Here is a 57671-nt window from a genome sequence, read left to right as displayed (position 1 = left end):
TCCTGTTCTTCGAACCGCGCGTCGAGGTGCTGCAGATCGAGGCCCATATCTCCAGCGAGGACTGGGGCTGCTTGCAAGTGCTGCTGGACTACCGCATCCGCAGCACCAACACCCGCCACAACCTGGTCTACCCGCTCTATCTCGATCAAGCCAGCAACCCGGTCAGCGCAGGCTGAGCAGCAAGGCCCCAACATGCACCCCGGAACCCAACAGAACGAACGCCTGGCGCCGCCGCTCGACCCGGCGCTGTCGCCGCCGTTCCTGCGCCCCGACGAGCTGGACCTGGCGACCCGGCTGCGCCTGACCCTGGAGCTGGCGCGCCAGCTGCGCTTTGTCGACGACATGGCCCTGCACCAAGGTCATTGGGGCGAGGTGCTGGATCAGGATCTCAGCCTGCTCCTGGCCGAACTGGCCAGCTCGCCCGGGATTGCTGAAGAAGCCCGGGTGATGGGCGTCTGGCCGCGTCTGTCGGAGCGGCAGCAATGGCACTACTGCCGCCGCCTGGCCGAGCAGCTGGAGCGTTGGTGCGCGCGCATGGAGCTGCACGCCAAGGCCCAGGCCACCGAGCCCGGCGCCAGCCCGGCCGCAGACCGCTTGTTGCAGCTCTTGCAATCCCAGCTCGACGGCGATCTGGGCCGCCTGCAGGTCCAGCTGCAACCCCATTTCGGCGTCGGCGGCGAGGCCCCGCTGCCGCTCTTGGGCGCGCGGATGGGCCCCAGCACCAAGGCCTCCAGCACCTCGGCCTCCGGCCCCACCTTGAGCACCAGCGCCCTGGCCCGCGCCCTGCGCCAGTTCTGGTTGGGCCTGTGCCGGACGCGCCGCCAGCTGGCCCTGCTGGCCGCCGAGCTGCTGCCGGCCAGCTTGCAGCAAGGTGACCATGACCCTGCCATGGGAGCACTGCTGGCCTTCATCCAGCTGCTGCAGCTCAGCCGCTCGCCGCTGGACCGCTTCACCGACCGCCTGACCCAGTTCTACTACCGCGACAGCCTGGGCTTCCAGCCGGCCGTGGCCCGCGCCGATCGCGTCCATGTGCTGCTCGAGCGGGACCCGCGCCACGCCCGGCCCGTGCTGCTGCCGCAAGGCTGCCTGCTGATTGGCGGCAAGAACGAGCGAGGCCAGGCCCTGCACTACCGCGCCGAACAGGAGCTGCTGCTGAGCACGCTGAAGGTCGAGCAGCTGCTGTCGCTGCGCCTGCACAGCGACGCCCGCATCTCACCCGAGCACCAATTCGCCTTCGCCACCGAGGCCCATGCATTGCAGCTGTCCGCCCCCACGCCCGAGCAGGCCGCACTGCCGCGCGCACGCGCCTGGCCCCTGCTGGGCGGCGGTCCTTGCATCGGTTTCGGCGAGGCACGCCAGGGCTTGGCCCTGGCCTCGCCGCTGCTGCAACTGCGCGAAGGTGAGCGCGAGATCACGCTGGAGCTGCAGCTGAGCCATCCCCTGGGGCAGGACAGCCTCTTGCAGCAGGCCGTCGGCGAAGAGATCGCCGCGAACGCGACACTGGAGATTCATCAGGCGCACTGGCAGCGCATCTTTGAACGCCTGGCCCTGTTCGAAGGCCTGCCCCTGCCCAGCGCCCCCAGCCAGGCCGAGCAAACCGACTTGCACGCACAGCGCCTGCGCGAGCTCGGCCGCCGAACCGCACGCCATGGCCGGCGCCAGGCCGCCTTGAACGCAAGCCGCGAGAAGCCCAAGACCGTCACCGGCGCCTGGCTCAGCTTCCTGCTGGCCCTGTGCCTGGAAAGCCACAAGCCCGATACCTTGCGGCCCCGCATTGGCCGCCTGTTCGTCGTCTGGCTCAGTGTGGGCCAGGAGGATCTGAGTGCGCTGGACCTGCGGGCCCTGCGCCGCCATGCCCAGCGCGTGCTGGGCGACAACGCCGGCCCCACGGTGCAGGTCGACAACCCCTTGTCCCTGATCTACGGCAGCCAGCCCATGGAGCGTTCGCTGATCTTCGACCGCGTGTTTCGCGGTCTGTGGTTGGCGCAACTGAGCAGCCAACAAGGCTGGCTGGCTGTCTCCGAGGTCTATGCCCAACGCGTCGACCTGCGCAGCGAGCGGCCCAAGGACGCAGGCGGCCGGCTGCAGCTGCGCATCTCGCTCGGCGCGGGCGCGCCGCCGGTGCAGGCCTGCACGCCGGCCCTGCACGGCGCCGGCTGGCCGGCCCTGCCGGTGCTGCAGCTGCGCATGTCGGGCCAGACGCGGGTGTTCGGCTGCAGCCTGCTGCAACAGCTGGCCCTGGAGTCCGCCCGGCTGCAGGTGCGTGTCAGCGGCGTGCGCGAAATGACGCTCTACAACCAGCTCGGTCGGCTGGACGCCAGCAAGCCTTTTCTGCCCTTCGGCCCCCTGCCCGACCGCTCTTCCTACCTGATGTTCTCCAACGCCGAACTGAGTGCCAAGCCCATCAGCGAGCTGAGCCTGCAGCTGCAATGGGCCGGCCTGCCCAGCCAGGGCATGGCCGCACATTACGCGGCCTATGCGGACGCCGCCGGCAGCGGCAGCGCCATGGCGCGCGGCGAGCGCGCGCAGCGCCGCTGGGATGAGGCCAGCTATGTGGTGCGGCCGGCCTTGTTGTCCGGCGGCCACTGGCAGGAGGGCGGCGAACTGCTGCGCTTGTTCGCCGAGCGCGGCCCTGAGCAAACCCTGAACCTGGACGGCAAGGAGCTGCAGAGGCTGCACCAGCCGCTCAGCGTGCCCGGGGCCGCGGCCGACTACACCCTGAGCAGCCGCCAGGGCTTCTTCCGCCTGCAGCTGCAAGGCGCCGAAAGCGCCTTCGGCCACACCCTCTATCCGCGCCTGCTCAGCGAACGCCTGACCCAGAACAGCCGCATCAAGCGGGCCGAGGACCAGCTCCCCCTGCCCCAGGAACCCTACACACCGCGCCTGGAAAAAATCAGCCTCAGCTATGCCGCCGAGGAGCACATCGCCGCACGCCAGGACCGCGGCACCTTGCCGGGTCAGAGCCATGCCAGCCAGCTGCTGCAGCTCTGCCCCTTCGGCCTGCAAGCGCTGCAGCGCGGTGGCGCCGATCAGCGCTACCACCTGCTCGCGCATTGGCCCTGCGGCGCCCAGCTCTATATCGGCCTGAGTGGCACGGCGAGCGCGGGCAGCCTGAGCCTGCTGTTCCAGCTGCAGGCGGAAAGCGCCGCCGAATCACTGGGGCGCCCGCGGCCTCAGCTGAGCTGGGCAGCCTGGTGCGGCCAGCAATGGCGCGAACTGGAACCCTACCGCCTGCTGCTGGACGAGACTCAAGGCCTGCTGCGAACCGGCATCATGGTGCTGGACCTGCCCGAGGGCATGAGCGCCGACTGCCCGGAGCTGTCGGCGGCACCGGGCGGCCCTCTGCTGTGGCTGCGCCTCACAGCCAGCGGCGAGCTGGGCCGGCTCGCCCCCATGCAAGGCCTGTGGGCCCAGGCCATCAGCGCCCGCCGGGTGACCAGCCATGCGGCCGGCATGGCCGTGGAGCTGCCCGCCCAAAGCATCCACGCGACCCAGCCGGCCATTGCCGGCCTGGCCAGCGTGCGCCAGCCCCTGCCCTCCTTCGACCTGCGCGAGGCCGAGGACGAAGCCCAGCTGCGCACCCGCGTGGCCGAGCGCCTGCGCCACCGCGACCGCGCGCTGACGCCCTGGGACATCGAGCGCCTGGTGCTGCAGGAGTTTCCCCAGGTGCAGAAACTGAAATGCCTGCCCTTGGGCGCCCAGGGGCAAGGTCGGCAGCAAGTGCTGGTGGTGGTCGTGCCGGCGCTGCCGCCAGGGCGCGAGATCGACGGCACCGAAGCGCCGCGCCTGGATGCCGCCATCCTGGATGAAATCACCGCCTTCCTGCGCCAGCGCGCCGTGCCGGACCTGCCCCTGCTGGTGCGCAATGCCGTCTACGACCGCATCCAGGTGCGCTGCCGCCTCAAGCTCAAGGCCGGCGTGGCGGCCGGCGAGCGCCTGCGCCAGCTGCATCAGGCCTTGCGCGACTACCTCTCGCCCTGGCGCCCCGGTGGCATCACCACGCGCTTTGACTGGCAGGTGCGCGCCGACGAGATCGAAGCCCATCTGCGCGCCCAGGCCGGGGTCGACAGCGTCGGCGAGGTCTCGCTGCTGCACATCATTCGCAACGACCGCGGCCGCTACCGCCTGGCGGACAGCGCGCGCGGCTCGAACCCGAATCTGATCCGGCCCTCCAAGCCCTGGAGCTTGGCCCTGCCGACACGCAAGCACCTGCTTGAACTCAGCGATAGCGTGCCACGCACGGCGCCACGAACCACCGGCTTGGCGCGGTTGGCGCTCGGCAGCAGCTTCATCATTGGCGGGGCACAGGCATGAAGCAGCTGGAAAACCGCAAGACCCTGAAGAAGCTGTTCAGTGACGGCGCCCTGCCGACCGAGCATGACTTCGCAGCGCTGATCGATTCCATGCTCAATATGAGCGACGAGGGCTTCCGCAAGACGCCGGCCAATGGCGAGGAGATTTATGCACCGGTCGGCCACCATGCCCTGCTGAGCTTCTATCGCGATCAGTTCCCGGAGACTGCGCTCTGGCGCGTCGCCCTGAGCCCCGCCACCGACCGCCTGCAATTCAGCAGCGGCGACCAAGCAAAGCCCTTGCTCGGGCTGACGGCGCCCGAGTCGCCCAAGCCCGGCCTGCGCCAGCCCAAGGACGGCGAGGTGGATCTGGACAACCGCCGGGGTCGGGTCGGCATTGCCTGTGGGGACCCGCGCGACACGCTCGAGGTGGCCGGTGTCATCGCCAGCACCGGGCGGCGCGGTCGCCACGCCACCGCCACACGCATCGCCGCCGATGGCCAATGGCATGAGGTGATCGGCGGCCTGCAAGGCTGCCAGGGCTTTGAAGTCGTCGCCGGAGCGGGCGGCTCGCAGGGCAAGGGCCACTTCGGCCTGCTGCACGCGATCGCGCTGAGCGCCTTCAACCCCAGCTTCGGCCTGCTGGCCTGGTGGCGCCGCCGCCGCGGCATCCGCCAGACGCAAGCCTGGTGGGGCCGGCGCTGCGACCGTCTAGAGCTGCGTTGGCATGGCGGCAGCGGCCGCGGTGGCAGCTACAGCCTGCAGATCCGCACCGGCTGCGACTTCGGCCCGGACCAGGTCATCCAGGTGCAGCTGACCCAACTCTGGTTCGATCAAGAGATGGCCCAGTGCAAGCAGCCCAAAGACAGCAGCGACGCTGAGGCGGACACAGCACAGGACAAGCCATGAGCATGCCGCCGCCACTGCTGCAAGCCCTGGCCCCGCCGGCCCAGGGCGTGTTGCCGCAAGAGCGGGCCCTGGAGGCACCGCAGCGCCTGCCGCGCCTGCCCAGCAGCCGTGAGCAGCGCGACCCTTTGGGCTTTGATGCCCTGCGCGAGGCGGTGATTCAACTGGCCCAGGGCGCCAGCCGCTCGCAGTGGACCGACTTCAATCTGCATGACCCCGGCGTGACCCTGCTCGAGGCCTTCTGCTTCGGACTCAGCGAAGACATCTACGCCAGCCGGCAAAGCGTGCCCGAACTGCTCGGTCTGCTGCCGGACCTGGACCCGGGCATCGACAAGGAGCCGGGCCGCCCCGCCGACCTGTCGGCCATCAGCCCGAACGCGTTGGCCCGCCACGCGCTCTACGGCCCGCGCGAGGCCCTGCCATGCCGGCCGACCAGCGCCAGCGACTACCAGCGCTGGCTCTACGACCTCTGGCCCGAAGCCCGCCATCTGCGCATGACGCCGCTGCGCGACCGGCACGGACGCCGCAGCGGGCTCTGGCATCTCTCGCGCCAGGCCCAAGTGGCCGACCAGGACGATCGCGAGCAAGCCCTGGCGCAGACCCGCAGCTACTGGGCCCAGCGCAATCTGGGCGAGGACCTGCTGGACGCACAGCAATTGCTCAAACCACGTTGGGTCCGGCTGCGCTGCCGCGTGCGCAGCGACGGCCGGCGCGATCTGGCCGAGCTGCTGGCCGAGCTGCTGGCCCGCTGCGACGACTACATCGCCGCCCGGCCGCTGCGCCACGCGCTCGATGAGCTGCCCGACGCCGAGCACAGCGGCCCACTGATGAGCCAGGGCTGGGTCAACAGCGTGGAACTCGAACGCTGTCAGGCCGAGGAGCTGAAGTTCAATGACCTGACCCTCTACCTGCGCGAGATTCCCGGCCTGGCCGACATCGATGAGTTGCGCCTGGAAGAAAGCGCCGAGCTGCGCGAGCACAGCGAGCTCAACAGGCAGGACTTCGGCCTGGAGGACGGAGCCCCGCCGCCGGCGCTGCTGCAGGACCCCGACAGCCTGCCCATGCGCGGCCCAGGCTGGGCGCTGCGCCTGGCCTGGCCGGCCTCGGCCCAGGATTTGGAAGGCTGGAACGTCAGCGGTCAGGGCAGCAACGATCAGCTGCCTTTGCAGCAGCTGTGGCAACAGCTGGAGGACGTGCGCCGCACGCCGCGCCGCCAAGCCCTGCCAGGCCTCCCGGCCGCGCCGACGCGGGCCGCGCGTGAGCCCAGTGAAGCCGAAGCCGCCGCCTATGTGCCCGCCAGCAGCCACCTGCCCGAGGTCTACCGCCAGCCGGGTCGACAGGGCGCCAGCCTGGAGCTGCAGGCCGGCGGCCGCGGCCAGCAGCAGCAATGGCAGGCCTATCTGAGCCTGATGGAGCAGTGGCTGGCCCACAGCCGGGCCCAGCGCCAGCATCTCGGCGAGCTGTTCGACATCGGTCACGCCAAGGGGCCCAGCTACTGGTGGGACTTGCCCGGCAATGCCCAGCTGTCCGCGCTCGAAGCCGTGGCCCTCGACCCGCACGCCACCGCCGCGCGGCCGCAATCGCCGGCAGCTCAGGAGGGCCTGTACCTGCAGCCACGCGAGCAGATCGAACGCGATGTGTTCGCTGCGGCCGACGAGGCCGTCGAACGGCGCTCCCGCGTGCTCGATCAATTGCTCGCCCTGCACGGGGAGCAGCTGGACTTCCAGGCTCTGCAAAGCCTGCCCTGCTACTGGTCGGGGCCCAGTTGGCAAGGCCACCTGCTGCGCTGCAAGCAGCGCTATGCCCGCCAGCTGCTGGCCCGCACCCGCGACCGCCACGCGGCCTTCGACTACAGCAAAGCCCTGCTCGGTAAGCGCAAGAATCGCTGCGCCTTGGCGGAGCGACTGGCCCTGCAGCTGGGCATGGCCCACCCGTTCCCGCGTCGCCTGACACAGACGCTGCGCGTGCTCGAACTGCAGCTGCTGCCCGAAGACCGGCGGCCCGAGGGCGAGGTGCCCGCTCTGGCGGCTGACGGTGAATACCAGGCGCTGCATCTGCTGCCGGGCAGCCGGCCACCGCGCCGGGGTGCCGAGCTGCGCGAGTTGTGGCAAATGCTGCGCAGCCGTCTGCCCGGCTTGCGCCAGGCCCTGCCGCCGGCCCTGCTACGCAGCGCCGTTCAAGCCGATCGCTTCATCTTGCGACGCCAGCCGTCTCAGCTCTGCCTCTGCCTGGGTGGCGAGCGCCGTGATCAGCGCTGGACCTTGGCCCGGGTCGCCTCGGAGGCGCAGGCGCTGCAGCTGGCCACCGATCTCCATCTGCTGGCCTGCGCGCTGCAGCGCCACGCCGAAGGCCTGCATCTGGTCGAACACCTGCTGCTGCGGCCCGCGGGCCAAGCAGCTGCCACCTTGGCCGCCTTTCACCGTCAGAAGATCAGCCTGATCCTGCCCGGCTGGACGGCTCGCGGCGCCGACCCGCGCTTTCAATCGCTCTGTCAGGAGGCCTTGTTGATGGCGGCCCCGGCCCATTTGGAAAGCCGCAGCCTGTTTCTTGACGCCCAAGAGATGGAGCGCTTCGAGCAGCTCTACGAGGACTGGCTGGACGCGCGCCGCGCGCATTGCAGTGCCCAGCTGAAGCCGCAGACGGGCAAGAGCCATGAACTCGCCAAGGTGAACAAGGGCGAAGACACCGGCTCCCAGCTCAGCGCCTGTGCCGCGGCCCTGAGCGTCTTTTTGCAGCCCTTCTGGGTCAGCCACTGAAGCGACACGGGCCCGCCATGAACCACAGCCATCGCATCGAGACGCTCAGCTGGGAGGCCCGATTCAGCCATGCACGCTTGGCCCATGCGCAGCAAGATCGCCTGAGCGAGTTCATCCACAAGCACGCACTGCCCCGCATGGCGGAGCGCTTCGATGCCCTCAGCCCGCCGGGCGAGGTCTGGGCCCTGGATTGCCTGGAGGTCGACATCGGCCGCCTGCGCATCCAGGACAGCCCCAGCCAATGGCTGCGCCAATTCGACCTGGCGCTGCAGCGCAGCCTGGCCAGGCTGAGCGAGCAAATCCCGCCCAGGGCCGCGCTCGCACCGTGGGCCGACAGCAGCCTGGACAGCGAGCCGACCCGCCGGCTGAGCAGCGCCGGCCATGAGCTCGGGCAATTCCTGCACTTTCTGCAGCATGGCCTGCTGCCCTGGGGCATGCCGCTGCGCTCGGCGCGCGACCTCGCCGGCTGGCTGGAGCGCCTGGCCCTGCACCATGGGCCACGGCTGTGGCAAGCCCTGCAGCAGCTGATGCCGCCCGAGCCTGTGCTGGCCCGACTGAGCCTGATTGCACCGCATGCCGGCCTGCAGGCCTTGCTGAGCGTGCGCCACCGCGAGCTGGCCGAGGCCATGCTGCTTTTGGACGACAACTGGCTGCTGCCGCTGCAGCGGCGCGGCCGCCTCAGTGCCTACCAGGTGCAAAGCCTGCAACAGCGGCTGCGCGTCGCCGGCCTGCATGCGCTCTGGGGCTTGAGTGGCGGTGCCCTCGGCGGCGCCCGCCAGCGGCGCCTGCTGGCAGCCCTGCAAGCGAGCCATGCCGAACTCTTGGGCCCCGGCTGGATGTCGCTGCGGCGGGCGCTGCGGGGTCAGGTCTTGCCCCGCCCAGCAGGCTCGGAGCTCGCAGCCGCCATGCTCGCGGCCCTGTTGGGCGACCCGGACCAGGTCGACGCACAGACGCAGGCGGACGCTGACTCAGGCGCCTCGGCCAGCGGGCCCGGCCGGCCGCCCTCGCGCCTGGGCCAGGCCGCCTTGCGCCGCATGCAAGAGCAGGTTCAGGCCTGGGCCACGGGGCGGCCGTCGGCAGGCAGCTCGGCCCACATCGGCCGCAACCTGGCCGAGCTGCACCGGCAGGCCCCCGCCGCCTTGCGCCAGGCCTTGCTGGAACAGCTGCGCCCACGCAGCGGCCGGCGCGCCTGGAGCCTGGCCCTGCCGGTCGAGCACAGCTGGCCCCTGCTGGCCCTGCTGGCCGGCCCAGCAGGAGCAATTCGGCCGACTGGCAGGCCCCGCGCTGACGAGGCACTCGCGGGCCCGGAGCCACTCACGCGGCCAGCCCCGCCGCAATGGGCCGACTCTTTGCGCCAGACCGCACTGCAGCTGCTCAAGGCCTGCCCGGCGGCCGAACGACCGGGGCTCAGCGCCATGCAATCGCTCCTCATGGAAGCCAGCCTGGCCCACCTGCTGGAGCATGGGCGCCTGCCGGCCACGCACAGCGCCTGGCTGAGCCTCTGGCAAGGCGCCTGGGCGCGCTGGCAAGGTTCGGGTGACGCTGACACGCCAGCACCTCAAGCGCGCGATCGGTTCAAGCGCGCGGCCGGGCCGGCCTTGCAAGCCGCGGCCAGCTTGCCCCTGGCTTCCGACGGCCCTAACTCCACAACGCCGCTGAGCCGTCTGCAGGCCCTGCCCTGGTTGCCGGCGCTGATCGCGCGCTGGCAAGCACCCAAGACCCAGCCTTCGGACGAAGCGGCAGCACCGCCCTGGCCGACTGTGGCCTTGCGCCGCTGGCTTTGGCAGGAGGCTGAGGCGCTGAGCGAGGCAGCAGCGCCCACAGCCACTGTGGCCCCGATCCAGCCCGCCAGCCTGGAAGCCCATTGGCGGCGCCGCTGGCAGCAGCTGCACGACAGCAGCGTCCAGACGAACGCAGCGCAGGAAACGGAGGCCACTGCCGACCCGAAACTCCGGCTTGAAAGCCAGCTGCAGCAGCTGTGGCTGCAATGCCAGAGCAAGGCCTATGGCGCGGCACAGCGCCTGCGCCTGGCCGAATTGCTGGAGCAGCCGGCAGCCTGCCAGCAGTGGTGCGCCCAGTTTGAGCCCGCTCAGCGCTGGCAATGGCTGGCAGCCCAATTCGGTTCTGCAGCGGCGACGTCCTTGAAGGACAGCATGGCGACGATGCGCGCAGAAGCGGCAGCACGCGCGCCAGAATTGGCTCGCGACGCTGTTCCAGCAGTCGCTCCAAGCGCCACCGCTGTACCGGCCACGGATCCGCTCTGGCCCCTGCTTTGCGAGCATCTGTTTGTGCTCGCCGGCGGCCCAGACGCGGCAGGCTTTCGTCGCCATCTGAAAGAGGCCGGGCGGGGCCATCAGCGCGCTCGACCTCGAAGCGAAGCGGCCCTTTCAGGCAGCGAAGGCCAGGCCGGAGCTGCGAAGCAGATTCAAAGTTCAAGCGCCACGGCCATCAGCGCCAAGGCGAGCGCAACAGCGCCCGTGCGCCCAGCCCCGCCGGCAAGGCCTGCGCCTGCCACGGCGCCGCCGGGCCCCTTGGCCGCGCCGATCTGGGTCGAGGACGCCGGCCAGGTGCTGCTGGCCGCCTATGCCGAGCGGCTGTTCAAACACCTGGGCTTGACCGAAGGCGGGCAATTCGTCGATGCCCCGGCCCAAGCGCGTGCCGTCCTGTGCCTTCAAGCCTTGGTGCGCGGTGATGCGCCCAGCAGCGAGCCGCTGTGGCCGCTGTCCAAGCTGCTTTGCGGCCTCGCGCCCACCGACCTGCTGCCGGCCTGCGATCCACTGACGGCCCAAGAGCAGGCGCTGCTGAACGACTTGCTGACCGCGGTCATCAGCCATTGGAAGGCCATCGGGAACACCTCGGTCGCCGGCCTGCGCGAGAGCTTTCTGCAGCGTGAGGGTCGGCTCGAACGCCAGCGCGCCGAGCACGGCGAACCCGCACCCTGGCGGCTGAAGGTGCAGCCCCGTGCTTTCGACATGCTGCTTGACCGCCTGCCCTGGGGCTTTTCGATCATCAAACTGCCCTGGATGCAAGGAGTGCTGCATGTGGAATGGCGCTGACACCGCCCATGCTCAAGCTCTGAGCATGGAACTGGACTGGCTGGACACGCTGCTCGCGCAGCGCTTGGACCAGTTCTTCAAGCAGACCCCGCTAGTGCTGGGCGAGCCCGCGCCGACCCTGCCGGCGGACAGCGAGCTGGCCCGCGTGCACGCCGAGTTGGCCGAGCTGCAAGGCCTGCCGGCCCTGAGCAGCGAGGAGCGCCTGCTGCTCGCCCTGGCCCTGGTGCCCCATCTGCGCCCGGCCGCACTCGACCTGCTGTTCATGCGCAATCAGAACCTGGAGCGTGGCTTCACCGAGTTCGGCGGCATCAAGAGCCAGAACCATGGCGGCTTTATGCCCACCGGCGAGACGGCGGCCTTCCTGATCGCGGGCGAATCGCTGGCCCGGCGCTTTGCCCTGCTGGCCCTCTTCGACCCCGGCCATGGCTTTGCCCGCCGCGGCCTGCTGCGCCTGGAGCCGCCCCCGGCCGGCGAGCCCCAGCTCAGCGGCTTGCTGGCCGCCAGCCCCGAGGCGCTGCAAAGGCTCAGCACCGGCGTCTGGCACAAGCCGGACTACAACGCCCAGTTCCCGGCCAAGCTGATCCACAGCAGCCTGACGTGGGACGATCTGGTGCTGGCGCCCGAGGTGCTCGACGACATCCGCCAGCTCAGCGCCTGGCTGACACATGGCCGCACGCTGATGCAGGACTGGGGCCTGGCGCGCAGCCTCAAACCCGGCTACCGCACCCTGTTCTATGGGCCACCGGGCACCGGCAAGACACTCACCGCCACGCTGATCGGCCAGCAGGCGAAGCTCGACGTCTACCGCATCGACCTGTCCATGGTGGTGTCCAAGTACATCGGCGAGACCGAGAAGAACCTGGCCCGCGTGTTTGACCAGGCCGAGACCCGCAACTGGGTGCTGTTCTTTGACGAAGCCGACGCCTTGTTCGGCAAGCGCAGCGCCGCCAGCAATGCCAACGACCACCACGCGAATCAGGAAATCGCCTACCTGCTGCAGCGGGTGGAAGACTTCCCCGGCGTCGTCATCTTGGCCAGCAATCTGCGCGGCAACCTCGACGAAGCCTTCTCGCGACGCTTTCAGTCCATGGTCTATTTCCCCATGCCCGACCCCGAGCAACGCCTGCGCCTGTGGCGCGGCATGCTGGCCGGGCAACACCTGGCCCCCGATGTGCGCCTGGACGAGATCGCCCAGCGCTATGAACTCTCCGGCGGCTCGATCGCCAATGTGATCCGCCACGCCGCCTTGAGCGCCATGCGCCAAGGCCGCCAGCAGGTGCGGGCCAGCGAGCTGCGCACCGGTCTGGCCAAGGAACTTCGCAAGGAAGGAAGAACGCTGTGAACCCCGCCCACCTGAATGCCCCGGCCAAGGCCACGTTCCCGGCCACGGCACGCCGCGGCCTGCGCCTGCTCGGGGCGGCACTGCTGGGCCTGTGCTGCCTGGGCAGCGCTGCACGCTTGGCCACCGAGGCCGAAAGCAACACCCCGGCCGCTGCCGCCAAGCCGGCCAGCGCCGCGGACGGCGCCGCCACCAGCAGCCCGGTCAGCCCGCAAGCCGAGAGCCACAGCCAGCCACTGCCCGCCGAGGCCAGCGCCCAGTGCAAGGCCAGCAGCCCGGAAGCGAACTGCTGCTGCGCCGGACAGCCGGCACTGCAGCTGGACCTGCCCCCCGTGCGCCTGCCCGCCGCCGTCGTCGGCAAGGCCTACAAGCACGTCTTGAAAGCCAGCGGCGGCCAGCCGCCCTACCGCTACCGGCTGACGGGCGGCACGCTGCCCGAAGGCATCAAGCTGGACGAGCAAGGCCTGCTGTCCGGCATCGGCCTCAACGCACAGCGCCATCCGCTGAACATCAGCGTCAGCGACGCCCAGCAGCGCCAGGGTCAGCAAAGCTACATCCTGAGCGTCATCACTGCGCCCACGCAAGCAAGCAAGCCGGCAGCGGCCGCCTCTGCTGCTTCCGCGTCCAGCCCCGCCGCCTTGAAGGCACTCTCGCTCAACGATGCCCAGGCCAAGGTGCCTGCGCCGCGCCGGCCCCAGGTCGAAGTCTTCAAGCTGGCCCAAGCAACGCTGGACCTGCTGCTGCCCACACCCAGCCCGGAGGAAGAGGAACAGCTGAAGCTGGAGGCCGCCAAGCCCAGCGAAGACGCCGGGGGGGGCGACGGCATGCGGGTGGAGGCCGCTGCGGCACCAGCACCGGTCGCAGCCGCCGCATCTGCGCCCGCTGCCGATACCGGCCCGCCTGCCCCGGGGCCGCTCACCGAACCGCAAATTGAGCAGCTCAAGCAGCTGCTGACGCCCCTGATCCAGGTCGAATTCCCGAATCGGCAGCTGTTCGAGGCGGCGCTCGATGCCCAGCTCTGCCAATTTGTGGCGGAGCTGACGCGCGTCAGTGCCAGCAAGCAGGGCATCAAGCCGCCACCCGCGGCCGAGTTCGCCCGGGCCTGCCCGCCCAACAACTGGCCGCAACGCCTGGAGGAAGCTCAGAAACACAGGGCCTGGGTGGCCGCCGAGCCGGCCAAAGCCCTGGCCGCCGCCAGCCGCAAAGCCGCCACCACCGACATCAGCTGGCAGGAGTTGGCCCCGACCATCATGCCGCCGGAGCTGCGGGCCTGGCTGGTCGAACGCAGCGGCCGCAAATACCCGCTCAGCTTCGACAAGAAGATCAATTGGGACGGAGCGGGCTGCGGCTGCGTGCAGGACGAGATCGGCAGCCAGATCTACGGCTTTTTCCCCGAATGGTGGTCTAGCGACAAGGCCCAGCAAGTCGATTTCAGCCGCCTGCACCGGATCAGCGTGTTCGGCCTGGCCATCAACGACGACGGCAGCCTCGCCGTGCCCGAGCATGCCATGCAAGGCGCCACCGATTTCGTCCGGCAGGCCCGGGTTCACGGCACCGCGCTGGACCTGACCCTGTACCGCAATGACTGGCTGTTCCTGAAGAACGCCGACAGCAACGAGCGCAGCAACACCATCGAACGCATGATTCGCGAGGCGCCCGGCCGCGCTATGGCCGTGATTGACCGACCGCTGAACGACTGGCGCTCGCGCCTCTACGGCGTGCTGCCCGGCCTCGGCCATGCCACGCGCATGGGCGACGGCCTGACCCTGTTCCTGGACGAGCTGCCACCGCGCGAAGACCTGGTCTGGCGCGGCCGCTTCGATGCCTATTACAAAAAGCTGGTCGAAGCGCTGATCGTGGCCCTGCGCCAGGGTTCGCGTGACTACACCCTGAACCTGGTCATCAGCGACCGCGAGCTGGCCCGCCCCGGTGCCTTCGAGCTGAACAATCTGTTCGACTACCTGCGCCAGGCCGAGGAGCCGACGCTGCTGCGCGGCCGCATCCACTCGGACACGGCCGAGTACAAGAGCAACACCAACGTGACGCTGCGCTTCATCGTGCTGTTGTCCGAGCCCAGCGGCGACAGCAAAAAGGCCTTGCGCGTCAAGCTGGATCAATCGACCGCCATCAAAGGCGGCGACCGCCGCATCTTTCTGCGCAAGCTGATCCCCCTGGTTTCGCCACGCAGCAAAGGCGGCCAGCAGTTCGCCGACGACCTGATCTACTTCGACGACAACTACGGCGGGGTCGCCTTCTGGCCCCTGCCCATCAAGGAAGTCTCGACACCGGTCGATTTCAGCCAGAACTTCGACACCGCCTTTCTGACTGGCTCGATCAGCGACTTCAAGCTGGCCCTGCGCGGCTGGGTCTGCGAACACCGCTGGCCGCTGCGGGCCATCTTCGAGCTGCTCTTGCTGATCGGCGCCGCTTGCGCTGTGGCCCTGATCCTGAACTGCACCTGGCGGGCCCGCTGGGGCCGCTACATGCCGCTGGGCGCCCTGCCGCCGCTGTCCGTTGGCAGCCTGCTGTTCGCCTTCGACCCCGGCCTCAAGCCCCTGCGCGAGAGCCCATTCCTGCTTTGGACCCTGCTCGTCGCCGTGACGATCTGGGCGGTGTTGGCGATGCGAAGAACCCAGGTGGAGAAACCATGACAAACCCAGGCAAACAAAGACTCAGCAGCCCGGTCCGCGCGGCTGCGCCGCTGCAGGCCGCCGCTGCCCATGCGGGCGGGTTCGCCGCCGACGCCAGCAGCCCGAGGCAGCTGGCTCAGGGCGCACAGATCGCGCAACTCGAGCGCAAGACCAAGGGCCATTCGCGCGGCGCCTCCCATTCCAAGACCGGAGCGAACGGCAAGACCACCTCGCACCAACCGGGCAAGGCGCGCACCGAAGACCCACGCAAAAGCGCCGCCAAGAACCGCAAGCGTGACCGCCTGATGCAGGCCAATGTGGCGAACTCGATTGCCAAGGGCGGCGGCAAATAGCCAGTCCGCACGGTCACCTCACCCCATGACCAGGAGCTCCGAGCATGAGCAGCAACGCCCCGCGTCAACTTCGCGCCAGTGAGCCGGCAGGCCCGCTGCACGCCCCTGCCGCCGATGTCGACACCGGCCTCGCCCAGAGCGCCGGCAACGCCCTGCCCGCCTGGTCCGACAGCCCGCGGCAGTTGAAGCAAGGCGCACAGCTCACACAACTGCAGGCGGCGGCGTCGTCGTCCGCCACGCCAGCCCAAGGCGGCCTGCCCCAAGGCCTGCGCCAGGGCATTGAGTCGATGTCGGGCCTGGACATGTCCGGCGTGCGCGTGCATCGCAACTCCAGCAAACCGGCAGCGCTGCAAGCCCATGCCTATGCGCAGGGTCAGGACATTCACCTGGGGCCGGGGCAGGAGAAGCATCTGCCTCATGAGGCTTGGCATGTGGTGCAGCAGGCGCAGGGGCGGGTGCGGCCGACGAGCCATCGCCAAGGGACGCCCGTCAACACCGAGACGGCTCTCGAACGTGAAGCAGACACGATGGGAAGCAAGGCGCCGATGGTGGCCTTGCAGCGAAGAGCCGCGACAAGCAGGCTCGCTCTGGGTGAGTCAGAGGTTCTGCAAGGTTACTTTACAGGTCCACCAGCATCGGCCGTCGAACTCGCAGCAAGATTCGTCCAGGCCAAGTTCCCCATGCTTCTGGACGAGTTCGAACAAATCGCATGGAGCAATGACGAGGTCAATCTCTACGATTGGCTCGCGGACCGTCTCGATATCCATATGAACGATATCTATGACTGGGAAGACCAGCAGCCCAAGTCTGGATCCATGGGCGAGCAAGCATTGGAGCAGCGCCAAGCCATCGATGCACCCCGATACGGTGGCGCGATCTTAGACAAGGCGCCGGCGGACGCCGAACGAATCGGCTACCACTACACCAGCCCCGAACTAGAGGCGCTCATCCAAGCCAGCGGAATCCAAATCAGCGAGGAACTCTCGGGCAAGGAAAGCGCCGTGGGTGGCGTGAATCAGGATGGCGAGGGCTTCTACACCACGGACGACAAGGAGTTTCCCTATCACCTCCCCAACAAGACCTCGATTCGCTTCGCCGTCTATATGCCCAAGGACTTGCTGGGCCAACTGCGCCGACTGGACCGCAGCGCTAGCCCCGGCTTTGAGAATGTCAGATGGTGGCAAAACGATCCGGGTTTACGGCGACTCATCGTTGAGTACGACTACATCTTGCGTGTGGGAGCCAATGCCGAGATCAAACTGAACCCACACATGGTTCCTTACATCGCGCTGGTCCGAGAGGCAAGCAAGCAGGCGGTTCTGCCCGCCAATCACATGGCCGGATTCAGGATGGAGTTCGTCATTCCTGACTCCTTGCAGCAGTTCCTGCTTGGACATTGCAAGGCAATAGATAACTTCGACACGCAACAGCAATTCGTCAGGAACAATGTCCCTAGGCTTGCGCCCGAAACCCCGGTCGGTGCCGTCTTCAAGTGGATGAAAGGTATGAACATTGCAGCATCACCGCCATAGCCACTCATCCAGACACCGTGTCACATGCCCTTTTGCGATGCGGATCGCTTGACCCGCGCGGTCGATCAAGTTGCCACGAGGGCTTAGGCTGCCCATCAACTCCTAACTCGCTATTGCATGCCAAGCACCGAAGACTAGGGAAGCTCTGCAGAAATTAGCCCGGCCCCTGCTAGCGCGGACTCGGGCGGTCTGCGGCGTTGCACTTCTCGCCAATAGCTACGGCTATTGGCTTCAAACTGCGCCTTGCAGCCCATCCCGATCCGCACTACATCGTCTCGCCCCGATTTATGCAGAGCTTCCCTAGCTATGCCTTCGACTAGCCCCCTTACGCTGCCGACTAACACTGAGTACCGCCCCTGGAGCCCAAACGATGAGCACCGCCCCTCGCCAACTCCGCGCTACCGAGCCGACCGGCCCCCAGCGCTCGCCAGCCGCCGATGCCGACTCCAGCATCACCCTGAGCGGCGTCAGCGCCCTGCCCGCCTGGTCCGACAGCCCGAGGCAGTTGAAGCAAGGCTGGCAAATGGCGCAGCTGCAGGCTGCGGCTGCGCCCGCCACGCCGGCGCAAGGCGGCCTGCCCCAAGGCTTGCGCCAGGGCATTGAGTCGCTGTCAGGCCTGGACATGGCCGACGTGCGTGTACATCGCAACTCCAGCAAGCCGGCAGCCATGCAGGCTCATGCCTATGCTCAAGGTCAGGACATCCACCTTGGGCCGGGGCAGCAGCAGCATCTCCCACACGAAGCATGGCATGTGGTGCAGCAAGCTCAAGGACGGGTGAGGCCCACCTCTCAGCTAAAAGGTGGCGTTCCCATCAATGAAGACAAAGCCTTAGAACTGGAAGCTGACGCGATGGGCGCAAAAGCATCGTCCAGCGCAGCGGTACATCAAAGCGCGCCCCTGCTAGGACAAGTGGCACCCGATACCACTACCGCACCGATACAAAGAATCCGCATCAAACTGAACCACGCAAACGATCCGATCATGAACAACGTGCGAGCGGCGAGGGTGCCAAGACCAGGGGAAAGAACTGTCGACGGTCTGAATGACTATCAGCCCGAGCACGCTGCCATCGGTGATGATGAAGCCATTGTCCTGGAAGGGCATGGGACCTATCTCAATGCCGATCACGCACCGGATGCACCGTACGATTCCCAAGCCCAGCTCGGGCCTCGCGAACTGGCCAATGTGGCGTTCATGATCCCCAAATCCGAGCGCTGGCACGGCCAGATCATCCTTTTCGGCTGCGCGACCGGACCGCTCACTTTGGAAGTATCTCGTCACTACCACGCCCTGACTGGCCAGTCGATCAATGTCGTCGGAACACTGGCTGACATCAGAATGGAGCTACCCGACGAGAGGATCGCGGAGCACCACGCTGAATACGACGAGGTCGAAGGCCGCTTTCCAAGGAGCACTGCCTCGATTTCCGCCCGAGGCCGATACTTGAAATGGTTGATCGGCGGTCAAAAGCTCGTCGAATCGCTGATAGACGAATTGTTGATGCTTAGGGAATCGATGATCAGCGACTATGGCACCGCAGTTGAAGGTGCCAAGGTTGCGTTGCAAGGCAAGATGACAATGCTTGCACAGCTTCCCGGGCAGCAACTGACCTATGTCGGTGGTGTCTGGACTGAACGCAACATTGCAACTGTCGGTGAAATGTCAAACACAGGCGTAGAGAGCCTGCTGCTGTTCCTAGAAGCAATGGCCTCCCGTGACGCTGAGCCCATAGCAATGGATGACGAAGCTGAGGGCCTGTTGCAGTTCCTTGTCTGCTTTCGATCCGCGCTCGATGACTTTGAACGAATGGCCATGGCTGATGCAAGGACCACGCCTGAAGGCACAGTCGATTGGGAAGGCGAGAATGTCCTGAACTCAATGGCCGAAGAATCTGATGGACTGCCTCGTGAGCCCTTGGGACGTGAGTACCTGCGATCAGACCAGTGGGGCGGCGGCGAGGGTGGTCAAGTGCTAACGATGACGATGCCCATCGAAGGACAGTTTGAAGACGATTTCTAGTGGCCTTGGCTGTCGCTGAACTGGGATCATCTGAGCGACATCGCTGAGTCTTGCCATCCGCGCCTGACAACGAAGCCACTCCGAGCTGGCAGTGCTTTCAGCCCAACTCCTGGCCAAACATCAGGCGATGGCCGTCGACGGTGCACAAGCCAAACTCGCGCATGCCCCAGGGCTCATCACGCAGCAGCTTGATGAAGTCCAGCCGGCGGGCCCGGTACTCGGCATAAAGCGCGTCCACATCCTCGACCGTGACGTAGGCGAAATAGGCGTGGTCGCCAGTGGCGGCGGGCGCCAGCGCGTCGGGGCAATCGCCCAGCATCACGGCAAAGGCGCCGCGCGCCAGAAAAGCCCAGCCAGGCGCTTCGAACTCCAATTCCATGCCGAGTTGATCGCGGTAGTAGGCGAGCGAGGTCGCGAGCTCGGGCACCGCCAGCACGCAGCGGGTCTTGCTCAACTTGGCCATGGCGATACCCTTCCCTTGCGATACAGATTCGCGGCGCAGCGATCCGAACTCCGTGCTCAAGCCTTGCTCGTGCCGCCGCCCAAGACCCCATCCAGGCTCTGCCCTTGCGAGGCCATCCAAGCCTCCAGCGCCGGCAGCAGCGGCCCCAAACGTTCATCCACAGCGGCGCGCACTGTGTCCACCATGACCTGGGTCTGGCGCTCGATCTCGATGTGCAGGGCTGCGCCCACACCCTTCTCTGCGAAGGTGGTCATTCGCAGGGTTTCGGGGATCAGCCAGACCTCGAACCAGCCCGAGCCGTCGCGCTCACGGCCGGCTTCGGCCACGGTCAGGCTGGCGCCGTTCACTGCGATGTAACCCTTGGCGAAGATGTAGCGCATCCAGGGCGCGGGCACGCCGATGCGGATGACATGGTTGTTCTCGGGCTGGCGGATGGCCTGCACCGTGGCCATGAAATCGACATGGCCGGACAGCGGGTGGCCGCCGATCTCGGCGCCGTCGCGCGCGGCGCGCTCGACATTGAGCCGGCTGCCCGACTGCAGCGCGCCCAGCGTGGTGAGGTTCAGGCTCTGCTGCATCACATCGAAGTCGGCGCGATCAGCCGCCTCGTCGAGCGCCGTCACCGTCAGGCAGACGCCGTCCGAGGCCACGCTGGCGCCGATCTCCAGGCCTTGGCAGAAGCCGGGCGGGAACTGCAGGGTGAAGCTGCGCAGACCGGGCCGGTCTTGCAGGGCGGCCACCTGGGCCACGGCTTGAACAATGCCAGTGAACATCGCGAATGAGGTGCTGAAAAAAGTAGAGCCTGAGCCCAAAACGCCGCCACCGCCCGAAGGCGGTGGAAGGCAAGAGCCGAAGCCAAATTGCAAGGCTGAGCCTGAGCTTACCAGCTGACCTCGCGCTCCGGCGTGGCACCGATTTTGTGTATAGAAAGATCGGCACCGTCGAACTCTTCTTCCTGGCTCAGACGCAGGCCGACAAAGCGCTTGAGCAGGCCGTAGACCACAAGGCCGCCGGCCAAGGCCCAGGCCACGCCGGCCAGGGTGCCGATCAGCTGCGACCAGAAACTCACACCGCCCACGCCGCCGCCGGCCTGGCTGCCGAAGATGCCGCAGGCAATGCCGCCCCAGGCACCGCAGAGGCCGTGCAGAGGCCACACGCCCAGCACATCGTCGATCTTCCAGCGGTTCTGCGTCAGGGTGAACATCTTGACGAAGATGTAGCCGGCCACCGCGCCCGTGATCAGCGCGCCATGCGGGTGCATCACGTCCGAGCCCGCGCACACGGCCACCAAGCCGGCCAGCGGGCCGTTGTAGGCAAAGCCAGGGTCATTGCGGCCGGCCAGCACGGCGGCCAGGGTGCCGCCGACCATGGCCATCAGCGAATTGACAGCAACCAGGCCCGAGATCTTGTCCAGGGTCTGCGCGCTCATCACATTGAAGCCGAACCAGCCCACCGCCAGCACCCAGGCGCCCAGGGCCAGAAAGGGAATGCTGGACGGCGGATGCGCGCTGATGGCGCCGTCCTTGCGGTAGCGGTTCATGCGAGGGCCGAGCAAGAGCACGGCGGCCAGCGCGATCCAGCCGCCCACCGCGTGCACGACCACCGAGCCGGCAAAGTCATGGAACTCGGCGCCGAATTGGGCTTTGAGCCAAGCCTGGAAACCAAAGCCCTGATTCCAGACTAGGCCCTCGAACAGCGGGTAGATCAGGCCCACGATCACGGCCGTGGCCGCCAGCTGCGGGCCGAAGCGGGCCCGCTCGGCAATGCCGCCGCTGATGATGGCCGGAATCGCCGCTGCAAAGGTCAGCAGGAAGAAGAACTTCACCAACTCATAGCCATTGCGCGCCGCCAGGCTTTCGGCCCCGGTGAAGAAGTGCACGCCGTAGGCCACGGTGTAGCCCACCAGAAAGTAAGCCACCGTGGACACCGCGAAATCCACCAGGATCTTGACCAGGGCATTGACCTGGTTCTTCTTGCGCACCGTGCCCAGTTCCAGAAAGGCAAAGCCCGCGTGCATGGCCAGCACCATGATGGCGCCGAGCAAGATGAAAAGGGCGTCTGCGCCCTGCTTGAGTGAAGAAAGGGAGGAAGAGTCCATCGGGCTGGCTGGGTTGGGGTTGTTCTGCTTGCTTGCTTGCTGGATTGCTTGCTTGTCTCTTGACCTGGCCTCTTTCGCACCATCGGAGGGCCAGACGCACCAGATCAGCAAGAACAGTGCCCAAATTGGCGCAGGCCAAGCCCGCAGAGTGCGCACCAAATGGAGGCGCCAAGCGTCATTTCGGGGCGGCAGCGCACCAGAGATGAGCGCGGGCGATGAATGAGTGGATGGGACGGAGGCTGCGGCTGAGCCGGTGATTCGGACTGAACCTTCAGGCCTGTGCAGCCCTGATTTTCCGCAGACCAGAATGAGCAAAAAACCGCGAGCGGCCCCGCGCCACGCCAGCGGGAAGCCGGGCAAGCCTCACGGCGTGCCCGCTGAAGACGACTACGCAGCGCACCACTTGTTTACTTATTGCTTGCTCGCGGACCAATACGACAGAAAGTCTCGCCCGGTGGAATGGGTCAGCCCTTCCAGGCGCCCGCCCGACAGCACCGCGGAGTGGTTGTAGGGGCCGGAGCCATCGGCGGTGACAAACGCGATTCGCACGGCGCCCCAGTCGCTGTTCAAACGTCCTTGGCTGATGGGTGAGCCGTAAAACGTCCCGCTGAAAGTCTTGCCTTCCACCTTGGTGACCACGAACTCCTGAAAGTAGGGGTCTGCATCCGGTGTGGGGCGAAGGTCGACCTTCCAGGTACCGACCAGCTCCAAGGGCTGTGGCTTGGAGGGTGGCTGAACGGTTGAGCAGGCGATCAGCACTGAGGCTGCCAGACCGACCATCAAGATGGAAGTACGCATGAATAGGCCCTGAAGTGAAACGGATGTGGTGTGGTGAACCTCGCTTGACTTTATAGCGACCTCGCCACCCAAGCGCACCGCGCGGTGCCGATCCACTACAAACTGCCCAGGCAAACACCCATTTCAGGAGGGTCGGGCCTGCGGCAAACGACCGAAAGCGATTCAACCCTGACCGTGTGGTTCCAATTTAAGCTTGGCATGAAGTGAAGCCTCTGCAGGCCAAGCAAGTTATGCGTCAGCCAAAGTAACTTGCCACAAAGAGCAATGTTGCAGAGAAGAGCCCGACACCCAAGGAAAAGAAACAGGCGCCAACTACCACCAGAGTCAATTGACCCTTTAGGCCATGACGGTCATAGGAATCGTCCATCGTCCCTAAACCATACCCAAACGCGTCGAACTTTTCTCCGCAGGACCGCATTAACAACCTAGCGGGCACCGAAAGCGCAAGGGCCGAACTGAGGCCCCAAATCACGAACTGGTACAGAGAAATGCCGATGCTGCTAGATGCAGCACTAAGCACCAAGGTAGCGGCTAGAGCAGCCGCGAGACTGGCAAGCGTGACTCGTGAAAGCAGAGATATCTTCATCGGCTTGGATGGCTAATGAGGCGGTCCAACAAACCAAAACAACCTGCCACACTCACCAGTCAATGCGTGTGAAAGGCTGCATCGGAGAGTTTCAAGGTCCACCGGTGAACGGTTGTCTGAAAGCCGAACTTTTCGGCGTCTGATCACGATTGTGTCGCCCGTGGGCTGTACCCCTCGCGAGCACTGCAACATCTTGTAGTCGGCGCGAGCGCTTGATCGGCGTAGCGAGCCATTTCAGCGGCTCGCAGCAGAAAATCGTCCAGCCCAAGAGGGCAACCAGGAAACTCTCAATCACCCTCCCCCCACCACCTTCTCCCCAAACACCTCCACCCCAAACCCCACCGTGAAGCTGCCATCCGCCCAGCGCACCAGCGGGCGCTTGATGACGCTGGGCTGGGCCAGGGCGAGTTGGGTGGCGCTGGTGGCGTCGACGACGGCGGCTTTGCTTGCCTCGTCGAGCTTGCGCCAGGTGGTGCCGGCGCGGTTGATCACCTTGTCCCAGCCCAGGGCCGCCATCCAGAGGGGCAGCTGGTCGGCGGGGACGCCGGCTTTCTTGAAGTCATGGAATTCAAACGTCAGACCGGGCTGTTCTTGCAGCCAGGTGCGGGCGCGTTTGACGGTGTCGCAGTTGGGGATGCCATAAACGGTAATCATGGTGGCACGCTACCATGAAGCCATGATCGATTGGCTGGACGAACGCACCCTGGACTTTCCCCCGACGCAGCGCGCGCTGGGGCCTGAGTCCGACGCCCCAGGGCTGCTGGCCGCCGGCGGCGACCTCAGCCCCGAGCGCCTGGCCGCCGCCTACGCGCGCGGCATCTTTCCCTGGTTTGGCCCGAACCAGCCGCCGCTGTGGTGGGCGCCGGACCCGCGCATGGTGCTGCAAACCGCCCACTTCAAGCTCTCGCGCTCGCTGCGCAAGACCTTGCAGCACTTCATCCGCACGCCGGGCTGCGAGATCCGGGTGGACAGCGCCCTGCCCGAGGTGCTGCGCGCCTGCGCCCAGGCGCCGCGCGAGGGCCAGAGCGGCACCTGGATCCTGCCCGAGATGCAAGCCGCCTATCTGGCCTGGTCGCGGGCGCAAGGCGCCGTGCACAGCATCGAGACCTGGATGGACGGCGAACTGGCGGGCGGGCTCTACGGCGTCAACCTCGGCGGCATGTTTTTCGGGGAATCGATGTTCATGCGCCGCACGGATGCCTCCAAGATCGCCCTGGCCGCCCTGATCTGCCTGTGCCGCCGGCATGGCATCCCCTGGATCGACTGCCAGCAAAACACCCGCCACCTGGCCTCGCTGGGCGCCGCCGAAGTGCCGCGTCAGCAGTTCGAGGCCCACATCCAGCAAGCCCTGCAGCGGCCAACGCCGCAGGATTGGACCTATCATCCGGCGCTGTGGGCGCAGCTGGGCCCGGCCTTCGACCGCGATGCCGGGCTGGACCTCTGACCCTCACCGCCCCCCTTCTTTTCCCACCAACTTTCTAGACGCCACTGAGCTGAAGACCGTGACCCATCTGAAAGAGCTCCCGCTGGCCCAGCTGCAGTTCTACGCCACGGCCGCCTACCCCTGCAGCTACCTGGCCGACCGCCAGGCACGCTCCCAGGTGGCCACGCCCAGCCATCTGATCCACGCCGACGCCTACTCCACCCTGGTGGCCGCGGGCTTTCGGCGCAGCGGCCTGTTCACCTACCGGCCTTTGTGCGATGGCTGCAAGGCCTGCGTGCCCATGCGCATCCCGGTGACCAGCTTCAAGCCCAGCCGCAGCCAGCGCCGCGCCCAGCGCCAGCACCAACACCTGCAGGCCAAGGTCATGCGCCTGGGCTACAGCCAGGAGCATTACGAGCTTTACCTGCGCTACCAGGCCGCGCGCCACTCAGGCGGCGGCATGGACCACGACAGCGTCGAGCAGTACAGCCAGTTCCTGCTGCAAAGCCGCATCAACTCGCGCCTGGTCGAGTTCCGCGAACGCCGTGCCGATGGCGAGATGGTGCTCAAGATGGTGTCCATCCTGGACATCCTCAACGACGGGCTCTCGGCCGTCTACACCTTCTACGAGCCCGAGGAACACTGCAGCTACGGCACCTACAACGTGCTCTGGCAGATCCAGCAGACGCGCGATCTGCAGCTGGCCCACCTCTACCTGGGCTACTGGATCGCCGAGAGCGGCAAGATGGCCTACAAGGCCGATTTCCGCCCGCACCAGCTGCTGCAGCAGGGGCAATGGGACTGGGCGGCCGAGGCGGCAGGATCGGGGTCGCGAGCGCTTCCGCAGCCAGAGTCCCCGCCCCTAGCCCCGCCCGTCGCCCCGCCTCAATCGCTCGAAAGCTGCGCTTCCGGCAGCAGCTGATCGGCCGGCAGCGGGCGGCCGAACCAGTAGCCCTGGAAGGCCTGGCAACCGAGGGCCAGAAGCTGCTGATGCTGTCCGGCCGTCTCCACACCCTCGGCCACCACTTGTAGACCCAGGCTCTCGCCGAGCGCCAGGATGGTGCGGGCGATCGCCGCATCGTGACCGTCGGTCAAGAGGTCGGCCACAAAGCTGCGGTCGATCTTGAGCTGGTCCAGCGGCAGGCGCTTGAGGTAGGACAGCGAGGAATAGCCGGTGCCGAAGTCGTCGAGCGCAAAGCCGACACCGCGGTCCTTGAGCGCCCGCATCTTGGCCACCACATCGTCGACGTCACCGACCAGCATGCTCTCGGTCAGCTCGAGCTTGAGCCGGAACGGGTCGGCGCCACTGCGCTGCAGGGCATCGAGCACGCTGGTCACGAAATCGGCCTGCGCGAACTGGCGGGCGCTGACATTGACGGCCAGGCTCCAACCCGCCATCGCCGGCTGCCCCGCCCAGGCCCGCAGCTGGTGGCAGGCTGCGCCCAAGACCCATTCGCCCAGCGGCAGGATCAGCGCCGATTCCTCGGCCACGGCAATGAACTGGACCGGCGCCACCAGGCCGCGCTGCGGATGGCGCCAGCGCACCAGGGCCTCGGCGCCGAGCACACGTGACTGGGCATCAAACTGCAGCTGGTAGTGCAGCTCGAACTCCTCGGCCTGCAGGGCGCGGCGCAGATCGGCCTCCAGCTCGTTGCGGGCCTCGGCGGCGGCCTGCATCTCGGGGTCGTAGAAGCGCGCGGTGTTGCGCCCGGCCGCCTTGGCCTGGTACATGGCCATATCGGCCTTGCGCAGCAGTTCCTCGACGCTGGTGTCGCCCTGCATGAAAAGCACGATGCCGATGCTGGGCGTGCAGCTGTAGCTCTGCCCGCGCAGGATATAGGGCTGGGCCAGGGCCGCGAGGACGCGGGCGGCCACCTGTTCGGCCAGGCCGGCCGCTTCCTGCGCCAGGGCGCAGCGGGCGTCGAGCAGGAGCACGAACTCATCGCCACCGAGCCGGCCGACGCTGTCGCCGACGGCGACACAGGCGGCCAGGCGCGTGGCCACTTGCTGCAACAGAAGGTCGCCGACCTCGTGGCCGCGGGTGTCGTTGAGCAGCTTGAAATGGTCGAGGTCCAGGAACATCAGCGCGCCATGCTGGCTGCTGCGTGCCGAGGCGGCCATGGCCTGCTTGAGGCGATCCAGCAAGAGCCGGCGGTTGGGCAGGCCGGTCAGCGGGTCGAAGAAAGCCAAACGGTGAATTTCCTCGGTGCGCTGACGTTCCAGCGTGATGTCACGCACCAGGGCGACAAAGGTGCGCCGGCCGGCGCGGTGGATCTCCGACAGCGAGAGCTGCAGCGGGAACTGCTCGCCATTGAGGCGCAAGCCCGTCATCTCACGCGCCAGGCCTTGCTGGCCGGCTTGCACCGAGCCGGCCAGCAAGGCCTGGATCAGCTCGGCCGAGCTCGCCTGCTTCGGGCCCGCCGGGAACAGGCACTGCAGCGGCTGCCCGATCATCTGCTCGGGCGCCTGGCCGAAGATGTCAGCGGCCGTGCGGCTGAAAGATTCGATGCGGCCATGCTCATCAAAGGTGAGCACGCCGTCCACCATATTGTCGAGAATCGCGCGCAGATGTTCGGCGGCCTCGTTGAGGCGGGCTTGGCTGTCCAGCACGGCCTGCTCGGCCAGCTTTTGCTCGGTGATGTCGCAGACCTGGGTGACCAGGCAGCGCGCCTGGCCCGCTGCATCGAGCACCGGCGCCACGGTCAGCAAGCCCCAGACGATGTGCCCGTCCTTGTGCAGATAGCGCTTGACCAGGGAATAGGCCGACAGCGCACCCTGCACGGTGCGGGCCATCTGGTGCAGGTCATCGGCCAGGTCTTCAGGGTGGGTGATGTCGGCAAAGCTCTTGCGCAGCAGCTCGGCCTCGCTGTAGCCGAACATGGAGCAGGCGCGCGCGTTGACCATCAGCCAGTCGCCCTCGCAGCTGACCAGGCTCATGCCCACGGCCGAGGATTCGAAGGCGCTCTTGAACAACTGCTCGCTGTCCATCAAGGCCTGCTCCGAGGTCTTGAGCCGGGTGATGTCGATGTGGCTGCCCATCATGCGCAAGGCCTGACCCTGGGCGTCGCGCGTCACCTCGGCGCGTGAATAGATCCAGCGCCAGCTGCCGTCGCGGTGGCGCAGGCGGAACTCGCGGTCCTCGGGGCCGGGCAGGCCGGCCACGCGGTCTTCGACGGATTGCACGGTGGCGACGACATCATCGGGATGCAGTCGCTCACGCCAGGTTTCAACGAGATTGGGCAGCTCATGGTCGGCATAGCCGAGCTGCTGTTTCCATTCGGGCGAGAAATAGACCTCCTGGCGGCGCAAGTCCCAGTCCCAGAGGCCCACGTTCGCGGCGCGCACCAGCAAGGCCAAGCGCAACTCGCTCTCGCGCAGCGCCATCTCCGCCTGCTTGCGGGCCCGTACCTGCTGGCGGCTGAGCAAGGCCCAGCTCGGCAAGCGCCGCAGCCAGCGGCCCGCCCAGGCGCCCAGGGCCTGCCGCCAATGAACTGAGCCCGTATCTGAATCCGGCATCGTTGCTCCCCGAAGCCTTGAATGTACGCTGGCTCCCCGCGGCCCTGCGCTCAGCTGAGCAGTTCGCTGGCCCTTTGCGCCACAGCCAGGCAGCTGCTCAGACCAGGTGACTCCATGCCCAGCAGCTGCACCAGGCCGGGCAGACCATGCTCGGCCGGCCCCTCAATGCGGAAGTCGGCCGCCGCCTCACCCGGGCCGCTGAGCTTGGGTCGCACACCGCTGTAGGCCGGCTGCAGGGCGCCCTCGGGCAGGTCGGGCCAGTAACGGCGAACCTCGGCCGCAAAGGCCGGCGCTCGCTGCGCATCCACGCGGTAGTCCAGCTGCTCCGGGCTCAGCCCGGGCGCCAGCCACTCCACATCGGGCCCGAAGCGGGCCTGGCCCGCCAGGTCCAGGGTCAGGTGCACGCCCAGGCCGCCGACCTGGGGCATGGGGTAAATCAGGTGGCGAAACGGCGCCCGGCCGCTGAGGGCAAAGTAGCTGCCCTTGCAATAGCGCAGCCCGGGCCGGTGGGCGGGGGTCAAGTCTTGCGTCTGCTGCGCCAACTCGGCGGCCCAGAGGCCGGCCGCATTGATCACGCGCGCGGCCGCCAGGGCGACCGGGCCCGCGTCCGTCTGCACCTCCAGCCGCCACGGCGCCGCCGCGCTGGCCGGGCGGCGCAGCGCCGTGACCTGGCTGTTCAAGACCACCTGGCCACCGGCGGCCTCCAGATCACCCTGCAAGGCCAGCATCAGGCCATGGCTGTCGACGATGCCGGTGTTCGGCGACAGCAGGGCCGCATGGCAGCGCAGCGCCGGTTCCAGGGCTTGGGCCTGGGCACCGCTGAGCCATTGCAGGTCGAGCACGCCATTGGCTTCGGCCTGCGCGGCCAGAGCCTGCAGCTGGGGCAGCTGCGCCGGATCGCTGGCCACCAGCAGCTTGCCGCAAGCCCGGTGCGCGACGCTGCGGCTGCGGCAGTAGTCGTACAGCAAGGCCTTGCCGCGCACGCAGAGCTGGGCCTTGAGAGAACCGGTCGGGTAGTAAAGGCCGGCGTGGATGACCTCGCTGCTGCGCGAGCTGATGCCGCTGCCGATCTGCCCACTGCGCTCCAGCACCAGGGTTTCCAGGCCGCGCAAGGCCAGGGCCCGCGCAGCCGCCAGACCGATCACGCCGGCGCCGACCACCACGGCGTCCACCTGCCCCAAGTCCTCCATCGCACCGCCTCCTTGGTTCGTGCTTGCCCCTGCCATGGCCTGATTGTGCGTTGCCCGCAACAAGCGCCCGGTCCAGAAATGGGCCAGCGCCCGAGCGGCGCGACCTGGTTTGATTCGCTGCTCGCCCGGAACGCGCCGCCACGCCAGATCTGAGCCGGTTTCACACCCTTGTTCGGCGCATTGCCGGCGCACGGCCGCGACGACACTCCGCATCCAACAAGCCCTGCAGTCAAGGGCAAACGGACCGGCCACAAGGCACGGCCCAGGGAGCTCAAGACATGCAAGCCGAGGGTGCGCCACAGTGCCCCGGCCGAGAGGGACGTCGATGACTGCGCACGCGCACACCGGCCAGAGCCAGGGCAACAGCCATACGGGCGGCAAGAAACTGCTGATCGTCGACGACAGTCGCGCGATCCAGGCCATCATTCGCCGCGCTCTCGAATGCGAGGAGCTGGGCGAGCTGCAAATCCAGACCGCCCGCGACGGCGCCGAGGCCCTGGACAAGGTGGCTGCCTTCCGGCCCGACCTGGTCCTGTCGGACTGGCATATGCCGGGGGTGTCCGGCATCGAGATGCTGCAGACCCTGAGGCAGACCGGCTTTCATGATGTGGCCGTGGGCTTTGTCACCACCGACCGCGCCAGCGATTGCCAGACCCAGGCGCGCAGCAACGGCGCCCTCTTCCTTTTGCACAAGCCCTTCGACGACCAGGCCTTGCGCAGCGCCGTGGCCCTGGGGCTGGGGCGCAGCGGCGTGCAGGTCCCGGCCGCGGCCCCGCCGCCGGCCGCGGCCGCGGCAGCATCCGCAGCGCCCGCCACCGGCGAGCCGCCGGCCATCGAATCCCTGGCCCTGGCCCAGCAGACCTTGTTCGCCCATCTGGGCATGCGCGGCTTCGAGCTGGCCCGCCACCAGCAGCCACTCGAGCTGCGGCAGCAAGGTTTTGTGCTCCCCGGCCCGCAGTTGGTGGCCCTGTACGGCAGCGTGGGCCGCAAAGGTGTCTATGCCGTGGGCCTGCTGGACCTGGCTGCCTGCTGCTTGATCGGCGGACTGGCGGCGGGCAGCAGCCCCAAGGAGATGCAGACCGCGCATGAGCAGGGCAAGCCCAATGCCCGCCAGTTCGAGCTGGCCAGCCACTTCATGCGTCAGATGGCGCCCCTGATCAAGAAACGCAGCCCCAGCGATGCGCCCAGCCTGAGCACGACCCGCCTGAGCAGCCAGCCCCTGGACAAGCTGGCCAGCTTGCTGGAGACCCACAAGGGCCGCAGCGACTTTGTGCTGCGCGTGCCGGCCCAAGCGCCCCATGGCGACGGCCGCCTGAGCTTCTTGCTCGCCTGAGCCCGGGCCAGGCAAAGAGAGCGCACCCGCCATGGCACTCGTGATCGAAGACCTGGCCAGCGTCGGCGTGCTGGTCGCCAATGCGGTGTTCATCGTCGTATCGGTGGGCAGCTATCTGCGCATGAATGCCCACGAAGCCGAGCGCCAGAGCTTTCTCAGCCGCGCCCTCAACGACCACCGCGAAAGCGGCCGCGAGCTCAAGGCCGTGGCGCGCAATCTGGAGCGGCTGATGGAGCGCGCCGAGCGCATGCGCTTGTGGCAGCGCGAGGGGCCCGAGGACAGCTGGCGCGGCCGCGCCGAGATGCACGCCGGGGCCGCCGCAGACGACGAGGCCCTGGGCCCCGAACCCGATCTGGCCCGGCTTCGCCCGCCCGAGGCCATGCAGCAGCTGTCGCCCGCGGCCTTCGCCGAGTGGCAGCGCCTGCATGAGATCGAACTCGATCGCGTGCTCAGCCAGCGCCGCCGCCTGCAAGCCCAGCTGGCCGCGGCCCTGCAACAGCAACAGCAACAGCAACAGGCGAACCGACGCGGCGGCCTCGGCCTGCGCGAACAGCAAGAGCGCCTGCAGGAGCTGCAAGCGCTGCAGGCCCGGCTGCAAGAGGAACAGGCGCGCGGCGCCAAAGATGAAGCGGCCTTGCAGCGTGTCGAGCGCCAGCTGACCAAGCTGCAGGGCGAAATGGAACGCCAGCAGATCGAAAAAGACTTCATCGAGGACCGCCTGCTGCTGCTCGACAGCCGGGAACGCGAGCAGCGGGCAAGCGCCTGAGGCGAAACGGCAGGCAACCTAGAATACCGGCCCTGCTCCGATTTGCCTGCCCCCGAAGAATTGCTCCCCATGAACATCACCGTCCTCGACGAACTGCGCGCCTACATCGACCCGCTGACCCCTGAAGAACACCAGGCGCTGGAGCGCAGCATCCTGGCCGAGGGCTGCCGCGACGCGCTGGTGCTCTGGGGCGAGATCCTGGTCGACGGGCACAACCGCTACGGCATCTGCCAAAAGCACGGTCTGCCCTTCCAGACCATGCAGAACACGCGCTTCAAGTCCATGGAGGACGTGCATCTGTGGATGATCGACCAGCACCTGGGTCGGCGCAGCGTCTCGGACTTCCAGCGCGGCATCCTGGCCCTGCGCAAGAAGGAGATCGTCTCGGCCCGCGCCAAGGAAGCCGTGGCTCGCCTGGCCGAAGCCGGCGCGGGCGGCGCGGTCGAGTTCCCGGCCGAGCTGGCCGACGGCTCGCCCACCGGCCCCGACAGCAGCGCCCTGCCCCCGCCCGAGCCGCTGACCAGCCGCGAGGCCATCGCCAAGGCCGCGCGCATCAGCAGCAACACCGTGGTGCAGATCGAGAAGATCCAGAAAAGCGCCGCGCCCGAGCTGGTCGAGGCGGTCAAGGCCGGCACCATCTCCATCAATGCGGCGGCCGCCGTGGCCAGCCTGGCCCCCGAGGAGCAGATCGCCGCCGTGGCCGGCGGCAAGAAGGAGCTGCAGCAGGCCGCCAAGCGCGTGCGCGAGGGCAAGAGCGGTGGCCGCGCGCCCAAGGCCGAGGCCAGCGCCGAGGGAACCGAGGGTGCAGCCAGCACTGCCGGCGAGGACAGCGCCAGTGACGCCGACCTGCGCAACCGCGAAGCCCAGCTCAAGCTCTTGCAGGACACCGTGGCCGAGCTGACGGCCGAGAACAAGCAGCTCAAGGACGAGGTGCTGCGCTTGAAAGACCAGCTGGCGCTGCTGCAACAGTCCTGAAACTGAACCGCTCCTTTGCGCGGAGCGGCTACAGTGAGGGCCACAGCGGCCCACCCCCAGCAGCGAATCGATGGACAGCGAACTCCAGGCAGACCTTCAGGCAGAGAACCAGGCCCTGCGCCGACAGCTGGAAAGCCTGTTGCGCGAGGCCCGCAACAACGAAGAGAAGATCCGTCGCTTCGACCAGCTGGAGCACCGCCTGATCGGCGCGCGCTCCATGGCTGAGCTGCTCAGCTTGCTGCTCAATGACTACCGCCAGGCCTTCGGCATCGACGCCGTGTCCATGGTGCTGCTGGACCGTGACGAGGAAGCCTGCCGCATGCTGGACGCCGAGCGCCACCGCCACGAGGGCCCGGCCAGCGCCCAAGGGCAGGAGCCGGCCCTGCTCGACGGCCTGACCCTGCTGCCGACGATCGCGCCGATCGCGCCGCTGTTTCAAGGCCAGCTGAACAAACCCTGGCTGGGGGCCTTCGACGAGCTGCGCCACCGGCCCCTGTTCGGCACGCCTCATGTTTCCCGCAGCCAGACCCTGGCCTCGGTGGCCCTGCTGCCGCTGGCCCGACATGGCGAGTTGATCGGCAGCCTGCACTTTGGCAGCAGCGACCCGGCCCGCTACGAGCGCGGCGCCGGCACCCAGCTGCTGGAGCGCCTGTGCGCCATCGTCTCGGTCTGCCTGGACAGCGCGCTCAACCAGGAGCGGCTCAAGCTGGCCGGCCTGACCGATATGTTGACCGGCGTGCACAACCGCCGCTACTTCGAACACCGCTGCCTGATCGAGATCGCCCAAGCGCGCCGCTACCGCCACGAACTGGCCTGCCTGTTCCTGGACCTCGATCATTTCAAGTTGATCAACGACCGCCACGGCCACCCCGCCGGAGACGAAGTGCTGCGCAGCATCGGCCACCTGATCCAGTCGCAGCTGCGCCTGGGCGACACGATTGCCCGCTTCGGCGGCGAGGAGTTCGTGGTGCTGCTGCCGCAAGCCCCGGCGCAAGCCGCGCGCGAGATTGCCGAGCGCATACGCGCCAGCATCGCCGCCCGCGCCCTGCTGCTGCCCAGCGGCGAATTCATCCCGGCCACCGTGTCGGTGGGCCTGGCCATGCTGGCCGCCGACAGCGCCGCCGATGAGCCGCAAGCCCAGGCCCTGCGCCTGGTGGACGCAGCCGACCAGGCGCTCTACCGCGCCAAGTCGAGCGGGCGCAACCGGGTGGTCAGCAGCGCCGACCCGGCTTCGCCGCACTGAACCAGAGGCAGCGGATCGGCGGCTTCCCGGCCGGCAGCTTCAGCGCCGCTGCTCCGGCCAAGGCACGCTCTCGCGGCGGCGCGTTTTTTTACTGGGCATGGGATGGAGCTTGTTCTGGCGCCGAGTCGGCCAGTCACAGCTGCAGCAATCGCAGCAACTGGCGCTGTCAATCAGTCGGCTGAAGCTGCGCAGATCGGGCGCATCACAGGCGCTGCAGTCCGGGGCGTCGCAGCCCAGGTCACAAAAGCCGCGCTGCGCCGCCAAGCCGCCGAATCCAGGCAAGGGGCGCTGCCGGCAACGCCGGTGCACCTCGCCACAGCGGCGCAGGCGCAGGCGCAAGACGCCGAGGCCCCGCCACAGACCCTGACCACGGATCGCACGGTAGCCGAGGGCCGAGCAGCCCGCGCGGCCGCAGTGCAGGCGGTAAGCACAGGCGAAGCCTTTGTAGGGTGAAAGGTAGCTCTGGTAGGCCCGGATCAACGCCAGCGCCAGGGCCTGCAAGCGGCCTACCGTGCTGGGGCCGCTCATCGTTCCCAGCGCAGGCCTTGCGCGCACAGGCCGATCAAGTGGGCCAGGCGCGCGGCCCGGGTGGCGGGGCGCTTGGCGCTGCAGACATGGTACAGCTGCTGGCGCCGATAACCTGGCGGCGAGCCGGCCCAGTAACGCCAGGCAGCCTCGGACTCTTGAAAGCGTCGCAGCTCCTCTTCGCTCAGCTGCGCCGGCTCACTTTGCTCGTAGGCATAGATGGCCGTGCGTTCTTCGCGCCGCTGGGCAAAAGCCTGCACGCCGGCGGCATGGACCCGGCCCTGGTCCAGCAGCCGCTGCATCTTGGCCAGATTGATCGCGCTCCAGATCGATCCGGGCCGGCGCGGCGTGAAGCGGATCTGGTAGGACTGCGCATCAATGTTCTGGCGCACGCCGTCGATCCAGCCATGGCACAAGGCCTCGTCCACCGATTCCGGCCAGCTCATGCTGGGCAGGCCGCTGTCGCGCTTGTAGAAACCAACCCGCAGCTCGCTGGCGCTGGCCGCATGCGCGTCCAGCCAGGCGCGGAAGTCCGCGGCCGTGGCGAAGAACTGCGGCGCGGGCGCGCTCATGGCCTCGGCTCAGGCGGCAGGCGGCGTGAAGCGCAAGGCCCCGGCAATGCGATTCCAGGCATTGATGGCGCCGATGGCGGCCGTCAGATTGGCAATCTCGACGTCGCTGAACTGAGTCTGCAGCTGCGCATACAGGCCGGCTTCAACCGGCGCCGCGGCCATGCGCGTCAAAGCTTCGGTCCAGGCCAGGGCGGCGCGCTCACGAGCGCTGAAAAGAGACGAATCGCGCCAGGCGGCCAGCTGATCCAGCTGCGCCTGTGGCACCCGCAGCTTGCGGGCCAGGTTCAGATGGAACTGCAGGCAGAAGGCGCAGCCATTGATCTGCGAGGCGCGCAGCTTGAGCAGCTCGACCAGGCCCTTGTCCAGGCCAGAGGCGTCCACCGCACGGCTGTAGTCGCGCAGGGCGCTGACCACGCCAGCGGCATGCTGTTCAAACTGGGCCCAGTCCTGGTGGGGCTGACGTGCGGCAGATTCGGAGGAAGGCGAAGAATCGGTCATGGTGAACATCGAAAAGGCAGTTTGAAAGGCAAGCGCCTCGGGCGCATGCGAGCCAGTTTCGCAGAAGCGGCTCAGGCCGAAGACGCCCTGCGCACACCGCTTTCAAACACCTGCACCACCCCCTGCCAAGGCCCGCTGCGCAGCACATGCTCCTGGTACTGGCCACCCGAAACTTCGGCGACCACCTGGCGCCAGAAACCCTGGGCGGCGTAGTTCAGGCTCATCTGCCCGACTTCCCAAGGCCCTGGCAGCGCCTCGAACACCGCGCGCGCCATTTGCCGGCCCAGGCCCAAGCGCCGGTATTTCTTCAAGACAAAGAACTGATTCATCCAGTGGCCACCCGGGACGGCGCTGCCGAGCCGGCTGGAGCCATCGACCAGGGCCAGGCCGGCATAGCAGCCGGCCACCGTGGCCACAAAGGCATGGCAGGCCGGGTCGCGCCAGAAGCGGTCCAGCTCATAGCCGTATTCGCCATGGGCATCGAGGTCCTGGTCCCAGATGTCGGACAACTCGTACTGGTAGAGCTCCAGCATGCGCGCCAGCGGCAGGCGGTCGGCCGGCGTGGCCAGGCGAATGTCCGAGGTGCTCTGGCCGGGCCCCGAATGTGGAGGCGAAAACTTAGAAACCTGCATGGCCAGCCCACTCCGCGGATGAAGTCGATGACGCAAGGGGCTGCCACCATGGCAGCCCAGCGCGGGCCCGATTCTCACCGAGGCAAGGCTACCACCCCGCGCCGAGGCTCAGCGCCGGGTGTCCGGATCCCAATGCTCGACGATGCGGCCCTGGGCATCGAGGCGGAACAGATCAAACCAGGTGCTGGTGTAGGTCTGGCCCGGCGCTTTGGGGTCGGGGTGCACGGAGACAAACACCAGGTTCACCAGATCGCCCTCGGCCATGATGGCCACCAGCGGCGCCTCGACGTGTGCAGCCACCGGCCGCGGTTTGCTGAATTTGCGAAAGAACTCGACAAAGCCAGCGCGGCCGCTCGGCACATTGGGGTTGTGCTGGATATAGCCCTCGGCCAGGTACTGCTCGGCGCGCTCCAGTTGACCCGCTTCGAAGACCTCGCGCCAGAAATCGTAGACCCGGCGCTTGTTGGCCGCCAGGTGGGCATCGTCGCTGCGCAAGAGCAGCTCGTGATCGGCCTGGGCCGTCACCGGCTGCTGCGCCTGTGCCGGGCGGGCGGCAAGCACGAACAGAAGGAAGAACAGGCAAGTGCTCAGTATCAGGCCGAGCAACCAAGTGGGAAGGCGAACAGATTTCATACAGCTAAGCTCACTCGTCCTGTCGGGCTGGTCAAGGCCGTGGCAAACGGCAGGAAGCCCATTGGACAATAGGGACGAGCACCACGCCTGCCGGGCTCCGGCACTTGTGATCGTTGCCCCTGGGCGAGGGATGAATGCAGCGACGAATACAAGCGGGTTTCCATTCACAAGCCTGCCGCACAGGGGCCGCTATGCTGCGCGGCTGTTCTCCGCGAGACCCTGTCCATCATGAGCACTCCGGCCTCCACGTCTGCATCCCCTGCCGCAGCCCCAGCGCCGCGCCGCGCCACCCGCGACATCTCCATCGGCCTGGAAGTGCTGCTGAGCGAACGCCAGGATCAGACGGACAGCGCCGCTGATGATGCGCCGGAGGCTGGGCCAGGCCGCGTGCTGGATTTCGACATCCTGATCATCGGCAGTGGCTACGGCGGAGCCGCCGCGGCCGAGTACCTGTCGCGCTGCGTGGCAGCCGAGGGTCAGCCGGATCAAGCCCTGCGCATCGCCGTGCTCGAACGCGGCCAGGAGTACCTGCCCGGCGCTTTTCCGCGCCGCATGGCGGACCTGCCCGGCCATGTCCGTTTCTCCACTTCGGGCAGCGCCGAGGTCAAGGGCTACCGCAAGGCCTTGTTCGACTTTCGGCTTGGGCCCGATATGTGCGTGGCCCTGGCCAATGGCCTGGGTGGCGGCTCGCTGATCAATGCCGGAGTGATGGAGCCGGCCCTGCCCTCGGTGTTCGAGGGCGAGCGCTGGCCCCAAGCCCTGCGCCGGGACCCGGGCCAGATGCAGGCCTGGTACGAGCAGGCCGGCCGCGCCCTGGGCAGCCTCGATGCGCAAGGCCAGCCCAACACCATCGCCCGCCTGAGCGGCCACAGACCGCGCCGCGCCGACTTTCTGGTCCAGCTGGGGGCCGAGGGAGCCGTGCCCGCTCGCCAGGTTCCCATCACCGTGGCCCTGGAGGCTGCGCCGCGCAGCGCCGCCGGCCTGCCGCTGGAACGCTGCATCGCCTGCGGCGACTGCGCCACCGGCTGCAACCAGGGCGCCAAGGAATCGCTGGACACCAATTTGCTGCGCCAGGCCCAAGCCCAGGGCGTGCGCTTGGTGACGGGTGCCACGGTGCGCTATCTCGAGCGCAGCGCGGGAGATGAGCCCGTCTGGACCGTGCACCTGTCCCACACCGACGAAAAGCTGAACGCCCGAGAGCCAAGCGATCTGCAGCTGCGCGCCCGGCATGTGGTGCTGGCCGCGGGCAGCCTGGGTTCGACCGAAATCCTGATGCGCTCGCGCGAGCAAGGCCTGAGCTTGTCCGACCGTTTAGGCGAGCAGTTCAGCGGCAATGGCGATGTGCTGGCCCTGGCGATCGATTCGCCGTGCGATCTGAACGCCCTGGCGGACGAAGACCAGGCGCCAGCCCAGCGCGATGTCGGCCCCACCATCACCGGCTTGATTGATGTGCGCGAGGCGGGCGGCTTTGTGGTCGAGGACCTGGCCATTCCCGGGCCGATGCGCTGGGCGTTTGAAGAAAGCTTCGCCATGGCCGAGACCCTGCACGGCCTGGCCCGGCCGGACCACAGCGAGCATGGCAGCAGCCTCAGCTTCGAGGACCCCTATGCCATCCCTGTGGCGCGGCGGCCGCGCATGTTGCCGGTGGCCTTGATGGGCCTGGATGCGGCCATCGGCCGCTTGCAAAGCCCGAAGGACACGACAAAGCAAACACCCGAGCCCGGCACCCTCAGCGTGCACTGGCCCGAGGCGCGCAAGGACCCCGCCGTGCAGGCCCGCCACGACTGGCTGAACCTGCGTTTGGCTCGCCAGGGCGCACGCCTGCTGGCCAACCCCATGTGGCGGCTGCTGCCGGCCGAGATGAGCTTTCTGATCAATGACCAGCTCGGCCCCATGCTGACCGTGCACCCGCTGGGCGGCTGCGCCATGGGCGACGAAGCCAGCCGCGGCGTGGTCAATGAATGGGGCCAGGTCTTCAGCGGCCGCTTCGGCGAGGCCGTGCACCCAGGCCTGGCCGTGCTGGACGGCGCCATCGTGCCGGCCGCCGTGGGCATCAACCCGGCCCTGACCATCACGGCGCTGAGCCTGCGCGCCCTGGCCAGCTTGCGCCAGCGCTGGGGCTTGGTCGAGCGCGGCCCACGCATGGGGCAAGAGATAGGGCAAGACCTGGCCCCACGGCCGGTCTACCGAGTGATCAAGCCCGAGCAAGCGCCGCAGAGCAAGCCCACCCTGGCCGAGTTCCGCGAACGCATGGGCGGCTATGTGCGTCTGCCCGGCGCGCCGGGCGGTGAGCTCAAATACCTGGAACTGAGCTTTGTCTTCGAGCCAGTGGCCCTGCAAGACCTGCTGCAGCCCGGCCCACAGCGACGCTTGCAAAGCGGCCCCGGCAGCACAAGCCGCCTGCGCCTCTTCGACACCGCAGCCGACCCCGACTCACCGGGCCGGCCCATGATCGTCAGCGCCGACCCGCAGCGCCAGGGCGCCAAGCTCTGGATGCATGCCGAGCGCGAGGACCGCGATGCGCGCTGGCTGGCGCCGCTGGAACAAGCGCAGCTGCAGGTGTTCCACCGCGCCCGCAGCAGCCATCGCCAGCGCCGCTGCAGCGCGCTGAGAGCCTGGTTCATGAACCGCGGCTGGCGCGACAGCATGTTTGCGCTGATGGACTTGGCCCAACAGAGCGAAGCGACCAAGCCACGCATGGGGGCCCGCTCCAGTCCACTGGGCGACCGGGTCCGCAATGCCATGGCCCTGGCCAGCCATGGCGGCCAAGTGCGTTTGATGGAGTACCAGGTGCGCATCCAGGCACCCGAGCAGGGTCAGGTCTTGCCTGCCTGGTTGCAGCCGCTCTATGCCCAGCCCCTGCACGGCGTGAAGCGCATCAGCTACACCCGGCGCGCCAACCCCTGGACTCAGCTCAGCCGCATGGTGCTGGAGGCGCCGCCGCTGCAAGGCCTGGACGGCGGCACGCCGCAGATGGACCTGGATCTCTTCTACCTGGCCCGCCAAGGCCAGCCCCTGCTGCGCATCACCCAGCAGCAGGACCTGGCCAGCGCCATGCGCGATGTCGGCTCCCTGCTCAGCTATGTGCTGCGTCTGCTGGTGGGCGTGCATGTCTGGAGCTTCCGCAAGCCCGACGCCGCGCCACCGCGCGAGCCCCAGCGCCTGCCGGCCGAGGTGCCAGGCCTGCCAGCGCCCGAGATCTGCGAGCTGGCCGTGGGCCGGCGCGGCGAAGCCGGCCTGTCGCGCCAGCCGGTACAAGCGCGCAAGGCAAAGGACGACGATCAACCCGTGCATCTGCGCCTGACCCGCTACCGCGCGCGAGCGGGCGGCCATGGCCAGCCGGTGCTGATGTTGCACGGCTACAGCGCCAGCGGCACGACCTTTGCGCACCACTCGGTGCAGCCGGGCCCGGCCCAGCTCTTGTGGGACGCCGGCTTCGACATCTGGATCGCCGACATGCGCACCAGCGCCGGCATGCCCTCGGCCTGCCTGCCCTGGACCTTCGAGGAATGCGCGCTCAACGACATCCCGGTGGCGGTGGACCATGTGCTGCGTGCCAGCGGCAAGCCCCAGATCGACGTGCTGGCGCACTGCATGGGCTCGGTGATGCTGCATATGGCCTTGCTGCAGCCTCAAGCCCAGCCCTTCGAGCACTTCTACCCCCTGCGCCAAAAGCTGATGGCCGGCGGGCTGATCCGCCGGCTGGTGATCTCGCAGGTCACGCCCAAGATGATCTTCTCGCCCACCAACAGCTTGCGGGCGCATTTGATGCAGTACATCCGGCCCTATCTTCCGATGGATGACTACAGCTTCCGCCCGAGCGAACCGGCGGGCCTGACAGACCAGCTGATCGACCGTCTGTTGTCCAGCCTGCCCTACCCGGAGGCTGAGTTCGACATCGAGAACCCGCCCTTCCCCAGCCTGCGCAAAACGCCCTGGACGGCCACCCGCCACCGCATGGACCTGCTCTACGGGCGCGACTTTGCCATCGGCAATGTCGGTCAGCCCGTCTTCGATTTCATCGACGACCATTTCGGCCCGCTGAACATGGACACCGTGGCGCAGGCCATCAACTTCGCACGCAGCAACGAGATCACCGACTGGAGCGGCGCCAGCCTCTACCTCGACGACATGGCCAAGACCCTGGCCCACTTGCAGCAGTTCCCGGTGCTGTCCATCCACGGCCAGGACAACGGCCTTTGCCAGGCCGAGAGCGCCGAGCTGACGGCCGATCTCTATGAACAGGTGGCGCCAGGCCGCTACCGCTTCCGGGTGATCGCCGAGCACGGCCACCAGGACTGCTTGATCGGCCGCCACATCGAGCAGCGCGTCTTTCCCCACATCATCGGCTTCCTGAAGGAGGGCTTGTCGTGATGCCCCTGCGTCTCACTCCCGCCAAAGCCCAGAGCCTCGACCCGGAACTGCGCAGCGCCCACCCGCCCCTGCACCGCTTGGAAGTGCGCCACCGTGCAGCGCCTGGCGCCCTGCCCGACACCGACGCGCCAGCCGCGCAAGACCTGGCCCTGGTCTTGACCGCCCTGCAGCCCGAGCTGGGCTGGCCGCGGCTCTGGGCCTGGCTGCCGATGCGGCGCGTGGGTGCCGATCACTGGCAGCCGCTGCAGCCCGATGCGCCGCTGGCCAGCCAGGCGCGGCTGCAAGCATTTGAGAAGCCAGCCGGCGACGGCACGCGCGAGCCCCTGCCCGGCGAGCCGCTGCGCCACGCCCTTCCCATGGACTTCTTCGAGGGCCTGCACGATGTGGACGCCGCCCTGCTCTGCCTCTTCGTCTACGCCGATGCGCGCACGCCGCACCGCGAGGGCGAGCGGCCGCCGCCGGGCCTGGAAGACGCCCTGCGCGACGCCCTGGCCCAGCCGCCGCTGAGCTGGCGCCACGCCCTGCTGCAGCGGCCAGACACCCAACCCGAGCAGGCCCGCCCAGGCCAGGCCCTGAGCTTGGTGCTAGCCGCTTGCCAATACCCGCCCGGCGTGCTCGACCCCAGCCGCCCGGCCGACACGCCGCCCGAGCTGGCCGGCCCGGCCCAGGCCTCGCAGGCCCGATTGCTGGCCTACAGCCGCGGCCATGCGCGCGGGGCTGAGCTGTCCCTGCTGCTGCTGGCCGGCGATCAAATCTATGCCGATGCCAGCGGCGGTCTGGCCGATGCAGGCACGCGCATCGAGCGTTATGCCAAGCCCTACCAGCAATTCAAGGCCGGCCTGGTTCGGCATCTGCCGTCCAGCTTGGCGCGCATCGTTCACGCACCCGACGACCACGAGATCGAAGACAACTGGGAGCCCATCGCTGACCCCCAAGCGCCCGGCGGCCTGCGCCGCGGCCCCTTTTTCGAGAGTGCCGTGGCAGCCGCCTGGGCGGCGCGCTGGGAACCCGGTGACGAGACCGAACGCCCGGGTCTGCTCCAACATTTCTGGCACGACTTCGTCTGGCGCGGCGCTGCGTTTTTCATCGGCGACACCCGCAGCGAGCGTGAACCCCGGCACAGCGGCAACTGGCGCGAGGCACACATCTTCAGCCGGGAGCAGGAAGCGGCATTTGCGCACTGGCTGCGCAGCCATCGCGAGCGCCCCCGCCTGGTGCTGACCGGGTCCCTGCTGCTGCCGCGCCGCCGCGCCTGCCAGGAGCATGCGGCCAGCGCCCTGCACTCCGACGCCTGGTGCGGCTACCCAGCCAGCCTGAAGTCTTTGCTGGCCGAGCTCTGGGCCCAGCAGGCCGATGGCGTGGTATTTCTCTCCGGCGACGAGCACCGCTCAGGTTTCGTCAGCGCCGAGATCTGCGCGCTGGACGAAAACGGGCAAGCCAAGGGCCAGCCCATCCGCCTGCACAGCATCCACAGCTCGGCCCTTTACGCCCCCTGGCCTTTTGCCGTCACTGATGTCGAGGCCCTGGCCGAGCCCGACGAGTTCACCTTCCCCGGCCCCGTCGAGGGTCAAGTCTTGCGCTGCCGCGTCAGCGCATGGCAGGATTTTCCAGGCGACGGCTTTGCGCTGCTGCGTGTGGAGGGGACAGAGCTGCAGCTCTGGTACGACCGGGCTGAGCGGCCGCTGTATCGCCTCAGCGGGCCGGACTTGCCGGCGCCGGATGGGAGCTTCTTGCTGGGTCTGTGAGCTGAACGCTCAGGGCTTGGCAGCAAGCTCGGCGGCTTCGGCCAGATGCTTGCGGTAGCTGTCAAGCACGCGGGGGCTGCGGCCGGCGGCCTCGGCCAGGCTCAGGGCGCGAGCGAACTCGGCGCGCGCTTCGGCGCGACGGCCCAGCTTGAGCAAGACCTCGCCGTGGCTGTCGGCGGCGTTGTCTGACTTGGGGTAGAGCCGCGCATTGGCGCCGAGCACCAGGGCCGCCAGCTGCGCGCGAGGCGCCTGCTTGCCATCGCCGAGGATGGCGTAGCCGGCGTTGTTGACATCGGCTTCGCTCAGGCCCGGCGCACGGATCGCCTGGTCTACTGCGGCTTGCGGATCAGCGGCCGCAGCCGCAGCCTGCAGGTCGCCGCCCAGCTTGGCTCGCGCGGCTTCCAGCGCGCGGCGCTGCGCCTGCTCCTGGCTCAGGCGGATGACCTGGTCCACCGCCGCCACCACGAGATGCGGCTCGTCGAACTGGATGTGGTGACCGCTGACCGGGGTCAGCACATGGGCGCCATTGCTGAACTGGGCGAAGAAATCGCTGTGCAACTGGCGCCAGGCGGCCATGCCGGCGGGGGTGTGCAAAAGCACCTCGGGCTTGGCATAGCGGCGCGTGGACGTCAGCACCACGGCTGGCACATCGGGCAAAGGACCGCCCGCATCGGGCAGCTTGCCGGCATCCATGATGGACTGGATGTAGCGCTCGTCGGCGCGGAAGCGCTCGGGCGCGCCCTGCTGCAAATGCGCTTGTTCGGCGGCCAGGCGGGCGGCGTCCAGCGGCTTGAGCACCTGGTCATAGCGTTCATGCGCCGGATCCACAAAAACCAAACCGGCAATCTGCTCCGGGTGGCGGCTGGCGAAATCGCGAATCAAGAAGGCGCCGTAGGAATGACCGACCAGCACATAGGGCGGCGGCAGCTGCGCCGCTTTGAGCACGGCCGACAGATCACGGCCCGATTGCTGCAGGCTGACCGGCGCCGGGCTGGGCTCGCTCTGGCCATAGCCGGCACGCGAGTAGATGAGAACCTTGGCCCGCGGCGCCAGCTGCGGCGCCACCCGCCGCCAGGCGCTCAGGTCCATGCTGAAGCCCGACTCGAACACGACAGTGGCCTGCGCCTTTTCATCACCCATGCGAATGGCGTGCAGCTTGCGGCCGCCGACGTCGAGCATCTGTTCGCTCATGGCAGCCGGGGCTGCGCTCGGCGCTTGGGGCTGGGCTTGGGCAAACGCCGTGAGGCCGAGGCCGGTCAGCAGAACCAGCAAGGCTGCGCCAGGGACGAGAGAGAAGGTACGGCTTGCGCGCTGGCGCCCGGTGGTGGCGGAGGATGAGGAAAAGGAATTCATGAAGCGGAAGCCCGAAGTTCGGTGGCAGGGAAGATCGTGGGCGGACTGTAGGCAGTTGGCGCCCAAGCCGCCAGTGCTACGCGCTGCGGCGGCGGGCGCTGCGGACGGAGCGTCGAAACACGGGGATGAAGCGTTGGGCTCGAAACGCTTGCCGATTCAGGACTTGGCTCTATGCGACTCCGGCCTGCAGCGCCCCGCATTGCTCGAACCACACAGAAATTGCTCAGCCCTGTGGCCTGGATAGCGCATGCGGTTCACCCGGCGGGCGGTTCCATCGTCTTTGCGAATCCCATGTACTAACCCAGGTGATCCGCAGGCCAGGTCCGGTCATTCAGGCGCCCAGATTGAGCGGCAGCAAGGTGCCCATTGCTGACTTCCGCCACACCGGGTCCAACCCTTTGCTATTCCAAGCTTTCCAGGCGAAAAAGTAAACAGGGTTTGGATATGCCCAACTCTGGTCCTTTGAAATGAGCCGGCCCCATTTTTCTTCACCGTATTTGAGACAAACTTACAGGCTTGCCGGTGTGGAGGGCCAGACGAGTTCAAATCGGCTGCCCAAACCAAGTTCGCTTTGCACACGCAGCTTGCCGAGCATCTTTTGACCTGCTGCCGCTCTGGCTACAAACAGGCCAAGACCGCTGCGTCCCTTGCCAAATTGGCTGGTGACGTACGGGTCGAAAACACGCGGCAACAGTTCGGGGTCTATGCCCCTGCCGGTGTCGCTAACCGTCAGCAGAATTTGCTCACCATCAACGCAGGCTTGCACCTGCACCACACCAGGCTCATCGACGGCGTAGGCATGCCGCTCGACGTTCTGAAGCAGTTGCCTTAGCACTTCAGTGAAGGCCTCAAGGTGTACCGATACGCACAGGTTTGCATCGACTTCTATGCGCAATGGGCTGCGCGGATCAATGCTGCGGTCCCATGTCGCCCGGATCACTTCGTCCAGTTGCACTTCGACCCAATGTTCGTGGCTGTGCGTTGCATTGAGCTGCTGGTAGCTTTCAATCAATTTGATCGCGCTCTCGACACTGCGCCGAGCGAGTTCGGCGCCCTGCTCGCAGGCGCCAATGTCACGCTCAAAGCCCTTGCGCGAGATTGTTCCCTGGCGCACTTGGTTGCCAAGCTGTCGGCTCATATCAGCCAAGGTGCTGACGGCGACCAGCGTGGTGCCCAAAGGCGTGTTGAGCTCATGCGACATGCCTGCCAGCAAGCTGCCCAGTGTGGCCAGTTTGCTGGCCTCGATCAACTCGGTCTGCAATTCATATTGTTTAGCCAGCGCCTGCTCCAGCGCTTGGTTTCGAGCAGCCAATTCGCTTGCGTGAGTCGCACTGCGAGCTTGCTCGGCTTTGGCATGGTCTACTTCCAGCAGCCTGAGCTGGATGGCCATGTGTTTGCGCCCGACCTCATGCGCAGCCTCCAACTCCAAGCCATGGGCGCGCTCCAGTGCCGCTACCGCTTCCTCGCCCTGCCGCAATTCCAATAGCCAGGGCACGATTTGACGCAGGCGTTGGGACATGTCGCGCCACCCGAGAGCCTTGCCGGATTCGATGGCTTTACGCATTAAAACGACTGCGCCAGCCTTATCCTCTTTGAGCGCACAAAGAACGGCCTCGGTGGCGCAAAGTTCCAACTCCATCCAAACTGGAAGCGTGCTGGCTCGGCCAGCGAGGTCGCGGGCATCCTTCAACGCCCGCTCGGCGAGCGCATGCTCACCGCGTTCGGCATACTCCTCTGCGACTCCGGTGCTGGCATTGCTCGCCTCGACCCAACGACGTTGTGCGACAGCCCCGGCGACGCAGTCGATATAGGCCGCAAGCATTGCATCGCGCTCGCCCAATCTACGATGGAGTTGGGCAATCAGCGTGAAAAGGCCAATCCATCCGCACACATCGCCTGAGAGACGGTACAGCTCAATGGTTTCTCGGTACAGCTCAATCGAGTGTCGGTATTCACGCTGCGCAAAGAGTGACATAGCCAAGACGCGGCGGTGCTGCGCCAACAGCAGTGGGTCATTTTCGTTTCGCGTCAGTTCGCTCAATTGCGCCAGGGAGGTCAAAGCTTCTTCCTGACGCTGAAAGAATGAATGCATACGGCATTGCCAACTCAAGAGGGCAACCTTCTCCCGCCTGGAAATGTCAAGCCCGGCCCAAGCCAGTGCTCGCTCTACAAGCGTGGCCACTTCCTCGCGGCGGTGGACCTGCTGCAACAATTCACAGAGGAACAGCGTCAGCAATACCCCGAATTCGCTGGGCCGTTCCATCAGCACCTGATCTTCATACAAGCGCAGGGCGGGTTCGATCAGAGCTTCAGCTGAGCAAGGTGCTTCCCCGTAGAGATGCCATTGCGCCTTCAGCCAGTTAGAGCGTTCAATCAAAGAAGGTAAATGCGAGGACATATCGGGTCTCTGTGTAGGTTGTCACAGGAAACTCCGGTCGCCTATGCTTTGAAATTGAAACTACGCCCTATTGTTCAAGTCCATTCTTGCTTGCATCGACCGTTCTGCTGGGCTTGCTTCTTCCGATAGTAGGTTCAACCGAATGACTCCCAGCATCGGACCCTAGAGCCGGGCATAGAAGCATGGGTATTCAAGGGCTCCCGGCGCGAATGCATTGGGCAAATTCAAAACCGAGGAGGTATTGGGCTACCCTGAGGCTGCCCTGGCGCTTGTTTCAGGTGACTGCTGTGGGCACATTGCTGCCACTGACGACTGAAGGCCGACCGGCTCCTTTGCGTCCCTGCCCGCCGCTCCCTGCACGCACACCATGCAGACAACAGTCCCGGTCAGGGGGCAGCCGCACTCGACGGCGTAGGCGACACGCCCCGTCCACCCTTCCCTCAGGCCAGCCGCAACCCCCACACCGGCCCGCCATCATCAATCCGCACATGGCTGGAATCGGCAAAGCCCAGCGAGGCGGCAGCGGCCTCTGCAACCAAGCCGCTGGCCCCCACCTGCCCCACCGCAGCCTGCGCCTCGGCGCTCAGGAAGGACAGGTACAAGGTCTGCCGTGGCAGCAGCGCGGCGAGGTGGCTGCGCCACGCCTCGCCCAGCTGCACCTCAGCGGCCACTGGGTCGCCGCTGTAGAAGTTCGCGCCCAGGCCCAGCCAGAAGGGTGAGGCGCCCGACGCATCGCGCGGGCCGGCCAGCTCCAGCACCAGCTGGCGGCCATAACGATCACGCTGGGCGGAGATGCGCTGGAGTGCGGCGTCGATGAGCTGCACCAGGGCGGCCTGCTGTTGCGAAGCGTCCAGCTCCGACGCGCAGGCCAGATCGGCCAGCTCGCTCTCGCCCGTGTGGTCATTGCCCAGCAGCAAGGTCGGCTGGGCGCGGAACAAGCCCAATTCGGAGGCGGCATGGACGATCTGGCCCAGGTGGTAGCTGTAGCGCGGCAGGGGCGCCAAACCCAGGCGTTCGACCAGGCGCAAGCAGGCCAGGGGCCGGTCGTCTGACGGGTCCGCCAGCAGCAGCCATTGCTCGGCCGGTGCGTCCAGCTGCAGGGTGGCACCGGTCTGGTTGCGCCAACCGGCCGCCCGAATCTGGGCCGCGTCTTCGGGTCGCCAGGAACGCAAGCTTCCGATCTCGGTCATGACCGGCTCCTTTCCAGGGCGTCGGGCTGCAGCGGCGTCACCCACAGGCTTTGGCCCTCGTTCAGGCCCAGGCGTTGCACGACTTCATGCCCGGGCGCCAGGGCCTGGGCGGCCGGCGGCAGCTCGGCCAGCACGGCACGAAAGCCGGGCCGGGCGCTGTTGACGGCCAGGTGCCAGACCGGCTGGCCCAGGGCCATGGCATCGGCTTGCACGGCCAGCTCGCGGGTGTGGCGCACGCTGCGCAGCAGATGCAGGCTGGCCTCGACCGTGGGGCCGCCGTCGAAGATGTCGATATAGCTGTCGGCGTCGAAGCCCTCGTCCTGCAGGATGGAAAACGGCAGCTCGCCCACCGGGTGCAGCTGGCCGATGGCGAACTGCGCAGCCTCGGGCAGCAGGGGCACATAGATGGGCGACTGCGGCATCAGGTCGGCGATGAAGGACTTGCTGCGCCCGCCGGTGACGGCCTCGGCCTGCGGATAGTCCATGTCGAAGAAGCGCCGGCCCACGGCGTCCCAAAAAGGGCTTTGCCCGGCTTCGTCGGCCAGGCCCGGGCTCTCAGCCGCGATGCGGTCGTTGAAGCGTTCCAGATGGCGCAGGATGAACAGCAAGCGGGCACGCGAGAGCAGCTGCGGCGCCGGGCCTTCGGCATAGGCCGGGTCGATGTAGAACGAGGTCAGCAAGGTGTAGCCGGTCAGGTCGTGGCACAGATGCAAGGTGTGCAGGCGCCGGCTCACGCCCAGGGCGGCGCTGGCGTGGACCACGAACTCATTGCGGTAGCTGTAGAAGCGGTCGTGAAAACCAGCGCTGGCGGCGATGCCGCTGCAGCCGACCACCTGGGCGCGCGCCAGGTCTTCCAGCACAAAGAGATAGCGCTCTTCACCGCTGGCATCGTCGGCGCTGGCAAAGGACTCGATCGAATGCGCGATGCGCTGGCGCAGCTGCTCACGGTCATGCGGCAGCGAGCCGATGCCATGCGCGCTGGCCGCGGCAATGCGCTCCAGTGCCGCCAGGTCGGACAGCGCCACCGGGCGCAAGACAAGCTCGCGCAGATCGTGCGGCTCAGTGACATTCATGGGGGGCTCTCTCCTGCCGGGCGGCGCCAGGCCGCGGCTCGCTGGCTGCGCTCATCGCGCGGCGTCTTGTCGAAATGGGCTTTGTAGGCGTTTGAAAAATGCGGGCCCGAGGAAAAGCCGCAGCTCAGGCCGATTTGCAGAATCGATTGGCTGCCCTGCTGCAGCAGGCGGCGCGCTCGGTTCAGGCGCAGCTCCAGGTAGTAGCGCGAGGGCAGCGCGTCGAGATGCTGTTTGAACAGACGCTCCAGCTGGCGCCGTGACACGCCCACCAGACGCGCCACCTCCTCGGTCGGCAGGGGCTCGGCCAGATTGGCCTCCATCAGGCTCAGGGCTTCGGCCAGCTTGGGGCTGCCGCCGCGCTGTTCGGCCACGGCGCGGCGCTGGCGTTCGTCGCGGCCACGCGCGCGCTCCAGGCCCAGGGCCAGGGTCAGGTCTTGCGCGAAGCGCTCACCGTGGCGCCGGCCCAGCCAGGCGACCATCAGGTCGAGGCTGGCGCTGCCGCCGGCGCAGCTCATGCGGCTGGCCTCGGCGTTCATCTCCCAGACCTTGTCGCTCCAGACCACCTCGGGCCAGTCCTCTTGCAAGGCATCGATCCAGGCGCCTTTGACCGTGGCGCGCTGGCCGCTGAGCAGGCCGGCCTCGGCCAGCAAGGCGCTGCCGCCGTCCACACCGGCCAGGGCCACGCCCGAGGCAGCCTGGGTCTGAAGCGCGAGCAAGAGCGCAGCATCGGCCGGCAGCGACTCGCCGCTGAACACCAACAGCAAATCCCAGGCTCGCTCGGGCGCCAGCAGGGGCAGCGCCGCCGCCCAGGCTTGCGGGCTCAAAAGCTGGCCGGAGCAGGCAGCAGGCGCACCGTCTAAAGAGAGCAGCTGAACCTCATAGCGCGCCTCTGGCTGCAAGCCATTGGCCGCCTGCAAGGCCTCCAGCACGCCGGCCAAGGCCAGCAGCGAAGCACCGGGCATGACGAGCAAGCCGCAGCGCCGCAGCGCCGCCGTGGGGGCGCCGGCTTCGACTGGCAAGGCGGAATAGGCAGTGCTGTTCACCGCCTGGACTGTAAGGCAGCTCAGCATGGCAAATCTCGCTGGCCACACCGGGAACGCTGGAACATCCGAGCCAACACGGGGCCTTGGCAGCGGCGCCGGAGTGAAGTGTCACGATGGCGCACACTCTGGGCCTGCCTTCCAAGTTTGGCCCTCAGAACGAAAGCAGCGACAGGCTGAGCTGCGCGCGGCGCGACAAGCCTGGCCTGAGACACACCCACAGCGCAAGCCTCACCCCTCGGACGCTCCATGCCCCAAGCGAAATCAGCGAACAAAGCCAGGCCCCTCGTGCTGCCTGCCGGCCTCGACCTGGAAGGCGGTTTCGCCCTGATCGCACGCCACTGCTTGCGCCAGATTCGCGCCAATGAGGCCGGCCTGAAGTTCAGCAGCGACCCCGAGTTTGTGCACCAGATCCGCGTCGGATTGCGCCGTCTGCGTTCAGCCCTGAGTCTGTTCAAACCCTGGATCCCTCTGCCGCAGGCTCTGGCCCATGATCTCCGCTGGTTGGGCCAACGCTTGGGCGCGGTGCGCGATGCCGAGGTCCTGGCCCACACGACCTTGCCCGCCCTGGCGCTGGCCTGCGCCGGCGTCGAGGACCTGGGCAAGCTGCAAGACGCCGCAGCGGGTCTGGCCCAAAAGCGGCGTCGCAAAGCCGTGCAGGCCTTGGACTCGGAGCGATACCAGGGCTTGCTGATCGGTCTGCAGCGCTGGCTCAAACGGCGCGGCTGGCGCGCTGAATCGCCCAGGCCCGAGGAGCTGGGCATGCCGCTGGAGGATGCGGCACAAGCGATGCTGACGCTGCGCAGCCAGAAGCTGAGCCAGCAGATCCAGAGCTTGCCGGACCCAGCCCGCGCAGAGGAGTGGCACCGGCTACGCATTGCCGTCAAAAAGCTTCGTTACGCGCATGGGTTCTTCCAGTCCTTTGCTATTGCAAGAATTGCCGGCCAGCCGACGCAGCTCAGCGCGTTGCAGGACTTGCTGGGCCAGTTCAACGATGCAGACGTGGGGCGCGAGCTGCTGCTGCACTTGGACCCGAAGCAAGGCCGGCCAGCCGCCTTTGCCAGCGGCGCTTTGTGGGCGCAGTCGCAGCAGCGCATCCACATGGTCACGGCCTTGCTGCCTGCCTTCGTCACCGGCCCGCCCGCGCCCTGAGGCCATGACCGGCAATCAAGCAGCCTGCTTCACTGCCATGACATGGAACTCGCCAGGGCCAACAAACCCAGGGCCAGCACCAGATAGGCCAGCTGCAAAGGGATCATCCAGCGCGCCCATTTGGTCCAGGGGATGCCGGCCAGGGCCAGCACGCCGACCGTGATGCCCGAGGTGGGGATGACCGGCGTGGTCAACTCACCGAACTGAAAAGCCAGTACGGCGGTCTGCCGGCTCACACCCACCAGATCGGCCAGCGGCGCCATCACCGGCATGGTCAGGGCCGCCTGGCCGGTGCCGGAGTGGATGAAGAAGTTGATCACTGACTGGATCAAAAACATCTTTTGCGCCGAGAAGATGGGGCTGCTCGATTCCACCAGGGGCACCAGGCTGTGCAGCACGGTGTCGATGATGTGGCCGTCGCGCATCAGCACCACGGTGGCCTTGGCCAGGGCGATCACCAGGGCAGTGCTGACCAGGTCTTTGGCGCCTTGCATGAAGGCGGCAACGAAGTCTTCGGCCGAGAGCCGCGCCACCAGGCCGACGGCCAGGGCCATCACCAGGAACAGGGCCGCGATCTCCTCGATGTACCAACCGAAGCGCACCACGCCGACGATCATGGACAGCAGGCTCAGAACGAACAGGCCCAGCACCAATTTGTGGCGTGGCTGCAGGCCCTCGAACTGTTCGAAGCTGCTGAGGTCCAGATGGCGGCGGCGCTCCAGGTCTTGCTCGTAGCAGGGGCTCAAGCGCGGATCGCGCTGCACGCGGGCCGCGTACCACATCAAAAAGGCGATGGTCACCGTGGTGAAGATCAGCCAGCAGACCAGGCGGTAGCCCAGGCCCGAGAACATGGGCACACCGGCAATGTTCTGGGCCACACCGACATTGAAAGGGTTGAGAAAGGCCGTGGCAAAGCCGATCTGCGAGCCGACGAAGGGAATCGCCACGCCGACGATGCTGTCGTACTTCAGCGCCAAGGCCAGGGGGATGAAGATCAGCACAAAGGGAATCGCCTCCTCGGCCATGCCGAAGGTGGCGCCGCCCAGGGAGAACAGGCCAACGAAGAGGGGGATCAGGCCGGCGCGCACCAGAGCCGAGTGCCGATGGGCGCGGGCCACGGACTTGATCATCGCGTCGATGGCCTCGCTGCGCTGAAGCACCGAGAACGCGCCGCCGACGATGAGCACAAAGCCGATGATCAGGGCCGCCTCAACGAAACCCTTGATCGGCGCCGTCATCAAGGCCACCAGGCCTTGCGGCTGGCTGGGGATGTGGCGGAATGAATCGGCCACGATCACCTTTTTGCCATCAACCAGCTCGGTCTGGTACTGGCCGCCGGGCAGCACCCAGGTGGCCAGGGCGATCAGGGCCAGCAGGGCGAACAGCAGGACAAAGGTGTTGGGAAACTTGAGAGGCTTGGCGGGGGTGGCGGTGGTGCTTGCGGGGTTCGCAGGGGTGATGGGCATGGACATGGCCGGGCTCACATGGAAAGCAGCTTGCCGCTGCGAAATGGAATGGCGCCTGCGACCTTGCAGACCCGCATGCCGGCGCTGGCATAACGCCGAGACACACGGGCGAACATCAGGCCCGCGGCGCGGGCAAAGAGCAGGCTGCGCTGCTCGCTCAAAGGATCGATCAGCTCGGCCACGGCCTCGCCAGCGGCGACGCGATCACCGGGCGCCTTGAGGAAGACCAGCACGCCAGCATGGGGCGCGACGATGGGCTCCACCGCCTCGAGCGCCGTGGCCGGGCAAGCGAGGCCCTCCAACGCGGCAGGAGGTCGGTCCGTCACATCGCCGGTGTCGCGCAGGAACTCGATCAGGGCGGCGGCATCGGCCGCGGCCAGCTCGTGCGAAACCTCGGTCTCGCCGCGCAGCTCCACCGTGGCGGCCAGGCAAGCCAGGGGCAGAGGCGTGGCCGGGCCGAAATGCTCGGCCAACTCCCACCAGTGGCGGGCCAGGGATTCGTCAAACGGGTCGTCCCCCGACTCGCGCGAGATCAGATAGGCCTGGGCACCCAGGCGTGCAGCCAGCGGCGCCAGGGCCGAGGCCAAGGGCGTGCCGGTGTAGACATGGAGCACGGCCTGGTTGTCGCAGTGCAGGTCCAGCACCACATCGGCGTCCAGGGCCAGGCTTTGCAGCAGGCGCTTGAGGGCCTCGGTCTCGGTGGCAGCGGGCTGCTCGGCCAGCAGGGCCTGGGCGGCCGCGCGCACCGTGCGCACATTGGCCGCGGCATCGGCGCCCAGCTGCCCCTGCAGACGCGGCAGCAGCGCCGGGGTCAGGTGTTGATAGCCACGGTTGAAATTGACGCCGGTGCTGAGATCGAAGCGGCCGAAGGACGTGCCCTGCAGCTCCTGGGCCAGGCCGATGGGGTTGGCCAGAGGTAGCAGCACGATCTCGCCGGGCAGCTGGCCGGCCGCTTCCAGCTCCAGCAGGAGGGCCTTCAGATGATGGGCCACCAGCATGGGCGGCACCTCGTCGGCATGGAGCGAGGCCTGGATGTAGACCTTGCGGCCGCTGAGGCCCGCACCGAAGTGCAGGCTGTGCAGCTGGCGGGCGCTGCCGGCATGGGCCGGCGGTAGGGCATGAACGTGGCGGCGCATGAGGGTGTGGATGAAGATGTGAAAGTGCTTGGGTGAGTTGGGCTGGCACAGCCCTGCCCAGCTCGGCTGGGCAAGAGCCCAGGGCCGAGATCGAAAGATCCAAGGGAAATGTCCGCGCGGGGGCGGTGCAGGCTCAGCTCAAGGTATGGGGCTGATGGCCTTGTAGAAGGGCTGCTGCACCCGCACTGGCAGCACATCGAGGCGCAAATTCAGAACGGTGTAGTCCTCGCCGCCCATGGTGCCGGTGAACCAGGCCAGGCTGTCGGGGCCCTTGTAGAGGCGGAACTCAAAGCCCAGCTCGCTGTCCGGCTCACTGCCCGTTGCGCTCGCTGCCGATGCCGATGCAGGCACCGAGCGCGGCCCAGCAAAGGCCAGGCCCAGCAAGTCCGGAAAGGGGCTGTCGATCAGCTGGGCCATGGCGTTGGCAATCGTGTTGTCGCCCAACATGTCCATCAGGAAAGGCTGCTGGGTGAAAAAGGGTTTGAAGTTCGGCGCGCGCGGGTCGATCTTGTGGCCGGCGCGCTTGGCGGCCGAGGGCGTGGTCTCGCCGCTGCCCAGGTGATGGCGGTCACCGCGGTCGAGAAAGCTCAGACGCACACCGCGGATGTTGAAGGCCGGCAGGCGCGCATCGCGGCTGGCCTCGCTCAAATCCACCAGCAGCACGCCGCGCGCGCCGATCACCTCCAACGACTCGCCCTTGATCACCGCCGCGCTGTTCTCTTCCACGCCCAGGCCCAGGCGATAGCCCTCGGCCTGCATCAGGGGCAGAAGGCGGCCGATGCGGCCACGCTTGAGGAAATGCTGGTCGATGAAGAGATGGGGGCCGACAAAGCCCAGGCCGCGGTCCACCTCCTGGCCGCGGCGCAGCTGGCCTTTGAGCACCTTGAGCGAGTCCTGCGCGTCGCGGAACATGGTGCTGCTCATGATGGCCGCGCCGGCGCTGCTGCCGGCCACCACGCCACCGCGCCGGTAAAGCGACCAGATGGCATCGAGCATGGGCGTGGGCTGGCCGCCGGGCTGCAGGCTGTCGACGATCAGCTCTTGCGCGCCGCCCGAGAAGAACACGCCTTGCGCCGCATTCACCTTGGCCAGCAAGGCCGGGTCGCGCACCGAGGCAGTCACATCGCTGCCGGCCAGGCGCGGCGCCACGGGGATGTGCTCGGCGCGTGCGCCCTGGCGCTGCAAGGCTTCGATGATTTGCCCGGCGCTGCGCTCGGGGTTGGCGGCGGCCGTGGCGAACACGGCGAAGCGCGCGCCGGGGCCGCCGGCCTCGTCAACGATGCGCTTCCAGACCGCGTCGTTGTCGTACTTCAGGGCGCCACCGATGACGATGGCCGTACCGCGCGGCGCAGTTTCGACTGAGGTCTGCGCGTGTGCATGGCCGGGCATGGCGAAGAGGCCCGCGCTGGCCAACAGCGAGGCCAGAAGAAAGCGACGGCGGCCTGGGGCGCGAGGGCCCAGTGCGATGGAGTGGCTTGGGGTTTGCATGGCGCCAGTCTGTCAGCGCGGGCGCCGCAAAACCAGCGGGTTGGCCCGCTGCAGCGCCTGCAAAGGACGCAAAGCGCAAGTGCGTGTCGCATCCATGCAAGCGCGTTTGCCCCCTGTTCATCGAGGTTTGCGCGCTTGCGACATGCATTTACACGCAAGCGACCGAGGCGCCAAAACCCCATAGGCAAGTCATGTGGGCCACTTCTAGAGTCCGTTCCAACCTGTCACCCAACGACTCACCCATTCACCTGTTCACCTGTTCACCCTCCCCAAAAGGCCCCGCCATGATCAAACCCCGCAGCCCCCATCGATTTCAAACCCAGCGCCTGGCCCAGGCCGCGATGCTGCTGCTCGGCAGCCAGCTCTTGAGCACCGCCCAGGCCCAGGAAGCCAAACTGGAGCGCGTGGAAGTCACCGGCACCAGCATCAAGCGCCTGGAGGGCGAGACCGCCTTGCCGGTGCAGACCCTCAAGCGCAGCGACATCGACAAGACCGGCGCCACCACGGCGGCCGAAATCATGAAGTCCATCAGCGGCAACGCCGCCGGCCTGACAGACGGCGCCTCCATCACCGACAGCACCGGCGGCCAGCGCGGCTTCAACGGCGCCAATCTGCGCGGCATCGGCGTCTCCAGCACCCTGGTGCTGCTGAACGGCCGACGCATGGCCAACTTCGCATCGCCCGGCGACAACTCAGGCGTAGACCTGAACAACATCCCGGCCGGCGCCATCGAGCGGGTGGAGATCCTCAAGGACGGCGCCTCGGCCATCTACGGCACCGACGCCATCGGCGGCGTCATCAACTTCATCACCCGCAAGGACTACCGCGGTGCTGATGTGAACGTCTACGCCTCGCGCACGCAAGAGGGTGGCGCCGAGAAGACGGCCGCCTCGCTGGGCGGTGGCTTTGGTGACCTGGCCAAGGACCGCTTCAATGTCTTCGGCGTGATCGACGCGCAAAAACTCGGCGCCCTGCGCAGCAGCGAGCGCGACTTCCTGAAGGAGCGCCCGCTGGCCAGCACCCTGCCCTTCTACATGAGCAGCCGCACCTACCCCGGCAACATCCGCCTGGCCAGCCGGGCAGCCGCACGCAAGGTGCAGCTCGATGCGCTCAATGCCGCCGGCTTCAACTTCAACGGCAAACCGCTGACCCAGCGCACGATCAACCTCTCGGCCCCGGCCTGCAATCCGCCGGCCACGGTCTACGCGCCCGACAACCTGTCCGAGGCCTGCAGCTTCGACTACATGCAGGACACCGAGCTCTACCCCGAGTCGGAAAAGCTGGCCTTCCTGGGCCGCGGTGTCTTTCAGCTGAACGAGCAGCACCAACTCTTTGCTGAACTGCTGAAGAGCAAAACCACGACCCAGTACGTGGCCAGCCCCAACCCGATCGAAATCACCGCGGTGCCGACCAGCGCCATCAACCCCTTCCTGAGCAAGCCCCTGCCCTTCGGCGGCAATGTGGACGTCCGCCAGCGCGTCAGCGAAGCCGGCAACCGAAGCAACGAAGTGACCAGCGAGGCCGAACGCCTGGTGGTGGGCGCCAGCGGCAGCCTGCCCCTGTTCGGCGGCTGGGACTATGACATCGCCCTGAACCGCGCCGTCAACCGCTCGACCGACGCCATCAAGGACGGCTACTTCCTTTACAACGAGTTCGTGGCCGGCGTGCGCACCGGCAAGATCAACCCCTTCGGCCCTTCGCCACAGGCCGGCAAGGACTTGCTGAACAGCATCCGCGTGCAAGATGAATCGCGCCGCTCCAAGGGCACGACCACCACCCTGGACTTCAAACTGAGCGGTAGCCTGTTGACCATGGAAGGCGGCGACCTGGGCCTGGCCGTGGGCGCCGAGCTGCGCCGCGAGGTGACCGAGTTCACCCCCTCGGCCCTGCTGCTGACCAACAACATCCAGGGCGACCGCAGCTCGCGCGGTGACGCGCCCGTGGCCAGCAGCAACAGCCGCAAGGTCGGCGCCGTGTTTGCTGAGCTGAATGCACCACTGAGCAAAGCGCTGGAGCTGCAAGCCGCGCTGCGCTATGACAAATACAGCGGCGTCGGTGACACCCTGAACCCCAAGCTCGGCGTGCGTTGGCAGCCGAGCAAGCAGCTGGTGCTGCGCGGCTCGGCCGGCACCGGCTTCCGGGCTCCCACCATCACCGAACTGACCCGCCCGACCTCGTTTGGCAGCAGCTCGGCCTTCCTGACCGACCCAGGCTGCGTGGCCCAGGGCTTTTCGGTGGCCGACTGCACGGACCAATGGCGCGTCGAGCGCCGCAGCAACCCCAAGCTCAAGCCCGAGAAATCCAAACAGGCCTCCTTCGGCGTGGTGTTCGAGGCCAGCAAGGACGCGACCGCCAGCCTGGACTACTGGATGATCCGCAAGACCGATGTCATCAGCGACCTCTCGGAACAGGTGATCCTGGGCAACCTGCCCAAGTACGGCAAGGACTTCGTCAAGCGCGACGAGTTCGGCGAGTTCATCGACACCATCCTGCTCAAGAAGGACAACCAGGGCGAGCTGCGCACCTCGGGCCTGGACCTGGAGATGACCCTGCGCCAGGCGACCGAAGGCTGGGGCCGCTTCACCGCCTCGCTGAGCGGCACCTATGTGCTCAAGTACGAGCGCCAGCCCGGAGCGGGCGAGCCCTTCATGAACAACGCCGGTCAGTTCCTGAGCGACCAGGTGATCCAAAAGTGGCGCCACCGCCTGTCGGTCGACTGGGATATGGGGCCTTACGGCCTGACCCTGGGCAACACCTATTACTCGGGCTATCGCGACCACAACACCGCCTTCAACCCCAACACCAGCGCCTTGCTGCCGGCCCGCAGCGTGCAGGCCTACTCGTTGTGGGATCTGTCGGGCTCCTGGCGCATCAACAAGCAGCTCAAGCTGCGCGCCGGCATCCAGAACCTGCTGGACACGCAGCCGCCCTTCTCCAACCAGGGCTACTACTTCCTCGCCACCTATGACCCGACCTACACCGACCCGCGTGGCCGCAACTTCTACATGAGCCTGAACTACAGCTTCCGCTGAAGCCAGCAAGACTGAAAGCAAAGGGCCGGGTGCATCACGCACCCGGCCCCTTTTTTTTGATCGCGGCTGGCTTGCTTTTTACTTGCTTG

Annotated in this window: 42 protein-coding genes (2 of these 42 running past the window's edge); 20 read left to right on the top strand and 22 right to left on the bottom strand. The window is 67.3% G+C overall.

Translation table 11 applies throughout. From position 1 onward, the window contains the following. The 10 genes from LNV23_RS10820 to LNV23_RS10775 form a co-directional block, all read left to right on the top strand. Positions 1 to 176, top strand: partial view of a gp25 family contractile injection system sheath assembly initiator gene (locus LNV23_RS10820; RefSeq protein ID WP_263520793.1) — the 3' end only. Its footprint begins 232 nt before the window's first position; the window shows 176 of its 408 coding nt (coding positions 233–408); the start codon falls outside the window, past its left edge; its stop codon occupies positions 174 to 176. 16 nt (positions 177 to 192) lie between these two features. Beyond that, on the top strand, positions 193 to 4314 hold the full coding sequence (locus LNV23_RS10815) for a baseplate J/gp47 family protein (RefSeq protein ID WP_263562994.1): 4122 nt from the start codon (positions 193 to 195) through the stop codon (positions 4312 to 4314). After that, positions 4311 to 5201, top strand: a complete 891-nt coding sequence (locus LNV23_RS10810; RefSeq protein ID WP_263562993.1) for a contractile injection system tail -fiber like adhesin — start codon at positions 4311 to 4313, stop codon at positions 5199 to 5201. The genes LNV23_RS10815 and LNV23_RS10810 overlap by 4 nt, the downstream gene beginning before the upstream one ends. Further along, positions 5198 to 7954, top strand: a complete 2757-nt coding sequence (locus LNV23_RS10805; protein WP_263562992.1) for a contractile injection system baseplate wedge protein — start codon at positions 5198 to 5200, stop codon at positions 7952 to 7954. The genes LNV23_RS10810 and LNV23_RS10805 overlap by 4 nt, the downstream gene beginning before the upstream one ends. Positions 7955 to 7971: 17 nt before the next feature. Further along, a complete protein-coding gene (locus LNV23_RS10800) occupies positions 7972 to 11010 on the top strand; it encodes a contractile injection system tape measure protein (protein ID WP_263562991.1) in 3039 nt (1012 codons plus the stop codon). Further along, a complete protein-coding gene (locus tag LNV23_RS10795; protein WP_263562990.1) occupies positions 10994 to 12352 on the top strand; it encodes an ATP-binding protein in 1359 nt (452 codons plus the stop codon). The genes LNV23_RS10800 and LNV23_RS10795 overlap by 17 nt, the downstream gene beginning before the upstream one ends. Continuing rightward, complete coding sequence (locus tag LNV23_RS10790) at positions 12349 to 15000, top strand: putative Ig domain-containing protein (RefSeq protein ID WP_263562989.1); 2652 nt, start codon at positions 12349 to 12351, stop codon at positions 14998 to 15000. The genes LNV23_RS10795 and LNV23_RS10790 overlap by 4 nt, the downstream gene beginning before the upstream one ends. Beyond that, positions 14997 to 15332 carry a hypothetical protein gene (locus LNV23_RS10785; protein WP_263562988.1) on the top strand — a complete coding sequence of 112 codons (336 nt, stop codon included), beginning with the start codon at positions 14997 to 14999 and terminating at the stop codon, positions 15330 to 15332. The genes LNV23_RS10790 and LNV23_RS10785 overlap by 4 nt, the downstream gene beginning before the upstream one ends. Positions 15333 to 15376: 44 nt before the next feature. Continuing rightward, entirely contained in the window at positions 15377 to 16864 is a 1488-nt protein-coding gene (locus LNV23_RS10780; protein ID WP_263562987.1) for an eCIS core domain-containing protein, read from the top strand. A gap of 370 nt (positions 16865 to 17234) precedes the next feature. After that, the gene (locus LNV23_RS10775; RefSeq protein ID WP_263562986.1) at positions 17235 to 18884 is read left to right on the top strand and encodes an eCIS core domain-containing protein; all 1650 of its coding nucleotides are present in this window, start codon (positions 17235 to 17237) and stop codon (positions 18882 to 18884) included. Between the two features lie 97 nt (positions 18885 to 18981). On the opposite strand, the gene LNV23_RS10770 is transcribed toward LNV23_RS10775, so the two are convergent. The 6 genes from LNV23_RS10770 to LNV23_RS10745 form a co-directional block, all read right to left on the bottom strand. Then, positions 18982 to 19347, bottom strand: a complete 366-nt coding sequence (locus tag LNV23_RS10770; protein WP_263562985.1) for a VOC family protein — start codon at positions 19345 to 19347, stop codon at positions 18982 to 18984. Between the two features lie 56 nt (positions 19348 to 19403). Next, positions 19404 to 20120, bottom strand: a complete 717-nt coding sequence (locus LNV23_RS10765; RefSeq protein WP_263562984.1) for a riboflavin synthase subunit alpha — start codon at positions 20118 to 20120, stop codon at positions 19404 to 19406. Between the two features lie 107 nt (positions 20121 to 20227). Beyond that, entirely contained in the window at positions 20228 to 21445 is a 1218-nt protein-coding gene (locus LNV23_RS10760) for an ammonium transporter (RefSeq protein ID WP_263562983.1), read from the bottom strand. Positions 21446 to 21856: 411 nt separating this feature from the next. Next, positions 21857 to 22243 (bottom strand): hypothetical protein, encoded by a 387-nt coding sequence (locus LNV23_RS10755; RefSeq protein WP_263562982.1) that lies wholly within the window; start codon positions 22241 to 22243, stop codon positions 21857 to 21859. Positions 22244 to 22478: 235 nt separating this feature from the next. Further along, positions 22479 to 22829, bottom strand: coding sequence for a hypothetical protein (locus tag LNV23_RS10750; RefSeq protein WP_263562981.1), 351 nt, complete (start codon positions 22827 to 22829; stop codon positions 22479 to 22481). A 291-nt stretch (positions 22830 to 23120) separates the two neighbouring features. Further along, positions 23121 to 23483 carry an arsenate reductase gene (locus LNV23_RS10745; RefSeq protein WP_263562980.1) on the bottom strand — a complete coding sequence of 121 codons (363 nt, stop codon included), beginning with the start codon at positions 23481 to 23483 and terminating at the stop codon, positions 23121 to 23123. Between LNV23_RS10745 and aat the strand changes: the two genes are divergently transcribed. Both aat and LNV23_RS10735 read left to right on the top strand, forming a co-directional pair. Next, complete coding sequence (gene aat, locus LNV23_RS10740; RefSeq protein ID WP_263562979.1) at positions 23482 to 24273, top strand: leucyl/phenylalanyl-tRNA--protein transferase; 792 nt, start codon at positions 23482 to 23484, stop codon at positions 24271 to 24273. The two genes, LNV23_RS10745 and aat, sit on opposite strands and share 2 nt — an antisense overlap. A 58-nt stretch (positions 24274 to 24331) precedes the next feature. Continuing rightward, a complete protein-coding gene (locus LNV23_RS10735) occupies positions 24332 to 25174 on the top strand; it encodes an arginyltransferase (protein WP_263562978.1) in 843 nt (280 codons plus the stop codon). Here the strand turns inward: LNV23_RS10735 and LNV23_RS10730 are convergent. Next, on the bottom strand, positions 25138 to 27768 hold the full coding sequence (locus LNV23_RS10730) for a sensor domain-containing protein (protein WP_263562977.1): 2631 nt from the start codon (positions 27766 to 27768) through the stop codon (positions 25138 to 25140). The genes LNV23_RS10735 and LNV23_RS10730 overlap by 37 nt on opposite strands. 50 nt (positions 27769 to 27818) lie before the next feature. After that, a complete protein-coding gene (locus tag LNV23_RS10725) occupies positions 27819 to 28958 on the bottom strand; it encodes an NAD(P)/FAD-dependent oxidoreductase (RefSeq protein ID WP_263562976.1) in 1140 nt (379 codons plus the stop codon). Between the two features lie 325 nt (positions 28959 to 29283). On the opposite strand from LNV23_RS10725, the gene LNV23_RS10720 reads away from it, so the two are divergent. The 4 genes from LNV23_RS10720 to LNV23_RS10705 all read left to right on the top strand — a co-directional run bounded on the left by LNV23_RS10720 (position 29284) and on the right by LNV23_RS10705 (position 33275). Next, positions 29284 to 30291, top strand: a complete 1008-nt coding sequence (locus LNV23_RS10720; RefSeq protein WP_263562975.1) for a response regulator — start codon at positions 29284 to 29286, stop codon at positions 30289 to 30291. A gap of 31 nt (positions 30292 to 30322) precedes the next feature. Beyond that, positions 30323 to 31057 (top strand): hypothetical protein, encoded by a 735-nt coding sequence (locus LNV23_RS10715; RefSeq protein ID WP_263562974.1) that lies wholly within the window; start codon positions 30323 to 30325, stop codon positions 31055 to 31057. Between the two features lie 69 nt (positions 31058 to 31126). Continuing rightward, positions 31127 to 32032, top strand: coding sequence for a plasmid replication/partition related protein (locus LNV23_RS10710; protein WP_263562973.1), 906 nt, complete (start codon positions 31127 to 31129; stop codon positions 32030 to 32032). Between the two features lie 70 nt (positions 32033 to 32102). Next, complete coding sequence (locus tag LNV23_RS10705; RefSeq protein ID WP_263562972.1) at positions 32103 to 33275, top strand: GGDEF domain-containing protein; 1173 nt, start codon at positions 32103 to 32105, stop codon at positions 33273 to 33275. A gap of 39 nt (positions 33276 to 33314) precedes the next feature. Here the strand turns inward: LNV23_RS10705 and yidD are convergent, their stop codons facing one another. From yidD to LNV23_RS10680, 5 genes are all read right to left on the bottom strand, one after another. Then, complete coding sequence (yidD, locus tag LNV23_RS10700) at positions 33315 to 33803, bottom strand: membrane protein insertion efficiency factor YidD (RefSeq protein ID WP_263562971.1); 489 nt, start codon at positions 33801 to 33803, stop codon at positions 33315 to 33317. Further along, positions 33800 to 34372 (bottom strand): YdeI/OmpD-associated family protein, encoded by a 573-nt coding sequence (locus LNV23_RS10695; RefSeq protein WP_263562970.1) that lies wholly within the window; start codon positions 34370 to 34372, stop codon positions 33800 to 33802. Before LNV23_RS10695 ends, yidD begins: the two co-directional genes overlap by 4 nt. Before the next feature lie 9 nt (positions 34373 to 34381). Further along, the gene (locus tag LNV23_RS10690) at positions 34382 to 34870 is read right to left on the bottom strand and encodes a carboxymuconolactone decarboxylase family protein (protein WP_263562969.1); all 489 of its coding nucleotides are present in this window, start codon (positions 34868 to 34870) and stop codon (positions 34382 to 34384) included. A 71-nt stretch (positions 34871 to 34941) separates the two neighbouring features. Next, positions 34942 to 35502 (bottom strand): GNAT family N-acetyltransferase, encoded by a 561-nt coding sequence (locus LNV23_RS10685; protein ID WP_263562968.1) that lies wholly within the window; start codon positions 35500 to 35502, stop codon positions 34942 to 34944. Positions 35503 to 35610: 108 nt separating this feature from the next. Continuing rightward, positions 35611 to 36135, bottom strand: a complete 525-nt coding sequence (locus LNV23_RS10680) for a nuclear transport factor 2 family protein (protein ID WP_263562967.1) — start codon at positions 36133 to 36135, stop codon at positions 35611 to 35613. 228 nt (positions 36136 to 36363) lie between these two features. Here LNV23_RS10680 and LNV23_RS10675 point away from each other — a divergent pair, with 228 nt between their 5' ends. Both LNV23_RS10675 and LNV23_RS10670 read left to right on the top strand, forming a co-directional pair. Then, complete coding sequence (locus tag LNV23_RS10675) at positions 36364 to 40509, top strand: GMC family oxidoreductase N-terminal domain-containing protein (protein WP_263562966.1); 4146 nt, start codon at positions 36364 to 36366, stop codon at positions 40507 to 40509. Then, entirely contained in the window at positions 40509 to 42254 is a 1746-nt protein-coding gene (locus LNV23_RS10670) for an alkaline phosphatase D family protein (protein ID WP_263562965.1), read from the top strand. The genes LNV23_RS10675 and LNV23_RS10670 overlap by 1 nt, the downstream gene beginning before the upstream one ends. 9 nt (positions 42255 to 42263) lie before the next feature. Here the strand turns inward: LNV23_RS10670 and LNV23_RS10665 are convergent, their stop codons facing one another. The 5 genes from LNV23_RS10665 to LNV23_RS10645 all read right to left on the bottom strand — a co-directional run bounded on the left by LNV23_RS10665 (position 42264) and on the right by LNV23_RS10645 (position 49311). Next, entirely contained in the window at positions 42264 to 43607 is a 1344-nt protein-coding gene (locus tag LNV23_RS10665) for an alpha/beta fold hydrolase (RefSeq protein ID WP_263562964.1), read from the bottom strand. 508 nt (positions 43608 to 44115) lie between these two features. Beyond that, on the bottom strand, positions 44116 to 46005 hold the full coding sequence (locus tag LNV23_RS10660) for a sensor histidine kinase (RefSeq protein WP_263562963.1): 1890 nt from the start codon (positions 46003 to 46005) through the stop codon (positions 44116 to 44118). Positions 46006 to 46445: 440 nt separating this feature from the next. After that, on the bottom strand, positions 46446 to 47195 hold the full coding sequence (locus tag LNV23_RS10655; protein WP_263562962.1) for an arginine N-succinyltransferase: 750 nt from the start codon (positions 47193 to 47195) through the stop codon (positions 46446 to 46448). Further along, positions 47192 to 48268 (bottom strand): arginine N-succinyltransferase, encoded by a 1077-nt coding sequence (astA, locus tag LNV23_RS10650; protein WP_263562961.1) that lies wholly within the window; start codon positions 48266 to 48268, stop codon positions 47192 to 47194. The genes LNV23_RS10655 and astA overlap by 4 nt, the downstream gene beginning before the upstream one ends. Continuing rightward, positions 48265 to 49311: a GlxA family transcriptional regulator gene (locus LNV23_RS10645; RefSeq protein ID WP_263562960.1), complete on the bottom strand. Its 1047-nt coding sequence runs from the start codon at positions 49309 to 49311 to the stop codon at positions 48265 to 48267. The genes astA and LNV23_RS10645 overlap by 4 nt, the downstream gene beginning before the upstream one ends. 285 nt (positions 49312 to 49596) lie before the next feature. Here LNV23_RS10645 and LNV23_RS10640 point away from each other — a divergent pair, with 285 nt between their 5' ends. Further along, a complete protein-coding gene (locus LNV23_RS10640) occupies positions 49597 to 50460 on the top strand; it encodes a CHAD domain-containing protein (RefSeq protein WP_263562959.1) in 864 nt (287 codons plus the stop codon). Positions 50461 to 50489: 29 nt separating this feature from the next. On the opposite strand, the gene LNV23_RS10635 is transcribed toward LNV23_RS10640, so the two are convergent. From LNV23_RS10635 to LNV23_RS10625, 3 genes are all read right to left on the bottom strand, one after another. Then, complete coding sequence (locus LNV23_RS10635; protein ID WP_263562958.1) at positions 50490 to 51932, bottom strand: YfcC family protein; 1443 nt, start codon at positions 51930 to 51932, stop codon at positions 50490 to 50492. 8 nt (positions 51933 to 51940) lie between these two features. Beyond that, positions 51941 to 53062, bottom strand: a complete 1122-nt coding sequence (locus tag LNV23_RS10630; protein WP_263562957.1) for a M14 family metallopeptidase — start codon at positions 53060 to 53062, stop codon at positions 51941 to 51943. Between the two features lie 138 nt (positions 53063 to 53200). Next, positions 53201 to 54550, bottom strand: coding sequence for a cyanophycinase (locus tag LNV23_RS10625; RefSeq protein WP_263562956.1), 1350 nt, complete (start codon positions 54548 to 54550; stop codon positions 53201 to 53203). A gap of 284 nt (positions 54551 to 54834) precedes the next feature. Between LNV23_RS10625 and LNV23_RS10620 the strand changes: the two genes are divergently transcribed. After that, complete coding sequence (locus LNV23_RS10620) at positions 54835 to 57582, top strand: TonB-dependent receptor (RefSeq protein ID WP_263562955.1); 2748 nt, start codon at positions 54835 to 54837, stop codon at positions 57580 to 57582. A gap of 78 nt (positions 57583 to 57660) precedes the next feature. Here the strand turns inward: LNV23_RS10620 and LNV23_RS10615 are convergent, their stop codons facing one another. Next, positions 57661 to 57671: the 3' end of a cyanophycinase gene (locus LNV23_RS10615; protein ID WP_263562954.1), read on the bottom strand. The gene runs 1504 nt beyond the window's last position; the window shows 11 of its 1515 coding nt (coding positions 1505–1515); the start codon falls outside the window, past its right edge — the gene reads right to left on this strand; its stop codon occupies positions 57661 to 57663.

The sequence above is a fragment of the Kinneretia sp. DJ1R-11 genome (genome assembly GCF_025717595.1).
Taxonomy (GTDB): Bacteria; Pseudomonadota; Gammaproteobacteria; order Burkholderiales; family Burkholderiaceae_C; genus Paucibacter_A.
Note: the sequence above shows the minus strand (reverse complement) of the source record. Positions and strands in the feature narration are given on the sequence as shown.

Excerpts from the sequence above, each read along its gene's own strand:
- LNV23_RS10815 (WP_263562994.1), top strand. The coding sequence starts at position 193 with ATGCACCCCGGAACCCAACAGAACGAACGCCTGGCGCCGCCGCTCGAC.
- LNV23_RS10810 (WP_263562993.1), top strand. The coding sequence starts at position 4,311 with ATGAAGCAGCTGGAAAACCGCAAGACCCTGAAGAAGCTGTTCAGTGAC.
- LNV23_RS10805 (WP_263562992.1), top strand. The coding sequence starts at position 5,198 with ATGAGCATGCCGCCGCCACTGCTGCAAGCCCTGGCCCCGCCGGCCCAG.
- LNV23_RS10800 (WP_263562991.1), top strand. The coding sequence starts at position 7,972 with ATGAACCACAGCCATCGCATCGAGACGCTCAGCTGGGAGGCCCGATTC.
- LNV23_RS10795 (WP_263562990.1), top strand. The coding sequence starts at position 10,994 with ATGTGGAATGGCGCTGACACCGCCCATGCTCAAGCTCTGAGCATGGAA.
- LNV23_RS10785 (WP_263562988.1), top strand. The coding sequence starts at position 14,997 with ATGACAAACCCAGGCAAACAAAGACTCAGCAGCCCGGTCCGCGCGGCT.
- LNV23_RS10780 (WP_263562987.1), top strand. The coding sequence starts at position 15,377 with ATGAGCAGCAACGCCCCGCGTCAACTTCGCGCCAGTGAGCCGGCAGGC.
- LNV23_RS10775 (WP_263562986.1), top strand. The coding sequence starts at position 17,235 with ATGAGCACCGCCCCTCGCCAACTCCGCGCTACCGAGCCGACCGGCCCC.
- LNV23_RS10770 (WP_263562985.1), bottom strand. The coding sequence starts at position 19,347 with ATGGCCAAGTTGAGCAAGACCCGCTGCGTGCTGGCGGTGCCCGAGCTC.
- LNV23_RS10765 (WP_263562984.1), bottom strand. The coding sequence starts at position 20,120 with ATGTTCACTGGCATTGTTCAAGCCGTGGCCCAGGTGGCCGCCCTGCAA.
- LNV23_RS10760 (WP_263562983.1), bottom strand. The coding sequence starts at position 21,445 with ATGGACTCTTCCTCCCTTTCTTCACTCAAGCAGGGCGCAGACGCCCTT.
- LNV23_RS10755 (WP_263562982.1), bottom strand. The coding sequence starts at position 22,243 with ATGCGTACTTCCATCTTGATGGTCGGTCTGGCAGCCTCAGTGCTGATC.
- LNV23_RS10750 (WP_263562981.1), bottom strand. The coding sequence starts at position 22,829 with ATGAAGATATCTCTGCTTTCACGAGTCACGCTTGCCAGTCTCGCGGCT.
- aat (WP_263562979.1), top strand. The coding sequence starts at position 23,482 with ATGGTGGCACGCTACCATGAAGCCATGATCGATTGGCTGGACGAACGC.
- LNV23_RS10745 (WP_263562980.1), bottom strand. The coding sequence starts at position 23,483 with ATGATTACCGTTTATGGCATCCCCAACTGCGACACCGTCAAACGCGCC.
- LNV23_RS10730 (WP_263562977.1), bottom strand. The coding sequence starts at position 27,768 with ATGCCGGATTCAGATACGGGCTCAGTTCATTGGCGGCAGGCCCTGGGC.
- LNV23_RS10725 (WP_263562976.1), bottom strand. The coding sequence starts at position 28,958 with ATGGAGGACTTGGGGCAGGTGGACGCCGTGGTGGTCGGCGCCGGCGTG.
- LNV23_RS10720 (WP_263562975.1), top strand. The coding sequence starts at position 29,284 with ATGACTGCGCACGCGCACACCGGCCAGAGCCAGGGCAACAGCCATACG.
- LNV23_RS10715 (WP_263562974.1), top strand. The coding sequence starts at position 30,323 with ATGGCACTCGTGATCGAAGACCTGGCCAGCGTCGGCGTGCTGGTCGCC.
- LNV23_RS10710 (WP_263562973.1), top strand. The coding sequence starts at position 31,127 with ATGAACATCACCGTCCTCGACGAACTGCGCGCCTACATCGACCCGCTG.
- LNV23_RS10705 (WP_263562972.1), top strand. The coding sequence starts at position 32,103 with ATGGACAGCGAACTCCAGGCAGACCTTCAGGCAGAGAACCAGGCCCTG.
- yidD (WP_263562971.1), bottom strand. The coding sequence starts at position 33,803 with ATGAGCGGCCCCAGCACGGTAGGCCGCTTGCAGGCCCTGGCGCTGGCG.
- LNV23_RS10695 (WP_263562970.1), bottom strand. The coding sequence starts at position 34,372 with ATGAGCGCGCCCGCGCCGCAGTTCTTCGCCACGGCCGCGGACTTCCGC.
- LNV23_RS10690 (WP_263562969.1), bottom strand. The coding sequence starts at position 34,870 with ATGACCGATTCTTCGCCTTCCTCCGAATCTGCCGCACGTCAGCCCCAC.
- LNV23_RS10685 (WP_263562968.1), bottom strand. The coding sequence starts at position 35,502 with ATGCAGGTTTCTAAGTTTTCGCCTCCACATTCGGGGCCCGGCCAGAGC.
- LNV23_RS10680 (WP_263562967.1), bottom strand. The coding sequence starts at position 36,135 with ATGAAATCTGTTCGCCTTCCCACTTGGTTGCTCGGCCTGATACTGAGC.
- LNV23_RS10675 (WP_263562966.1), top strand. The coding sequence starts at position 36,364 with ATGAGCACTCCGGCCTCCACGTCTGCATCCCCTGCCGCAGCCCCAGCG.
- LNV23_RS10670 (WP_263562965.1), top strand. The coding sequence starts at position 40,509 with ATGCCCCTGCGTCTCACTCCCGCCAAAGCCCAGAGCCTCGACCCGGAA.
- LNV23_RS10665 (WP_263562964.1), bottom strand. The coding sequence starts at position 43,607 with ATGAATTCCTTTTCCTCATCCTCCGCCACCACCGGGCGCCAGCGCGCA.
- LNV23_RS10660 (WP_263562963.1), bottom strand. The coding sequence starts at position 46,005 with ATGTCCTCGCATTTACCTTCTTTGATTGAACGCTCTAACTGGCTGAAG.
- LNV23_RS10655 (WP_263562962.1), bottom strand. The coding sequence starts at position 47,195 with ATGACCGAGATCGGAAGCTTGCGTTCCTGGCGACCCGAAGACGCGGCC.
- astA (WP_263562961.1), bottom strand. The coding sequence starts at position 48,268 with ATGAATGTCACTGAGCCGCACGATCTGCGCGAGCTTGTCTTGCGCCCG.
- LNV23_RS10635 (WP_263562958.1), bottom strand. The coding sequence starts at position 51,932 with ATGTCCATGCCCATCACCCCTGCGAACCCCGCAAGCACCACCGCCACC.
- LNV23_RS10630 (WP_263562957.1), bottom strand. The coding sequence starts at position 53,062 with ATGCGCCGCCACGTTCATGCCCTACCGCCGGCCCATGCCGGCAGCGCC.
- LNV23_RS10625 (WP_263562956.1), bottom strand. The coding sequence starts at position 54,550 with ATGCAAACCCCAAGCCACTCCATCGCACTGGGCCCTCGCGCCCCAGGC.
- LNV23_RS10620 (WP_263562955.1), top strand. The coding sequence starts at position 54,835 with ATGATCAAACCCCGCAGCCCCCATCGATTTCAAACCCAGCGCCTGGCC.